Source organism: Herbaspirillum sp. C7C2 (assembly GCF_022627865.1).
In the GTDB taxonomy this organism is placed as follows: Bacteria; Pseudomonadota; Gammaproteobacteria; order Burkholderiales; family Burkholderiaceae_D; genus Herbaspirillum; species Herbaspirillum frisingense.
In genome coordinates this window covers 1-52,174 of the sequence record NZ_JABXGI010000026.1, presented here as the reverse complement: position 1 = coordinate 52,174, position 52,174 = coordinate 1, and the positions used below count along the sequence as shown (strand labels likewise).

65 protein-coding genes are annotated in these 52,174 nt (G+C 61.9%); 53 read left to right on the top strand and 12 right to left on the bottom strand.

Features of this window, described 5'->3' with window-relative positions:
* The 33 genes from HWE04_RS22065 to HWE04_RS21905 form a co-directional block, all read left to right on the top strand.
* The coding region (locus HWE04_RS22065; RefSeq protein ID WP_241813702.1) for an EF-Tu C-terminal domain-related protein at window positions 1–597 on the top strand (597 nt) is incomplete at its 5' end.
* Between the two features lie 95 nt (window positions 598–692).
* Window positions 693–1,010, top strand: a complete 318-nt coding sequence (gene rpsJ / locus HWE04_RS22060; RefSeq protein ID WP_006464935.1) for a 30S ribosomal protein S10 — start codon at window positions 693–695, stop codon at window positions 1,008–1,010.
* 172 nt (window positions 1,011–1,182) lie between these two features.
* A complete protein-coding gene (gene rplC / locus HWE04_RS22055) occupies window positions 1,183–1,839 on the top strand; it encodes a 50S ribosomal protein L3 (protein ID WP_006464934.1) in 657 nt (218 codons plus the stop codon).
* Window positions 1,840–1,842: 3 nt separating this feature from the next.
* Window positions 1,843–2,463, top strand: coding sequence for a 50S ribosomal protein L4 (gene rplD / locus HWE04_RS22050; protein ID WP_006464933.1), 621 nt, complete (start codon window positions 1,843–1,845; stop codon window positions 2,461–2,463).
* On the top strand, window positions 2,460–2,777 hold the full coding sequence (rplW, locus tag HWE04_RS22045) for a 50S ribosomal protein L23 (RefSeq protein WP_006464932.1): 318 nt from the start codon (window positions 2,460–2,462) through the stop codon (window positions 2,775–2,777). Before rplD ends, rplW begins: the two co-directional genes overlap by 4 nt.
* The gene (gene rplB / locus HWE04_RS22040) at window positions 2,777–3,604 is read left to right on the top strand and encodes a 50S ribosomal protein L2 (RefSeq protein ID WP_006464931.1); all 828 of its coding nucleotides are present in this window, start codon (window positions 2,777–2,779) and stop codon (window positions 3,602–3,604) included. The genes rplW and rplB overlap by 1 nt, the downstream gene beginning before the upstream one ends.
* A gap of 10 nt (window positions 3,605–3,614) precedes the next feature.
* On the top strand, window positions 3,615–3,890 hold the full coding sequence (rpsS, locus tag HWE04_RS22035) for a 30S ribosomal protein S19 (protein WP_006464930.1): 276 nt from the start codon (window positions 3,615–3,617) through the stop codon (window positions 3,888–3,890).
* Between the two features lie 6 nt (window positions 3,891–3,896).
* Complete coding sequence (gene rplV, locus HWE04_RS22030; protein WP_008334132.1) at window positions 3,897–4,229, top strand: 50S ribosomal protein L22; 333 nt, start codon at window positions 3,897–3,899, stop codon at window positions 4,227–4,229.
* 9 nt (window positions 4,230–4,238) lie between these two features.
* Entirely contained in the window at window positions 4,239–5,057 is an 819-nt protein-coding gene (rpsC, locus tag HWE04_RS22025) for a 30S ribosomal protein S3 (RefSeq protein ID WP_006464928.1), read from the top strand.
* Between the two features lie 2 nt (window positions 5,058–5,059).
* Window positions 5,060–5,479, top strand: coding sequence for a 50S ribosomal protein L16 (rplP, locus tag HWE04_RS22020; protein ID WP_006464927.1), 420 nt, complete (start codon window positions 5,060–5,062; stop codon window positions 5,477–5,479).
* Between the two features lie 13 nt (window positions 5,480–5,492).
* Complete coding sequence (gene rpmC / locus HWE04_RS22015; RefSeq protein ID WP_006464926.1) at window positions 5,493–5,687, top strand: 50S ribosomal protein L29; 195 nt, start codon at window positions 5,493–5,495, stop codon at window positions 5,685–5,687.
* Complete coding sequence (gene rpsQ, locus HWE04_RS22010; protein WP_006464925.1) at window positions 5,684–5,956, top strand: 30S ribosomal protein S17; 273 nt, start codon at window positions 5,684–5,686, stop codon at window positions 5,954–5,956. The genes rpmC and rpsQ overlap by 4 nt, the downstream gene beginning before the upstream one ends.
* Window positions 5,957–6,152: 196 nt before the next feature.
* On the top strand, window positions 6,153–6,521 hold the full coding sequence (rplN, locus tag HWE04_RS22005; protein WP_006464924.1) for a 50S ribosomal protein L14: 369 nt from the start codon (window positions 6,153–6,155) through the stop codon (window positions 6,519–6,521).
* Window positions 6,522–6,530: 9 nt separating this feature from the next.
* Entirely contained in the window at window positions 6,531–6,845 is a 315-nt protein-coding gene (gene rplX / locus HWE04_RS22000; RefSeq protein WP_006464923.1) for a 50S ribosomal protein L24, read from the top strand.
* Between the two features lie 5 nt (window positions 6,846–6,850).
* Complete coding sequence (gene rplE / locus HWE04_RS21995) at window positions 6,851–7,390, top strand: 50S ribosomal protein L5 (protein WP_006464922.1); 540 nt, start codon at window positions 6,851–6,853, stop codon at window positions 7,388–7,390.
* A gap of 7 nt (window positions 7,391–7,397) precedes the next feature.
* Window positions 7,398–7,703, top strand: a complete 306-nt coding sequence (gene rpsN / locus HWE04_RS21990) for a 30S ribosomal protein S14 (protein WP_006464921.1) — start codon at window positions 7,398–7,400, stop codon at window positions 7,701–7,703.
* A gap of 14 nt (window positions 7,704–7,717) precedes the next feature.
* The gene (rpsH, locus tag HWE04_RS21985) at window positions 7,718–8,113 is read left to right on the top strand and encodes a 30S ribosomal protein S8 (protein ID WP_006464920.1); all 396 of its coding nucleotides are present in this window, start codon (window positions 7,718–7,720) and stop codon (window positions 8,111–8,113) included.
* Between the two features lie 10 nt (window positions 8,114–8,123).
* Window positions 8,124–8,657 carry a 50S ribosomal protein L6 gene (rplF, locus tag HWE04_RS21980; protein ID WP_006464919.1) on the top strand — a complete coding sequence of 178 codons (534 nt, stop codon included), beginning with the start codon at window positions 8,124–8,126 and terminating at the stop codon, window positions 8,655–8,657.
* A 12-nt stretch (window positions 8,658–8,669) separates the two neighbouring features.
* Window positions 8,670–9,032: a 50S ribosomal protein L18 gene (gene rplR / locus HWE04_RS21975; RefSeq protein WP_006464918.1), complete on the top strand. Its 363-nt coding sequence runs from the start codon at window positions 8,670–8,672 to the stop codon at window positions 9,030–9,032.
* Window positions 9,033–9,044: 12 nt separating this feature from the next.
* A complete protein-coding gene (gene rpsE / locus HWE04_RS21970; protein WP_006464917.1) occupies window positions 9,045–9,563 on the top strand; it encodes a 30S ribosomal protein S5 in 519 nt (172 codons plus the stop codon).
* 10 nt (window positions 9,564–9,573) lie between these two features.
* Entirely contained in the window at window positions 9,574–9,753 is a 180-nt protein-coding gene (gene rpmD, locus HWE04_RS21965) for a 50S ribosomal protein L30 (protein ID WP_006464916.1), read from the top strand.
* A gap of 26 nt (window positions 9,754–9,779) precedes the next feature.
* Entirely contained in the window at window positions 9,780–10,214 is a 435-nt protein-coding gene (gene rplO, locus HWE04_RS21960) for a 50S ribosomal protein L15 (protein ID WP_006464915.1), read from the top strand.
* Between the two features lie 19 nt (window positions 10,215–10,233).
* The gene (secY, locus tag HWE04_RS21955) at window positions 10,234–11,565 is read left to right on the top strand and encodes a preprotein translocase subunit SecY (protein ID WP_006464914.1); all 1,332 of its coding nucleotides are present in this window, start codon (window positions 10,234–10,236) and stop codon (window positions 11,563–11,565) included.
* 33 nt (window positions 11,566–11,598) lie between these two features.
* Window positions 11,599–11,817: a translation initiation factor IF-1 gene (gene infA, locus HWE04_RS21950; RefSeq protein WP_005663428.1), complete on the top strand. Its 219-nt coding sequence runs from the start codon at window positions 11,599–11,601 to the stop codon at window positions 11,815–11,817.
* Window positions 11,818–11,847: 30 nt separating this feature from the next.
* Window positions 11,848–11,961 (top strand): 50S ribosomal protein L36, encoded by a 114-nt coding sequence (gene rpmJ, locus HWE04_RS21945; protein ID WP_006464913.1) that lies wholly within the window; start codon window positions 11,848–11,850, stop codon window positions 11,959–11,961.
* 28 nt (window positions 11,962–11,989) lie between these two features.
* Window positions 11,990–12,355, top strand: a complete 366-nt coding sequence (rpsM, locus tag HWE04_RS21940; protein ID WP_006464912.1) for a 30S ribosomal protein S13 — start codon at window positions 11,990–11,992, stop codon at window positions 12,353–12,355.
* A gap of 42 nt (window positions 12,356–12,397) precedes the next feature.
* Window positions 12,398–12,802: a 30S ribosomal protein S11 gene (gene rpsK, locus HWE04_RS21935; protein WP_006464911.1), complete on the top strand. Its 405-nt coding sequence runs from the start codon at window positions 12,398–12,400 to the stop codon at window positions 12,800–12,802.
* A gap of 160 nt (window positions 12,803–12,962) precedes the next feature.
* Window positions 12,963–13,586 (top strand): 30S ribosomal protein S4, encoded by a 624-nt coding sequence (rpsD, locus tag HWE04_RS21930; RefSeq protein ID WP_006464910.1) that lies wholly within the window; start codon window positions 12,963–12,965, stop codon window positions 13,584–13,586.
* 106 nt (window positions 13,587–13,692) lie between these two features.
* Window positions 13,693–14,670, top strand: coding sequence for a DNA-directed RNA polymerase subunit alpha (locus tag HWE04_RS21925; RefSeq protein WP_006464909.1), 978 nt, complete (start codon window positions 13,693–13,695; stop codon window positions 14,668–14,670).
* Window positions 14,671–14,856: 186 nt separating this feature from the next.
* Entirely contained in the window at window positions 14,857–15,252 is a 396-nt protein-coding gene (gene rplQ, locus HWE04_RS21920; protein ID WP_006464908.1) for a 50S ribosomal protein L17, read from the top strand.
* Between the two features lie 151 nt (window positions 15,253–15,403).
* Entirely contained in the window at window positions 15,404–15,751 is a 348-nt protein-coding gene (cutA, locus tag HWE04_RS21915; RefSeq protein ID WP_006464907.1) for a divalent-cation tolerance protein CutA, read from the top strand.
* A 27-nt stretch (window positions 15,752–15,778) separates the two neighbouring features.
* Entirely contained in the window at window positions 15,779–17,569 is a 1,791-nt protein-coding gene (gene dsbD, locus HWE04_RS21910; protein ID WP_241813701.1) for a protein-disulfide reductase DsbD, read from the top strand.
* A 110-nt stretch (window positions 17,570–17,679) separates the two neighbouring features.
* Entirely contained in the window at window positions 17,680–18,318 is a 639-nt protein-coding gene (locus HWE04_RS21905; RefSeq protein WP_241813700.1) for a peroxiredoxin, read from the top strand.
* 79 nt (window positions 18,319–18,397) lie between these two features.
* Here HWE04_RS21905 and HWE04_RS21900 read toward each other — a convergent pair whose 3' ends face one another.
* The gene (locus tag HWE04_RS21900) at window positions 18,398–19,342 is read right to left on the bottom strand and encodes a LysR family transcriptional regulator (protein ID WP_006464904.1); all 945 of its coding nucleotides are present in this window, start codon (window positions 19,340–19,342) and stop codon (window positions 18,398–18,400) included.
* 245 nt (window positions 19,343–19,587) lie between these two features.
* Here HWE04_RS21900 and HWE04_RS21895 point away from each other — a divergent pair, with 245 nt between their 5' ends.
* The 3 genes from HWE04_RS21895 to HWE04_RS21885 all read left to right on the top strand — a co-directional run bounded on the left by HWE04_RS21895 (window position 19,588) and on the right by HWE04_RS21885 (window position 23,791).
* Window positions 19,588–20,727 carry an iron-containing alcohol dehydrogenase gene (locus tag HWE04_RS21895; RefSeq protein WP_182993476.1) on the top strand — a complete coding sequence of 380 codons (1,140 nt, stop codon included), beginning with the start codon at window positions 19,588–19,590 and terminating at the stop codon, window positions 20,725–20,727.
* A 143-nt stretch (window positions 20,728–20,870) separates the two neighbouring features.
* Window positions 20,871–22,460, top strand: coding sequence for an aldehyde dehydrogenase (NADP(+)) (locus HWE04_RS21890; protein ID WP_077234956.1), 1,590 nt, complete (start codon window positions 20,871–20,873; stop codon window positions 22,458–22,460).
* A 116-nt stretch (window positions 22,461–22,576) separates the two neighbouring features.
* The gene (locus HWE04_RS21885) at window positions 22,577–23,791 is read left to right on the top strand and encodes an ABC transporter substrate-binding protein (RefSeq protein WP_006464901.1); all 1,215 of its coding nucleotides are present in this window, start codon (window positions 22,577–22,579) and stop codon (window positions 23,789–23,791) included.
* A gap of 151 nt (window positions 23,792–23,942) precedes the next feature.
* Here the strand turns inward: HWE04_RS21885 and HWE04_RS21880 are convergent, their stop codons facing one another.
* The 4 genes from HWE04_RS21880 to yihA all read right to left on the bottom strand — a co-directional run bounded on the left by HWE04_RS21880 (window position 23,943) and on the right by yihA (window position 27,567).
* Entirely contained in the window at window positions 23,943–24,404 is a 462-nt protein-coding gene (locus tag HWE04_RS21880) for a carboxymuconolactone decarboxylase family protein (RefSeq protein WP_006464900.1), read from the bottom strand.
* A 116-nt stretch (window positions 24,405–24,520) separates the two neighbouring features.
* Window positions 24,521–25,501 (bottom strand): RNA polymerase sigma factor SigJ, encoded by a 981-nt coding sequence (gene sigJ / locus HWE04_RS21875; protein ID WP_006464899.1) that lies wholly within the window; start codon window positions 25,499–25,501, stop codon window positions 24,521–24,523.
* Between the two features lie 25 nt (window positions 25,502–25,526).
* Window positions 25,527–26,546, bottom strand: a complete 1,020-nt coding sequence (gene hemB, locus HWE04_RS21870; RefSeq protein ID WP_077234954.1) for a porphobilinogen synthase — start codon at window positions 26,544–26,546, stop codon at window positions 25,527–25,529.
* A gap of 292 nt (window positions 26,547–26,838) precedes the next feature.
* Window positions 26,839–27,567: a ribosome biogenesis GTP-binding protein YihA/YsxC gene (gene yihA, locus HWE04_RS21865; RefSeq protein WP_006464897.1), complete on the bottom strand. Its 729-nt coding sequence runs from the start codon at window positions 27,565–27,567 to the stop codon at window positions 26,839–26,841.
* Window positions 27,568–27,771: 204 nt separating this feature from the next.
* Between yihA and HWE04_RS21860 the strand changes: the two genes are divergently transcribed.
* From HWE04_RS21860 to HWE04_RS21835, 6 genes are all read left to right on the top strand, one after another.
* Window positions 27,772–28,434, top strand: coding sequence for a c-type cytochrome (locus HWE04_RS21860; protein ID WP_006464896.1), 663 nt, complete (start codon window positions 27,772–27,774; stop codon window positions 28,432–28,434).
* A 343-nt stretch (window positions 28,435–28,777) separates the two neighbouring features.
* A complete protein-coding gene (locus HWE04_RS21855; RefSeq protein WP_241813699.1) occupies window positions 28,778–30,949 on the top strand; it encodes a cytochrome c biogenesis protein ResB in 2,172 nt (723 codons plus the stop codon).
* Window positions 30,950–31,045: 96 nt separating this feature from the next.
* Entirely contained in the window at window positions 31,046–32,200 is a 1,155-nt protein-coding gene (ccsB, locus tag HWE04_RS21850) for a c-type cytochrome biogenesis protein CcsB (RefSeq protein WP_077234951.1), read from the top strand.
* Window positions 32,201–32,259: 59 nt separating this feature from the next.
* Window positions 32,260–32,907 carry an HAD family hydrolase gene (locus tag HWE04_RS21845; RefSeq protein WP_241813698.1) on the top strand — a complete coding sequence of 216 codons (648 nt, stop codon included), beginning with the start codon at window positions 32,260–32,262 and terminating at the stop codon, window positions 32,905–32,907.
* A gap of 74 nt (window positions 32,908–32,981) precedes the next feature.
* Window positions 32,982–33,572 carry a GNAT family N-acetyltransferase gene (locus HWE04_RS21840; RefSeq protein ID WP_241813697.1) on the top strand — a complete coding sequence of 197 codons (591 nt, stop codon included), beginning with the start codon at window positions 32,982–32,984 and terminating at the stop codon, window positions 33,570–33,572.
* Window positions 33,573–34,010: 438 nt separating this feature from the next.
* Entirely contained in the window at window positions 34,011–34,265 is a 255-nt protein-coding gene (locus HWE04_RS21835; protein WP_006464891.1) for a hypothetical protein, read from the top strand.
* 130 nt (window positions 34,266–34,395) lie between these two features.
* Here the strand turns inward: HWE04_RS21835 and HWE04_RS21830 are convergent, their stop codons facing one another.
* From HWE04_RS21830 to HWE04_RS21810, 5 genes are all read right to left on the bottom strand, one after another.
* Window positions 34,396–35,400 carry an NAD(P)H-dependent glycerol-3-phosphate dehydrogenase gene (locus HWE04_RS21830; RefSeq protein WP_241813696.1) on the bottom strand — a complete coding sequence of 335 codons (1,005 nt, stop codon included), beginning with the start codon at window positions 35,398–35,400 and terminating at the stop codon, window positions 34,396–34,398.
* 11 nt (window positions 35,401–35,411) lie between these two features.
* Window positions 35,412–35,861 carry an SH3 domain-containing protein gene (locus HWE04_RS21825; RefSeq protein ID WP_006464889.1) on the bottom strand — a complete coding sequence of 150 codons (450 nt, stop codon included), beginning with the start codon at window positions 35,859–35,861 and terminating at the stop codon, window positions 35,412–35,414.
* A gap of 131 nt (window positions 35,862–35,992) precedes the next feature.
* Complete coding sequence (gene secB / locus HWE04_RS21820) at window positions 35,993–36,487, bottom strand: protein-export chaperone SecB (RefSeq protein ID WP_006464888.1); 495 nt, start codon at window positions 36,485–36,487, stop codon at window positions 35,993–35,995.
* Window positions 36,488–36,538: 51 nt separating this feature from the next.
* Window positions 36,539–36,799, bottom strand: coding sequence for a glutaredoxin 3 (gene grxC / locus HWE04_RS21815; RefSeq protein WP_006464887.1), 261 nt, complete (start codon window positions 36,797–36,799; stop codon window positions 36,539–36,541).
* Window positions 36,796–37,209 carry a rhodanese-like domain-containing protein gene (locus HWE04_RS21810; protein WP_006464886.1) on the bottom strand — a complete coding sequence of 138 codons (414 nt, stop codon included), beginning with the start codon at window positions 37,207–37,209 and terminating at the stop codon, window positions 36,796–36,798. The genes grxC and HWE04_RS21810 overlap by 4 nt, the downstream gene beginning before the upstream one ends.
* A gap of 154 nt (window positions 37,210–37,363) precedes the next feature.
* Here HWE04_RS21810 and gpmA point away from each other — a divergent pair, with 154 nt between their 5' ends.
* The 7 genes from gpmA (at window position 37,364) to HWE04_RS21775 (ending at window position 45,864) form a co-directional block, all read left to right on the top strand.
* On the top strand, window positions 37,364–38,110 hold the full coding sequence (gene gpmA, locus HWE04_RS21805; RefSeq protein WP_006464885.1) for a 2,3-diphosphoglycerate-dependent phosphoglycerate mutase: 747 nt from the start codon (window positions 37,364–37,366) through the stop codon (window positions 38,108–38,110).
* 116 nt (window positions 38,111–38,226) lie between these two features.
* The gene (locus HWE04_RS21800; protein ID WP_241813703.1) at window positions 38,227–39,627 is read left to right on the top strand and encodes a murein hydrolase activator EnvC family protein; all 1,401 of its coding nucleotides are present in this window, start codon (window positions 38,227–38,229) and stop codon (window positions 39,625–39,627) included.
* Between the two features lie 3 nt (window positions 39,628–39,630).
* The gene (locus HWE04_RS21795; RefSeq protein WP_006464883.1) at window positions 39,631–41,127 is read left to right on the top strand and encodes a S41 family peptidase; all 1,497 of its coding nucleotides are present in this window, start codon (window positions 39,631–39,633) and stop codon (window positions 41,125–41,127) included.
* Between the two features lie 78 nt (window positions 41,128–41,205).
* Window positions 41,206–41,961 carry a HesA/MoeB/ThiF family protein gene (locus HWE04_RS21790; RefSeq protein WP_241813695.1) on the top strand — a complete coding sequence of 252 codons (756 nt, stop codon included), beginning with the start codon at window positions 41,206–41,208 and terminating at the stop codon, window positions 41,959–41,961.
* A gap of 411 nt (window positions 41,962–42,372) precedes the next feature.
* Complete coding sequence (dksA, locus tag HWE04_RS21785; RefSeq protein ID WP_174616797.1) at window positions 42,373–42,858, top strand: RNA polymerase-binding protein DksA; 486 nt, start codon at window positions 42,373–42,375, stop codon at window positions 42,856–42,858.
* Window positions 42,859–43,216: 358 nt separating this feature from the next.
* Window positions 43,217–43,612, top strand: a complete 396-nt coding sequence (locus HWE04_RS21780; protein ID WP_006464879.1) for a hypothetical protein — start codon at window positions 43,217–43,219, stop codon at window positions 43,610–43,612.
* Window positions 43,613–43,797: 185 nt separating this feature from the next.
* The gene (locus tag HWE04_RS21775; protein ID WP_241813694.1) at window positions 43,798–45,864 is read left to right on the top strand and encodes a TonB-dependent receptor; all 2,067 of its coding nucleotides are present in this window, start codon (window positions 43,798–43,800) and stop codon (window positions 45,862–45,864) included.
* 170 nt (window positions 45,865–46,034) lie between these two features.
* Here HWE04_RS21775 and HWE04_RS21770 read toward each other — a convergent pair whose 3' ends face one another.
* A complete protein-coding gene (locus HWE04_RS21770) occupies window positions 46,035–46,568 on the bottom strand; it encodes a carboxymuconolactone decarboxylase family protein (protein ID WP_182993487.1) in 534 nt (177 codons plus the stop codon).
* Between the two features lie 168 nt (window positions 46,569–46,736).
* Between HWE04_RS21770 and HWE04_RS21765 the strand changes: the two genes are divergently transcribed.
* Window positions 46,737–47,723: an AraC family transcriptional regulator gene (locus HWE04_RS21765; RefSeq protein ID WP_241813693.1), complete on the top strand. Its 987-nt coding sequence runs from the start codon at window positions 46,737–46,739 to the stop codon at window positions 47,721–47,723.
* Window positions 47,724–47,764: 41 nt separating this feature from the next.
* Here HWE04_RS21765 and HWE04_RS21760 read toward each other — a convergent pair whose 3' ends face one another.
* Window positions 47,765–48,229: an Lrp/AsnC ligand binding domain-containing protein gene (locus HWE04_RS21760; protein ID WP_006464875.1), complete on the bottom strand. Its 465-nt coding sequence runs from the start codon at window positions 48,227–48,229 to the stop codon at window positions 47,765–47,767.
* A gap of 371 nt (window positions 48,230–48,600) precedes the next feature.
* Between HWE04_RS21760 and HWE04_RS21755 the strand changes: the two genes are divergently transcribed.
* From HWE04_RS21755 to HWE04_RS21745, 3 genes are all read left to right on the top strand, one after another.
* Window positions 48,601–49,737 carry a branched-chain amino acid ABC transporter substrate-binding protein gene (locus HWE04_RS21755; protein ID WP_077234943.1) on the top strand — a complete coding sequence of 379 codons (1,137 nt, stop codon included), beginning with the start codon at window positions 48,601–48,603 and terminating at the stop codon, window positions 49,735–49,737.
* A gap of 229 nt (window positions 49,738–49,966) precedes the next feature.
* Window positions 49,967–50,977, top strand: coding sequence for a trans-3-hydroxy-L-proline dehydratase (lhpH, locus tag HWE04_RS21750; protein WP_241813692.1), 1,011 nt, complete (start codon window positions 49,967–49,969; stop codon window positions 50,975–50,977).
* A gap of 25 nt (window positions 50,978–51,002) precedes the next feature.
* Entirely contained in the window at window positions 51,003–51,941 is a 939-nt protein-coding gene (locus HWE04_RS21745; protein ID WP_241813691.1) for a delta(1)-pyrroline-2-carboxylate reductase family protein, read from the top strand.
* The last annotated feature ends 233 nt before the right edge of the window (window positions 51,942–52,174 follow it).

Sequence of the window (52,174 nt, the reverse complement as noted above, 5' to 3'; positions counted from 1 at the left end):
GACACCTACATCCCGACCCCGGAACGTGCTGTTGACGGTACCTTCCTGATGCCGGTGGAAGACGTGTTCTCGATCTCTGGCCGTGGCACTGTGGTGACTGGTCGCGTTGAGCGCGGCATCATCAAGGTCGGCGAGGAAATCGAAATCGTCGGTATCGCCGACACCCAGAAGACCACTTGCACCGGCGTGGAAATGTTCCGCAAGCTGCTGGACCAAGGTCAAGCTGGTGACAACGTTGGCGTTCTGCTGCGTGGTACCAAGCGTGAAGACGTGCAGCGCGGCCAGGTTCTGGCCAAGCCGGGTTCGATCAAGCCGCACAAGCACTTCACCGGCGAGATCTATGTTCTGTCGAAGGATGAAGGCGGCCGTCACACCCCGTTCTTCAACAACTACCGCCCGCAGTTCTACTTCCGTACCACTGACGTGACCGGTGCGATCGAACTGCCGAAGGACAAGGAAATGGTCATGCCGGGCGACAACGTGTCGATCACCGTGCAACTGATCAACCCGATCGCCATGGAAGAAGGTCTGCGTTTCGCCATCCGTGAAGGCGGTCGTACCGTCGGCGCCGGCGTCGTCGCCAAGATCTTCGACTAATCGTCGAATCGCAGTAGCAGCAAAGCAACACTAGTCGCATTTTTAACATCGCCGGGGATGATCCCCATCCCCGGTTCGTTCTTTAAAGGAAAATCATGTCGGTTCCTAGCCAAAAAATCCGTATCCGTCTGAAAGCTTTCGACTATCGTCTGATCGACCAGTCCGCTCTGGAAATCGTTGACACCGCAAAGCGTACCGGCGCTGTCGTCAAGGGCCCGGTTCCCCTGCCGACCCGCATCCAGCGCTTCGACGTCCTGCGTTCGCCGCACGTCAACAAGACTTCCCGCGATCAGTTCGAAATCCGTACCCATCAGCGCCTGATGGATATCGTCGATCCGACCGACAAGACGGTTGACGCATTGATGAAGCTGGACCTGCCCGCTGGCGTTGATGTCGAAATCAAGCTGCAGTAATTGCAGTCATCAGCAGGTGTAGTGTTGGAAAAGCGCACAACCTCGGTTGTGCGCTTTTCTTTTAGGGGCTATAATACTCGGCTTCGATGTGGGTTTTGCGTCCGCAAAGCCTGCAATTTATGGTAGTACGAACATCAGCCCCGCCCAATCGCAGGCGGGAATGGAGAAAACAATGAGCCTGGGCCTTGTTGGTCGCAAGGTTGGTATGATGCGCATCTTCACGGAAGATGGGGATTCGATCCCTGTGACCGTGCTGGACGTGTCCAACAACCGCGTGACACAAATCAAAACGCCTGAAGTGGATGGTTATTCCGCTGTTCAGGTGACCTTCGGTCAACGCCGCGCTTCGCGCGTGGTGAAAGCCGCCGCCGGCCACTTCGCCAAAGCTGGCGTCGAGGCAGGTACTGTCCTCAAAGAATTCCGTGTTGACGCTTCCAAGGCTGCCGAACTGAAGGCAGGCGACGTCGTTGGCATCGGCATGTTTGAAGCTGGCCAGAAAGTCGACGTGCAAGGCGTGTCGATCGGTAAGGGCTACGCCGGTACCATCAAGCGTTACAACTTCGCATCGGGTCGCGCGACCCACGGTAACTCCCGCTCGCACAACGTTCCTGGCTCCATCGGTATGGCGCAGGATCCGGGCCGCGTGTTCCCCGGCAAGCGCATGACCGGTCATCTGGGTGATGTCAAGACCACCGTCCAGAACCTGGAAATCGCCCGTGTGGACGCAGAGCGTCAATTGCTGTTGGTGAAGGGTGCCGTTCCCGGCGCCAAGAACGGTCAAGTGATCGTTTCGCCGGCAGTCAAAGTCAAAGCGAAGAAGGGGGCTTAATCAATGGAACTGAAGCTCCTGAATGACCAAGGTCAAGCTGCTTCGAACGTCGCTGCGCCGGATACCATTTTCGGTCGTGACTACAACGAAGCCCTGATCCACCAGGTCGTGGTTGCCTACCAAGCTAACGCTCGTAGCGGCAATCGCAAGCAAAAGGATCGTGAAGAAGTCAGCCACACCACCAAGAAGCCGTGGCGTCAAAAGGGTACTGGCCGTGCACGTGCCGGTATGTCCTCGTCGCCTCTGTGGCGCGGTGGTGGTCGTATCTTCCCGAACTCGCCTGACGAAAACTTCACCCACAAGGTCAACAAGAAGATGTATCGCGCAGGTGTCTGCTCGATCCTGTCCCAGTTGGCACGTGAAGGCCGCCTGTCGGTCGTGGAAGAATTCGCCGTCGAAGCCCCGAAGACCAAGCTGCTGGCCCAAAAGCTGAAGGGCATGGGCATGGAATCGGTGCTGGTTATTACCGACAGCCTGGACGAAAAGCTGCTGCTGGCCTCGCGCAATCTGCCGGGCGTGCTGGTGGTCGAGCCGCGTCAAGCTGATCCCGTGTCGCTGGTGTACTTCAAGAATGTCTTGATCACCAAGCCGGCTCTGGCAAAGATTGAGGAGTTGCTGGCATGAACGCAATCGTGAAACATAGCGAAGAGCGCCTGATGAAGGTGCTGCTGGCACCGGTGATCTCCGAAAAGGCAACTTTCGTCGCCGAGAAGAACGAGCAAGTCGTCTTCCTGGTCGCCAAGGATGCTACCAAGCTGGAAGTCAAGGCCGCCGTCGAACTGCTGTTCAAGGTGGAAGTGGAATCGGTGCAAGTCGCCAACCGTCAGGGCAAGCAGAAGCGCTCGCGCAACGGTATGGGTCGCCGCAACCACACCCGCCGCGCTTTCGTCAGCCTGAAGCCGGGTCAAGAAATCAACTTCACCGAGGAGGCTAAATAATGGCACTCGTAAAAGTGAAGCCGACCTCGCCCGGTCGGCGCGGCATGGTCAAGGTCGTCAATCCCGACCTGTACAAGGGCCGTCCGCTGGCATCGCTGGTCGAAAAGAAGTCCAAGACCGCCGGCCGTAACAACAACGGTCACATCACCACCCGCCACATCGGCGGTGGTCACAAGCAGCACTACCGTGTTGTCGACTTCCGTCGCAACAAGGATGGCATTCCTGCCAAGGTCGAGCGTATCGAATACGACCCGAACCGTACCGCGCACATCGCACTGCTGTGCTACGCGGACGGCGAGCGCAAGTACATCATCGCTCCCAAGGGCGTGTCGGTTGGTGATCAGCTGATCAGCGGTTCTGAAGCTCCGATCAAGTCGGGCAACACCCTGCCGATCCGCAACATCCCAGTCGGTACCACCATCCACTGCGTGGAAATGCTGCCGGGCAAGGGTGCTCAAATCGCCCGTACCGCCGGTGCCGCTGTCGTGCTGATGGCACGCGAAGGTACCTACGCTCAGGTTCGCCTGCGCTCCGGTGAAGTGCGTCGCGTTCACATCGAATGCCGCGCCACCATCGGCGAAGTCGGTAACGGCGAGCACAACCTGCGCAAGATCGGTAAGGCTGGTGCAACCCGTTGGCGCGGTGTGCGTCCGACCGTTCGTGGCGTTGTCATGAACCCGGTGGATCACCCGCACGGTGGTGGTGAAGGCAAGACCGCCGCTGGCCGTCACCCGGTTTCGCCGTGGGGCCAGCAGACCAAGGGCAAGAAGACTCGTAGCAACAAGCGTACGACTTCGATGATTGTCTCGCGTCGCGGCAAGAAATAAAGGATAAAACATGACACGTTCATTGAAAAAAGGTCCTTTCTGCGACGCCCACCTGGTGAAAAAGGTTGAGGCTGCCCAGGCTACCAAGGACAAGAAGCCGATCAAGACCTGGTCGCGTCGTTCGACCATCATGCCCGACTTCATCGGTCTGACCATCGCCGTGCACAACGGCAAGGCACACGTGCCTGTCTATGTGTCGGAAAACATGGTTGGTCACAAGCTCGGCGAATTCGCGCTGACCCGTACTTTCAAGGGTCACGCTGCCGATAAGAAGGCTAAGAAATAAGGTCCTATGATGGAAACTAAAGCTACTCTGCGCGGTGTGCACCTGTCGGCCCAGAAAGGCCGCCTGGTTGCAGACCTGATCCGCGGTAAAAAAGTTGATCAGGCACTGAATATCTTGGCCTTCAGCCCCAAGAAGGGCGCGGTCATCATCAAGAAGGTTCTGGAGTCCGCAATCGCGAACGCCGAGCACAACGATGGTGCCGACATTGACGAGCTGAAAGTCAAGACCATTTATGTGGAAAAGGGTGCGGTCCTGAAGCGCTTCACAGCGCGTGCAAAGGGCCGTGGTGATCGTATTTCCAAGCAGTCGTGTCACATCTACGTGACCGTCGGAAACTAAGGAGTCACGATGGGACAGAAGATTCATCCAACCGGTTTCCGTCTGGCGGTTACACGTAACTGGGGCTCGCGTTGGTATGCAGGCAACAACAACTTTGCCGACATGCTCAACGAGGACCTGAAGGTCCGTGCTTACCTGAAGAAGAAGCTGAAGAACGCCTCGGTCGGCCGTGTGGTCATCGAGCGTCCGGCCAAGAATGCCCGCATCACCATTTACAGCTCCCGTCCGGGCGTTGTGATTGGCAAGAAGGGTGAAGACATCGAAGTGCTGAAGTCGGCACTGGCCAAGCTGATGGGCGTGCCCGTGCACGTCAACATCGAAGAAATCCGCAAGCCGGAAGCCGATGCTCAGCTGATCGCTGACTCGATCTGTCAGCAGCTGGAAAAGCGCATCATGTTCCGCCGCGCCATGAAGCGTGCGATGCAGAACGCCATGCGTCTGGGCGCCCAAGGCATCAAGATCATGTCGTCGGGTCGTCTGAACGGCATCGAAATCGCACGTACCGAATGGTACCGTGAAGGCCGTGTGCCCCTGCACACCCTGCGCGCCGATATCGACTATGGCTTCGGCGAAGCTGAAACCACCTACGGCATCATCGGTGTGAAGGTGTGGGTCTACAAGGGCGATCGCCTGGCAAACGGCGAAGCGCCGGTGCTGGTCGGTGAACCGGAAGACGACAAGAAGCGTCGTGGTCCCCGTCGTGACGACGGCAAGCCGGGTGCACGTCCCCGCTCCAAGACTGGTGCTCCTGGCGCCGGTGCAAAGCGTGGCGGTGGTCGTCCTCAAGCTGCCGATGCCGGTGTGTCGGCTGAGAAAGCAGGAGAATAATCATGCTGCAACCAGCACGTAGAAAATATCGTAAAGAACAAAAAGGTCGTAACACCGGCATTTCGCACACCCGCGGAACCGCCGTCTCGTTCGGCGATTTTGGTCTGAAGGCAGTTGGCCGCGGCCGTATTACTGCTCGTCAGATCGAAGCTGCTCGTCGCGCGATGACCCGTCACATCAAGCGCGGTGGTCGTATCTGGATCCGCGTTTTCCCGGACAAGCCAATCTCCCAGAAGCCTGCTGAAGTGCGTATGGGTAACGGTAAGGGCAATCCGGAGTACTACGTGGCTGAAATCCAGCCGGGTAAGGTACTGTACGAGATGGACGGTGTGGACGAAACCCTGGCTCGCGAGGCGTTCCGTTTGGCTGCTGCCAAATTGCCGCTTGCGACGACTTTCGTTGTTCGCCAAGTCGGTCAATAATTAGGAGCGGAACATGAAAGCATCGGAACTCCGCGGTAAGGACAAGGCAGGGCTGGAAAAGGAACTGGGCGAGCTGTTGAAGGCCCAGTTCAGCCTGCGCATGCAAATTGCGACCCAGCAACTGAACAATACCGCACAGCTGAAGAAGGTACGTCGCGACATCGCACGTGTGAAAACTGTGATCAACTCGAAGGATGGCCAACAATGAACGATCAAGTGAAACAAGCGCTCAAGCGCACGCTGATTGGCAAAGTTGTGTCGGACAAGATGGACAAGACCGTCACTGTCGAAATCGAGCGTCAAATGAAGCACCCGCTGTACGGCAAGATCATCAAGCGCACCAAGAAGTACCATGCGCATGATGAGCAAAACTCGGCGAAGGCCGGCGATGTGGTGGAAATCACCGAAAGCCGTCCGATCTCCAAGACGAAGTCGTGGACTGTGACCCGTGTGGTGCAGGAAGCACAAATCGTCTAAGTAGTAAATGTAGTACTTGCGTGCTCGATATTATGCTGCCATAATATCGAGCTCTTTCTTTGTAAGCATAAGCCTGCAAAGAGAGGCTCAAGAGTAGCTCTATTCGTCCCCTAACTAGCGAGTTCGCTTGCTAACAGGACCAAGACTGACCGCCAGCGCATCGTGCGAAGCGGATTAAGTTGGGAAAGAAAATATCATGATTCAAACTGAAAGCCGGCTCGAAGTGGCCGACAACACTGGTGCGCGCGAAGTTCTGTGCATCAAGGTCTTGGGTGGTTCCAAGCGCCGCTATGCGGGCATTGGCGATGTGATCAAGGTTACTGTCAAGAGCGCAGCACCGCGTGGTCGCGTCAAGAAGGGTGAAATTTATAACGCTGTCGTCGTTCGCACCGCCAAGGGCGTGCGTCGTCAGGATGGTTCGCTGGTCAAGTTCGATGGTAATGCTGCCGTCCTGCTGAACGCCAAGCTCGAGCCCATCGGCACCCGTATCTTTGGGCCGGTGACTCGTGAGCTGCGTACAGAGCGCTTCATGAAGATCGTCTCCCTGGCACCTGAAGTTCTGTAAGGAGTGGTCATGGCAAAGATTCGTAAAAACGATGAAGTCATCGTGTTGACCGGCAAAGACAAGGGCAAGCGCGGTGTCGTGACTGCTCGCGTCAGCGCCGATTATGTCGTCGTGGAAGGCGTGAATGTCGCAAAGAAGGCGACCCGTCCCAATCCGATGACTGGTGCAACTGGCGGCATCGTCGATAAGCTGATGCCAATTCATGTGTCGAACGTCGCGTTGTTCAACGCGGCGACCGGCAAGGCAGATCGTGTGGCTTACAAGGAAGTGGACGGCAAGAAGGTCCGCGCTTACAAGTCCAACGGCGAAGTCGTTAAGGTTTAAACATCATGGCACGTCTTCAACAGTTTTATAAAGATAAGGTCGTCGCCGATCTGACTACGAAGTATTCGTACAAGTCGGTGATGGAAGTTCCGCGCATCCTGAAGATCACCCTGAACATGGGTCTGTCGGAAGCAGTTGCGGACAAGAAGATCATCGAGCACGCCGTTGGCGATCTGACCAAGATCGCTGGCCAGAAGCCGGTGGTGACCAAGGCTCGCAAGGCTATCGCAGGTTTCAAGATCCGCGAAGGCTATCCGATCGGTTGCATGGTGACCCTGCGTGGCGCCCGCATGTACGAATTCCTGGATCGTCTGATCACCGTGGCCCTGCCGCGCGTGCGTGACTTCCGTGGTGTGTCGGGTCGTGCGTTCGACGGTCGTGGCAACTACAACATCGGTGTGAAAGAGCAGATCATCTTCCCCGAAATCGAGTACGACAAGATCGATGCACTGCGTGGCATGAACATCAGCATCACCACGACTGCAAAGACCGACGACGAAGCGAAGGCGCTTCTCGCCGCATTTAAATTCCCGTTCAGAAACTGAGGATGCCATGGCAAAACTGGCACTGATTAACCGTGAACAGAAGCGCGCAGAAATGGTGAAGAAGTATGCTGCCAAGCGCGCCGAGTTGAAGGCTATTATCGACGACCAATCGAAGTCGGATGAAGAGCGTTACGAAGCACGTCTGAAGCTGCAGGCGCTGCCCCGTAACTCGGCTCCGACCCGCCAACGTAACCGTTGCGCGCTGACTGGCCGTCCCCGTGGTACTTTCCGCAAGTTCGGATTGGGCCGTATCAAGGTCCGTGAAATCGCCATGCGCGGCGAAATCCCGGGTTTGACCAAAGCTAGCTGGTAATAGGAGAAGAAGCAATGAGTATGAGCGATCCTATCGCCGATATGCTGACCCGTATCCGCAATGCACAAGGCGTGAACAAGACCACCGTCGTCATGCCGTCTTCCAAGGTGAAGGTTGCCATTGCCAACGTCCTCAAGGACGAGGGTTATATCGAAGATTTCGCCGTGGTTGCCGCAGATGGCAAGGCTGAATTGAAAATCGGTTTGAAGTATTACGCTGGCCGTCCGGTCATCGAGCGCCTGGAGCGCGTGTCCCGTCCTGGTCTGCGCATCTACAAGGGCAAGGATGATATTCCGAACGTCATGAATGGCCTGGGTGTGGCGATTGTGTCCACCCCGCGCGGCGTGATGACTGATCGCAAAGCACGCGCAACCGGTGTCGGTGGCGAAGTGATTTGCTACGTGGCCTAAGGAGTGCAAGATGTCTCGTGTAGGTAAAATGCCTGTTGCACTGCCGAGTGGCGCGGAAGCGACCATCACTGCAGAGCAAATCACCGTCAAGGGCCCGCTGGGCTCCTTGACCCAACCGCTGACCAAGAAGGTCAAGGTGGTCAACAACAATGGCTCGCTGAGCTTCGAAGTGGCTGATGACAGCCGCGAAGCCAACGCGATGTCGGGCACCCTGCGTGCTCTGGTCAACAACATGGTCAACGGCGTCACCAAGGGCTTCGAAAAGAAGCTGAACCTGGTCGGCGTGGGTTTCCGTGCACAAGCACAAGGCGACAAGCTGAACCTGTCGCTGGGCTTCTCGCACCCCATCGTTCACCAGATGCCTGCTGGCATCAAGGTTGAGACCCCGACCCAGACCGAAATCCTGATCAAGGGTATCGATCGCCAGGTGGTTGGCCAGGTCGCCGCTGAAATTCGCGCGTACCGCGAACCCGAACCCTATAAGGGCAAGGGTGTGCGCTACGCTGACGAAGTGGTGACGCTCAAAGAAACCAAGAAGAAGTAATAGGGGTTGACGATGGACAAGAAACAATCTCGCCTGCGCCGTGCGACTCAGACTCGCGCCAAGATCGCAGAACTGAAGGTGAATCGTCTGGCTGTGCACCGTACCAACACGCACATCTACGCCAGCGTCATCGGCCCCGACGCCAACGTGCTGGCCTCCGCTTCCACCCTGGAAGCAGAAGTCCGCGCCGAGCTGGCTGGTCAATCCGGCAAGGGTGGCAACGCCGCTGCTGCCGCCCTGATCGGCAAGCGCGTTGCAGAGAAGGCTCTGAAGGCCGGTGTGACTGAAGTCGCATTCGACCGCTCCGGTTTCCGTTATCACGGTCGCGTCAAGGCGCTGGCTGAGGCTGCGCGTGAAGCCGGCCTGAAGTTCTAAGGATTATCGATCATGGCAAAAATGCAATCGAAAACGCAAAGCGACAAGCCTGATGACGGCATGCGCGAAAAGATGATCGCAGTCAACCGCGTCACCAAGGTGGTGAAGGGTGGCCGCATCATGGGTTTCGCAGCGCTGGCAGTGGTTGGTGACGGCGATGGCCGCATCGGCATGGGCAAGGGCAAGTCCAAGGAAGTGCCCGTCGCCGTGCAGAAGGCAATGGAAGAAGCACGTCGCAAGCTGATCAAGGTCACCCTGAAGAACGGTACCGTGCAGCACACCGTCATCGGCAAGCACGGCGCTTCGTCGGTGATGATCTCGCCGGCCAAGGACGGTACTGGCGTCATCGCCGGTGGTCCGATGCGCGCGATCTTCGAGGTGATGGGCGTGACCAACGTGGTGGCCAAGTCGACCGGTTCGACCAACCCCTACAACATGGTCCGTGCCACCCTGGACGGTCTGTCGAAGATGAACACTCCGGCTGAAATTGCTGCCAAGCGCGGCAAGTCGGTCGAAGAAATCCTGGGCTAAGGTGATCGAGATGGCTAACACAATCAAAGTCAAGCTGGTCAAGGGTCTGATCGGTACTCGTCAGGACCACCGCGCAACCGTGCGCGGTCTGGGTCTGCGTCGCGTCAACTCGGTGTCCGAACTGGAAGACACCCCGTCGGTGCGTGGCATGATCAACAAAGTGTCCTATCTTGTGAAAGTGGTGTCGTAAGCGTCAGCTTGCGAACGGAGCGAATCATGCAATTAAACACTATCCAACCCGCAGAAGGCGCGAAGCACGCTAAGCGTCGCGTCGGTCGTGGTATCGGCTCTGGCCTGGGCAAGACTGCCGGTCGTGGTCACAAGGGTCAGAAGTCGCGTTCGGGCGGTTTCCACAAGGTCGGCTTCGAAGGCGGCCAGATGCCCCTGCAACGCCGTCTGCCCAAGCGCGGTTTCAAGTCGCTGGCTACGCCTTACAAGGCTGAAGTTCGCCTGTCCGACCTGGAAAAGCTGCCCGTCGCCGAGATCGACGTGCTGGCACTGAAGCAAGCCGGCCTGGTGTCGGAACTGGCTCGTGTCGTGCGTATCATCAAGGCTGGCGAACTGACCAAGAAGGTAACCGTCAAGGGTCTGATCGCAACTGCTGGTGCCAAGGCCGCTATCGAAGCAGCCGGTGGTTCCATCGCTGAGTGATCCGGTCCCGGAGCATTAATTGGCAACTACTCCTCAATTAGCGAAAGGTGCCGCAAAAGGCTTCCCCTGGGGGCGTTTGTGGTTCCTGCTGGGAGCGTTGATCGTTTATCGCATCGGTGCACATATCCCGGTTCCGGGTATTGATCCGACGCAGTTGGCGCAGCTGTTCAAGCAGAATCAGGGCGGCATTCTGGGCATGTTCAACATGTTCTCCGGTGGTGCCCTGTCGCGCTTTACGATCTTCGCACTGGGGATCATGCCGTATATCTCGGCATCGATCATCATGCAGCTGCTGTCGGTGGTTTCGCCGCAGCTGGAAGCATTGAAGAAAGAGGGTGAGGCCGGTCGTCGCAAGATCACGCAGTACACCCGTTACGGCACCCTGGTGCTGGCGACCTTCCAGGCGCTGGGCATTGCGGTGGCGCTGGAATCGCAAGCCGGCCTGGTGCTGGATCCGGGTCTGGCCTTCCGTATGACCACGGTGGTGACGCTCATCACCGGCACGATGTTCCTGATGTGGCTGGGCGAACAGATCACCGAACGGGGTCTGGGCAATGGCATCTCGATCATCATCTTCGCGGGTATTGCAGCAGGCCTGCCGAATGCTCTGGGCGGCTTGTTCGAGCTGGTTCGTACCGGTTCGATGAATGCCCTGTCGGCGATCCTGATCTGCGTGATCGTGGCTCTGGTGACGTTCCTGGTGGTCTTCATCGAACGTGGTCAGCGCAAGATCCTGGTGAACTATGCGAAGCGTCAGGTCGGCAACAAGATCTACGGTGGTCAAAGCAGCCACCTGCCGCTGAAGCTGAACATGGCTGGCGTGATCCCGCCGATCTTTGCATCGTCGATCATCCTGTTCCCGGCCACGATCACCAGCTGGTTCACATCGGGTGATTCGTCAAATCCCTTCATTCGTTTTCTGAAGGATCTGGCGGCATCGATGGCACCAGGCGAACCGATCCATGCCTTGCTGTATGCGGTGGCTATCGTCTTCTTCTGCTTCTTCTACACCGCACTGGTGTTCAACAGCAAGGAAACGGCAGACAACCTGAAGAAGAGTGGTGCGTTTGTTCCGGGGATCCGTCCGGGTGATCAGACGGCGCGTTATATCGACAAGATCCTGATGCGCCTGACCCTGGCCGGCGCCGTGTACATCACTCTGGTGTGCCTGTTGCCAGAGTTCCTGATCGCACGCTGGAAGGTGCCGTTCTATTTCGGTGGCACATCGCTGCTGATCATTGTGGTCGTGACGATGGATTTCATGGCCCAAGTGCAGAACTATGTGATGTCTCAGCAGTATGAATCGTTGCTCCGCAAAGCTAATTTCAAGGGTGGCATGACACCGCGATAAGCGGCCTCATGCCCCAGAGGAAGAAGACACGGAATGGCAAAAGACGACGTTATTCAGATGCAGGGCGAGATTCTTGAAAATCTGCCCAACGCGACATTCAGGGTTAAGTTGGAAAACGGTCACGTTGTACTCGGCCATATTTCCGGCAAGATGCGCATGAATTACATCCGTATCCTGCCTGGCGATAAGGTAACGGTGGAACTGACGCCTTACGATTTGAGCCGGGCACGTATCGTGTTCCGAACCAAGTAACAGTGAAACATTGAAAGAAAGAGGGCCACAATGAAAGTGCTCGCATCAGTCAAGCGGATCTGCCGCAACTGCAAAATCATCAAGCGCAATGGCGTCGTTCGTGTGATCTGCACCGAACCCCGTCACAAGCAGCGCCAGGGTTAACTTAACGTTATTGATCGAGGAATAACGAATGGCACGTATTGCAGGGGTCAACATCCCCAACCATCAGCACACCGTAATCGGCCTGACCGCCATCTATGGTATTGGCCGTCCGCGCGCACAAGACATTTGCGCTGCTACCGGCGTTCCGACCAACAAGAAGGTCAAGGACCTGGACGATAACGAGCTGGAAAAGCTGCGTGACGAAATCGCCAAGTTCGTCGTGGAAGGCGATCTGCGCCGTGAGTTGTCCATGAACATCAAGCGTTTGATGGACCTGGGTTGCTACCGCGGTCTGCGTCACCGTCGTGGCCTGCCGGTTCGTGGTCAACGCACCCGCACCAACGCCCGTACTCGCAAGGGTCCGCGCAAGGCCGCTCAATCGCTGAAGAAATAATCCCGGCAGGCGCAAGCACTGGTCGGATTCAAGGAAGAAATTATGGCAAAGTCCCCCAACAACGCAGCAGCATCGCGTGTTCGTAAGAAAGTTAAGAAGAACGTTGCTGAAGGCATCGCGCACGTTCACGCTTCGTTCAACAACACCATCATCACGATCACCGACCGTCAGGGCAATGCCCTGTCGTGGGCGACCTCGGGTGGTGCTGGCTTCAAGGGTTCGCGCAAGTCGACTCCGTTCGCCGCCCAGGTCGCCGCTGAAAGCGCCGGCAAGGTCGCGATCGAATGCGGCATCAAGAACCTGGAAGTGCGTATCAAGGGCCCTGGCCCGGGCCGTGAATCCGCAGTGCGCGCTCTGAACAACCTGGGTATCAAGATCACCCAGATCCAGGACGTGACCCCGGTCCCGCACAACGGTTGCCGTCCGCCGAAGCGCCGTCGCATCTAAGTTGTAGTATAATCTTGCGCTTTCGCCTGGCTTCAGGTGAAAGCGCTGGAAATCACCCGCCAATCGCCTTGGCGGGTTTTGTTCTTAAGACCACTGTCTGACCGCATGCAGGTCAGACTAGCGTCCGGCAGTCTGGGACGTCATTGATAAAGGAAATACCGTGGCACGTTATATCGGACCCAAAGCAAAACTCTCCCGCCGCGAAGGCACCGACCTGTTCCTGAAGAGCGCACGCCGCTCGCTGGATTCCAAGTGCAAGCTGGATTCCAAGCCAGGTCAACACGGCCGCACCTCCGGCGCCCGCACTTCCGATTACGGCAACCAGCTGCGTGAAAAGCAGAAGGTCAAGCGCATGTACGGCGTCCTCGAGCGTCAGTTCCGCCGCTACTTCGCTGAAGCCGACCGCCGCAAGGGCAACACCGGCGAAACCCTGCTGAAGCTGCTGGAATCGCGCCTGGACAACGTCGTCTACCGCATGGGCTTCGGCTCGACCCGCGCTGAAGCGCGTCAGCTGGTGTCCCACAAGGCCCTGACCGTGAACGGTCAAGTCGTGAACATCGCTTCCTACTCGGTTAAGGCTGGTGACGTCGTCGCCATCCGCGAAAAGGCCAAGAAGCAAGTGCGTATCGCCGAAGCCCTGTCGCTGGCCGAATCGAACGGTTTCCCGCAGTGGGTTTCCGTGGATTCGAAGAAGCTGGAAGGCACCTTCAAGTCCGCTCCGGACCGTAGCGAAATCGCTGCCGACGTCAACGAATCGCTGATCGTCGAACTGTACTCGCGTTAATCCGCCGTACCGCTGTACCTCTGTGCCCACCTCATGGTGGGCATTTTTCCGAACTGCCATCAGCCTTATCGGTGTAACGAGCCGAGGGTATTGAAAAGGACAATTCATGCAAAACAGTTTGTTGAAGCCCCGCATCATCGAAGTGGAAACACTGGCTCCCGGTCACGCCAAGGTCGTGATGGAGCCGTTCGAGCGCGGTTATGGTCACACCCTGGGCAACGCGCTGCGTCGCGTGCTGCTGTCGACCATGAGCGGTTACGCTCCCACCGAAGTCACCATCGCCGGTGTCGTGCACGAGTACTCCTCGCTGGACGGCGTGCAGGAAGACGTCGTGGACATCCTGCTGAACCTGAAGGGCGTGGTCTTCAAGCTGCACAACCGTGACGAAGTCACCCTGACCCTGAAGAAGGAAGGCGAAGGCGCCGTCCTGGCTTCCGATATCGATCTGCCGCACGACGTCGAACTGATCAACCCGGATCACGTCATCGCCAACCTGACCGGTGGCGGCAAGCTGGACATGCAGATCAAGGTCGAAAAGGGCCGTGGCTACGTGCCGGGCAACGTGCGTCGCCTGTCCGAAGACACCAACAAGACCATCGGTCGCATCATCCTGGACGCGTCCTTCTCGCCGGTGCGTCGCGTGTCCTACGCTGTGGAATCCGCACGTGTGGAACAGCGTACCGACCTGGACAAGCTGGTCATGAACATCGAGACCAACGGCGTCATCACTCCGGAAGAAGCGATCCGCCAATCGGCTCGCGTGCTGGTTGATCAACTGAACGTGTTCGCTGCCCTGGAAGGCACCGAAGCGACTGCAGAAGCACCGTCGCGCGCACCGCAGGTCGATCCTATCCTGCTGCGTCCGGTGGACGACCTGGAACTGACCGTTCGTTCCGCAAACTGCCTGAAGGCCGAGAACATCTACTACATCGGCGATCTGATCCAGCGCAGCGAAAACGAACTGCTGAAGACCCCGAACCTGGGTCGCAAGTCGTTGAACGAAATCAAGGAAGTCCTGGCTTCGCGTGGCCTGACCCTGGGCATGAAGCTGGAAAACTGGCCGCCGGCCGGTCTGGAGAAGTAATTCCTGCTGCCTGGCTGGCGTGGAGCACCATCCCGCCAGCCAGGCTGGCAAGACGCTGTATCTGTCGCACCCGTCGTACCCGTAGCAATACTTTTATCCGTCATTTACCGGTCCGCGGTCCGGACAGCGAAGCTGGCCTGCCGATAGAAGAACTGGATCAAAACTGTAACCTGAAAGGAAATTACCATGCGTCACCGTCACGGTCTCCGCAAACTGAATCGTACTTCGTCCCACCGTCTGGCCATGCTGCGCAACATGACTGTCTCCCTGCTGCGTCATGAAGCCATCAAGACCACCCTGCCGAAGGCCAAGGAACTGCGCCGCGTCGTCGAGCCGATCCTGACCCTGGGCAAGACCGACACCCTGGCCAACAAGCGTCTGGCCTTCAACCGCCTGCGCGATCGCGAAATCGTCGGCAAGCTGTTCTCTGAACTGGGCCCGCGCTACGCTGCCCGTAACGGCGGCTACCTGCGCATCCTGAAGATGGGCTTCCGTCAAGGCGACAACGCACCGATGGCGTTCGTCGAGCTGGTGGACCGTCCGGAAGTCAGCGACGCCGCTGATGCCCCGACCGCTGAGTAATTCACTCGCTTGTCCGTCTCTGCAGAAAAGCCAGGCTCAGCCTGGCTTTTTTTGTTTTTGGCGGCCCTTTTCCGCGGCATGTCCTGAGCTTGCATGGCGGCGCGCGGGCGCAGTCTGTGGTTGAATACGGCATGTGCAAGGAGATGCTGACATGACCTCGTCCCTGTTGAACCAACCGCTTCTGGTCCTGGCCAATGTGCCGGATCAGGCGCTGGCCGAAAAGATCGCCACAGCCCTGGTGGAACAAGGGCTGGCGGCCTGCGTCAATATCCTGGCGCCGGTGAGCTCGGTCTATCGCTGGCAAGGCAAGATGCAGCGTGAGAGCGAAATCCCCTTGCTGATCAAGACCACGCAGGCGCGCTACCAGGAGCTGGAGCGGACCATCCTGCAGTTGCATCCCTATGATGTGCCGGAGATCATCGCCCTGCCGGTCACGGCAGGTCTTCCGGCCTACCTCGCCTGGATGCAGGATGAAACCGCCCGGCCATTACGCCTGTAAAGCACACAAGGAACTCCGTTGAATCCCATGATGACGCGCCACCGGATTGGCCGGCGCCTGCAGCGCTTGTGGCTGCTCTCCCTGCAGTGTCTGCTGATGCTGGTGGCCACGCTGTCCACGATCGTGGCGCATGCCGCCGAAGATTATCTTCCGCCGGAGCAGGCCTTCCAGCTCAGCGGACGCATGGTCGATGCCGGGACCCTCGAATTGAGCTATCGCATCGCCGATGGCTATTACATGTACCGCGACCGCTTCCATTTCAGCGCCGAGGGCGCAACACTGGGCGAGCCGCAATTCCCCCCCGGCAAGCGCAAATATGACGACAACTTCCAGAAGGAAGTGGAGACCTATCACCAATCGGTGACGGCCCGCATGTCGGTCAGCGGCGCTGTGGACAGATTTACCGTGGTGGCGGTGTCGCAAGGTTGCGCCGACAAGGGGCTATGTTATCCACCGATGACGCTCAAGCTGACCATGTCGCCCCAGGCGACCGGCCAGAGCGTGGGCGCGGGCGGCGGTGATGCGATGCAGGCCACCGGCGGCAGCGATATCGACGGAATTGCCGCCGTACTGAAGAGCGGCAAGCTGTGGAGCATCCTGTCGCTGTTCTTCGTGCTGGGTATTGGACTCTCCTTCACGCCTTGCGTGCTGCCGATGCTGCCCATCCTGTCCTCGATCATCGTCGGCCAGCAGACTGCCGCCGGCGGTGGCCGCGCTCGCAGCTTCCTGATGTCGGTCGCCTACTCGCTTGGTATGGCCTTGGTCTATACCGCCCTGGGTGTGGCCGCCGGGATGCTGGGCGAGGGCTTGTCGGCCTATCTGCAAAACCCGTGGATGCTGGCCGGCTTTGCGCTGCTGATGGCGGTACTGGCCCTGTCGATGTTCGACGTCTACACGCTGCAGGTGCCGGCCTCCGTGCAATCCCGCCTGTCCTCGGCCTCGGGCAATGGCAGCGGCAAATGGCTGGGCGTGTTCCTGATGGGCGCGATCTCGGCGCTGATCGTCGGCCCGTGCGTGGCCGCGCCGCTGGCCGGGGCACTTCTCTACATCAGCCAGACCGGCAATGTGGTGCTGGGCGGTAGCGCCCTGTTTGCGATGGCCGCCGGCATGAGCGTACCGCTGCTGCTCATCGGTGCGTCTGCCGGCGCCTTGCTCCCGCGTGCAGGCGCCTGGATGGATGCGGTCAAGCGCTTCTTTGGCGTGCTCATGCTGGGTACGGCGCTGTGGATGGTCTCGCCGGTGATCCCGTCCTGGCTGCAGATGGCGGGCTGGGCGATGCTGGGCATCGGCTATGGCGCCTTCCTGCTGTGGTCCCGCCCGGCAGGCTGGATCGCACGTGGACTCGGCCTGGCAGTGGTCACATTGGGTCTGCTGCAACTGGTCAGCGTGGTGACCGGTGGTCGCGACCCATTGGCGCCGCTGTCGCATCTGCGCGCGCAGGGTACCGCGGTGGCCGGCGCGGACTTCGTGCGCATCCGTTCCAGCGCCGAGCTGGACGCGGCCCTGCAGCAGAATGCCGCCGGTGAGCGCCGTCCGGTGATGCTGGACTTCTACGCCGACTGGTGCGTTTCCTGCAAGGAAATGGAACGCTTCACCTTCAGTGACCAGCGCGTGAAGGAGCGCTTCGGCCAGATGCTGCTGCTGCAGATCGATGTGACTGCCAACAATGCCGATGACCGCGCCATGCTCAAGCGCTTCAATCTCTTCGGTCCGCCCGGGATCATGTTTTTCGATGCTGACGGACGCGAGCTGGTACAACGCCGCGTGATCGGTTACCAGGATGCGGACAAGTTCATGTCCACGCTGCAAAACCTGTAGAAATCATTGCGCTGCGTTATTTGGATACCACTTTATAGTCGTTGGCCTGACGCGGGCATCGCGTTATAGTCAGCCTTTCTGTTTTCAACCGTTCAACCAAGGAGACCACCATGACGCTGCGCCTGGGCGATACTGCACCGGATTTCGAGCAAGAATCCTCGATCGGCAAGATCAAATTCCACGACTGGGCCGGTGATTCCTGGGTCGTGCTGTTCTCCCACCCGGCTGACTTCACGCCGGTCTGCACCACCGAGCTGGGCCTGACGGCCAAGCTCAAGCCCGAATTCGACAAGCGCAACGTCAAGGCCATCGCCCTGTCGGTGGACGGTGCCGAGGCCCACAACCAGTGGATCAAGGACATCGAGGAAACCCAGCAGACCGTGGTCGGCTTCCCCATCGTGGCCGACGTCGACAAGAAGGTCGCCGGTCTCTACGACATGATCCACCCCAACCAGTCCGAGACGGCTACGGTGCGTTCGCTGTTCGTCATCGATCCCAAGAAGAAGGTGCGCCTCATCATCACCTACCCGATGAGCACCGGCCGCAACTTCGACGAAGTGCTGCGCGTCATCGATGCCCTGCAACTGACCGATGGCTACACCGTGGCCACCCCGGGTAACTGGAAGGACGGCGACGACGTCATCATCCCGCTGTCGATCAAGGATGAGGAAGTCATCAAGCAGAAATATCCCAAGGGCTACAAGTCGCCGCGCCCTTACCTGCGTATCACCCCGCAACCGAACAAGTAATCCGGCAAGCGGTCAGCCGGACCAGAGAAAAGCGCTCCTGCGGGAGCGCTTTTTGTTTGGCGCACCAAGCGGGCCGGGCTCACTCTTGCGGCGCCACCGTGCGCGCAAAGTCGTCGATGAACAGCCGTGCCACTGGGGAGAGCATGGTGCCGTGCCGGGTCACCAACTGATAGGGTTCGCTGCGGGTATGCAATTGCAGCGGCAGGATGCGCGTCATGCCGAAACGCGTGCAGAACTGCGCCACGTCCACCGACAGCAGGGCCACGAAATGCGGATTCTTCTGGAGCAGCGACAGCGTGGTGAAGGCCGAGGTGGTTTCCATCAGGTGCAGCGGGAAGCGCAGGTCGGCGTCGTGGAATTCCCGCTCCAGCGTGAGCCGCATCGGCATGTTGGCCGAATACACCACCCAACGCGAATCGGCCAGATCCGCCAGTTGCAGACTGGATGCTCCGGCCAGGGGATGCTGCACACTGGCCACCACCGCCAGTTGTTCGTCATGGATGTTGAAGGCGTCATACAGGTCCGGGCGCTGGCTGATGCTGGTGCGGCAGATCGCCAGATCCAGCCGGCCCTGGTCGAGCAGGCGCAGCAATCGGGCACTGGTGTCTTCGACGATCTCCACCGACAGCGAGGGATGGCTCTCCAGCAGGCGCGTCAGCGCATCGGTCAACAACGGCACTGCTCCCATGATGGTGCCCACTGCCAGTCGGCCGCCATGACCTTGCATGATCGACAGCATCTCTTCCCGCAGGTGGGTCAGGTCGGTCTGGATCAGCCGCGCATAGCGGATCACGCAATGGCCCAGCTCGGTGGGCTCCAGCCCGCGGTTGGTGCGGGTGAACAGTTGCACGCCCAGGGTGCTTTCGATCTCCTGCAGCGCCTTGCTGGCGCCGGGCTGGGTCAGGGCCACCTGCTCGGCCGCCTTGAGCAGCGAGCCGTGGTCGGACAGGGCAATCAGAAGCCTTAACTGGCGCAGGTGCAGGCGGGAGGTGATGGAGGCCAGGGAGGGCAGGGTGTTGTGCATGGCGTTGATCCTCGAATAGGCCTCCAGTATGAGCTTTGGTTATACCCATATCAACAGCTCTCATTAGCCAAGGGCCGGGCGATGGCTTAGAGTCTCGCTTTCAAAAGCAGGTCGCAGAGGGAAAAGGTCGGGCTCGCAGGACGGCGTCGACACCCCCAGACCGCGGCCTGGCTGGCGACATCTATGAATCATGGCTATGTAATCGCAGCATGATTCGAAGCTTAATTGCACCTAACGGTACCCTAATGGCACTCATCAACTACATCACCCAGGTCCAGTTCGACTACGGCGCACTGGCGCTGCTGCAGCAGGAATGCGATCGCATCGGCATCAAGAAGCCGCTGGTGGTCACCGACATGGGCATCCGCAATGCCGGTCTGCTGGACAAGGTCCTGGCGCAGCTCAAGGAAGGCAGTGCGGCCGTGGTCTACGACCAGACCCCGCCCAACCCCAACGAAGCTGCCGTACGTGCGGCCGTGGCGCTGTTCCGCGAGCAGGGCTGCGACGGCATCGTGGCCGTGGGTGGCGGCTCTTCCATCGACCTGGCCAAGGGTGTGGCGGTCTGCGGTACGCATGAGGGACCGCTGAAGTCGTTCGCGCTGATCGAAGGCGGCCTGTCCAACATCACCGCCCGGACCGCGCCGGTGATCGCCATTCCGACCACCGCCGGTACCGGCAGCGAAGTCGGCCGTGGCGCCATCCTCATCCTGGACGACGGCCGCAAGGTCGGCATCATCTCGCCCTACCTGGTGCCCCGGCTGGCCATCTGCGACCCCGAGCTGACGCTGGGCCTGCCGCCGCTGATGACCGCCGCCACCGGCATGGACGCCATCGCCCACTGCCTGGAAACCTTCATGGCACCGTCCTTCAATCCGCCTGCCGATGGCATCGCGCTGGATGGCCTGTGGCGCGCCTGGGCGCATATCGAACGCGCCACCCGTGAGCCGGGCGACCGCGAAGCACGACTCAACATGATGAGTGCCTCGATGCAGGGCGCCATGGCCTTCCAGAAGGGCCTGGGTTGCGTACACAGCCTGTCGCACTCGCTGGGCGGCATCAATCCCAAGCTGCACCACGGCACCCTCAATGCCATCTTCCTGCCGGCCATCATCGCCTTCAACGAAAGCGCGCCGACCATGGTCAAGGACAACAAGATGGCGCGCATGGCCCATGCCATGGGCCTGGCCAGCGGTGCCGAGATCGGCCCGGCGATCCGCGACATGAGCCGTCGCCTGGGCTTGCCGGCCGGCCTGGGTGAACTGGGCGTGAGCGAGTCCATGTTCCCGCAGATCATCAAGGGCGCGCTGGCCGATCACAGCCACAAGACCAATCCGCGCGAGGCCTCGGAACAGGATTACCTGCAGATGCTGCAGCAATCCATGTGATGGCCGACAATGACCGGCGCAGGGCAGCGGCCATGGCCGGCCTGTCCCGCAAGCCCCCCTCAGCTGCTCCCGCATTGCGCGGGCGCGGCTCTCATGCCTGACCCGAACCCGGGCGGCATCAACGAAACCAGCAGGAGCACATCGTGAGCTACAAGATCCTTGGACACAACTACATCGGCGGCCAGCGCAGCGGTCAGGGCGACGTCGCCCTGCATAGCGTGGACGCGACCACCGGCGCGCTCTTCGAGACCCCCTTCCTGACCGCCACCGAAAACGAAGTGGCCGCCGCCGTGGATGCGGCCGAGAAGGCCTATCCGCTGTACCGCGCCACCACCTCGCAACAGCGCGCCCAGTTCCTGGAAGCCATCGCCGACGAGATCGATGCCCTGGGTGAGGATTTCCTCGCCGCCGTGGCCCGTGAAACCGCTCTGCCGGCCACGCCGCGCCTGGCCGGTGAACGCGCCCGCACCAGCGGCCAGATGCGCCTGTTCGCCAAGGTCCTGCGCCGTGGCGACTTCTACGGTGCGCGCATCGATACCGCCCTGCCGCAGCGCCAACCGCTGCCGCGTCCGGATATCCGCCAATACAAGATCGGCGTGGGTCCGGTAGCCGTGTTCGGCGCCAGCAACTTCCCGCTGGCCTTCTCGGTGGCCGGTGGTGATACCGCCGCCGCCCTGGCAGCAGGCTGCCCGGTGGTCTTCAAGGCCCACAGCGGCCACCTGGTGACCTCCGAACTGGTGGCCGATGCCATCGAGCGCGCCGTCAAGAAGACCGGCATGCCGGCCGGCACCTTCAACATGGTCTATGGCGACCGTGTGGGCGCCCAGCTGGTCAAGAGCGCCGGCATCCAGGCAGTCGGCTTCACCGGCTCGCTGCGTGGTGGCCGTGCCCTGTGCGACATGGCGGCTGCCCGTCCGCAACCGATTCCGGTGTTTGCCGAGATGTCCAGCATCAACCCCATCATCCTGATGTCGGAAGCGCTGAAGGTGCGCGGTGACGCCATTGCCAAGGACCTGGCCGGTTCGGTCACGGTCGGCGTGGGCCAGCTGTGCACCAGCCCGGGCCTGCTGCTGGGTGTGCGTTCGCCCGAGCTGACCGCCTTCATCGAAAAGCTGTCGGCGGCCTTCGGCGGCAGCAATCCGGCCACCATGCTCAACAGCGGCGGCCTGACCCACTACAACGGCGGTGTTGCGCGCCTGACCCAGTTGCCGGGCGTGAAGGTGATCGCCACCGGCGGCACCAGCTATACCCAGGCCGTGCCGCATCTGTTCAAGGCCGATGCCGCACTGCTGTTCTCCAAGGAAGCGCCGCTGGAAGAGGAAGTCTTCGGCCCCTCCACCGTCATCGTCGAACTGGAAAGTCGCGAGCAACTGCTGGACTTCGCCGCCAAGATGAACGGCCAGCTGACCGCCACCCTGCAAGCCGAGATCGGTGATCTGCAAGGCAATCAGGATCTGATCGCGATCCTGGAACAGAAGGCCGGCCGCCTGCTGTTGAACGGCTTCCCGACCGGTGTCGAGGTGTGTGATGCGATGGTTCACGGTGGCCCCTATCCGGCCACCTCGGACGCCCGTGGCACCTCGGTCGGTACGCTGGCCATCGAGCGCTTCCTGCGTCCGGTGTGCTACCAGAACTACCCCGACGCGATGCTGCCGGCACCGCTGCAGAACGCCAACCCCCTGGGCCTGATGCGCCTGGTCGATGGCGAGCAGACCCGCGCCACCGTCGCCTGATCCAGCACGTTGCAGCACCCGGACCGGCGCCTTGTCGTCGGTCCTGTTCCACCTTCCCCGCACTCGATTGCGGGGTCGCAACAACAATATCCCAAGACCCCAAGAGGAGGAGACTCATGATGAAATCCATCCAGCGCGCTGCGCTGTCTGCTACCGTCTGCGCGCTGTTCGGCGCAGCGACCATCCCTTCCGCCCACGCGGCGGGCGACACGATCAAGATCGGCTTCATCACCGACATGTCCGGCACCTATGCCGACTTCGACGGCCAGGGCGGCGTCGAGGCGATCCGCATGGCCATCGCCGATGCCGGCGGCACCATCAACGGCAAGAAGGTGGAACTGGTCTTTGCCGACCACCAGAACAAGGCCGACATCGCCGCCAACAAGGCGCGTGAATGGTTCGACCGCGACGGCGTGGACATGCTGGTCGGTGGCGTGAACTCGGCGGCCAGCCTGGCCATGGGCAAGGTGGCGGGCGAAAAGAAGAAGGTCTTCATCTCGGTCGGCGCCGGCACCACGCGCCAGACCAACGAGGAATGCAACGCCTACACCATCCAGTACGCCTATGACACCACGGCCCTGGCGCGCGGCACGGGGGCAGCCATCACCCGTCAGGGCGGCAAGTCCTGGTACTTCCTGACGGCCGACTATGCCTTCGGCACCTCGCTGGAAAAAGATACCAGCGATGTCGTCAAGAGCAATGGTGGCAACGTCGTGGGCGCCACCCGGGTCCCGCTGGCGACCTCGGATTTCTCGTCCTTCCTGCTGCAGGCGCAATCCTCCAAGGCCCAGATCCTGGGGTTGGCGGTGGCTGGCGGCGACGTCATCAATGCCATCAAGGCGGCCAATGAATTCGGCGTGAACAAGACCATGAAGCTGGCGGGGCTCCTGATCTTCATCAACGATACCCACTCGCTGGGCCTGCAGCTCACGCAAGGGATGTACCTCACCGATGGCTGGTACTGGGACCTCAACGACCAGAGCCGCGCCTGGGCCAATCGCTACTTCATGAAGATGAAGAAGATGCCGTCCATGTTCCAGGCTGGTGATGCCTCGGCTGTGGGGCAGTATCTGAAGGCGGTGAAGGCCGTGGGCAGCACCGATCCGGACCAGGTCATGGATTACCTGCGCAAGAACCGCATCAACGATTTCTTCACCAGCAATGGCGTGGTGCGTCCGGACGGCCGCATGGTGCATGACATGTATCTGATGGAGGTGAAGAAACCTTCAGAATCGAAGCGCCCCTGGGATTATTACAAGCTGGTGCAGACCATTCCCGGCGAGCAGGCCTACATGACCAAGGCCGAATCCAAGTGCGCGCTCTGGAAGTAAGCCAGCGCCGATATTGAAACGCCCAGCAGGGCGCCGCCCGTGAGTGCGCCGCCCGCCCCTTTTTGAGCAGAAAGTCTGATGTGGATCGGACCATGTTCTACGCATCCCGGGTGACCGGGGTGCGTTTTTTTTTCGTCCGGACGCTGCGTTCTCAGGCGCGGCGCGGTACCTGCGGACGCATGGCCACGCCCAGGCGGTTCCAGGCGTTGATGATGGCCACTGCGAAGGTCAGGTTGGCGATCTCGGCCTCGCTGAAGTGCTGTTGCAGCAGGGCGAAGGCGGCATCGTCCTTCTCGCCATCCTGCTGGTGCAGATAGGTGAAGCGTTCGGCCCAGTTCAGCGCGGCGCGCTCCTGTTCGGTGAAGAAGGGGATTTCGCGCCAGGCGGCCAGGGTGTTGAGGCGCTGCTGGTCTTCGCCATTCTTGAGCAGGTCATGCGAGTGCATGTCGGCGCAGAAGGCGCAACCGTTGAGTTGGGAGACGCGCAGGAATACCAGTTCCAGCAGCTTGGGATCGACCCCGCTCTGGTGCACCGCTTCGCTGGCCTTGAGCAGGGCGTTGAAGGCGGGAGCGGCGAGCTTGGCGTGGGGCAGACGTTGCTTGAAGTCGGACATGACAATTCTCCATCAGTGGGTGAGGTGACAGCGGCGCGAATCGCCGGTGTTCCTCCACTAGACGGAGCGGGGTGTCGTGTTGTGACAGTTTTCGGAAAAAAGAAGCGAAATAATCTTCAGGTCGGGTCCAGCTGCTGACGGGCAATGGCCGCCAGCTTGTCCGGATTGCGGACCACGTAGATCTCGCGAATGCGCCCACCCTCGGTTTCCAGCACCTGGGCCGATTCCAGCGTGCCATCGACGTAGCGCAGCAGGCCCGGCGTGCCGTTGACCGAGGCTGCACGATAGGCGATGCGCTCGCCGAAGCGGCGCAGGTTGGCGTAGTACAGCCAGGAGATGCGCTCGGCGCCGGCCAGCGGATGGGGGAAGGAAGCGACCTTGCCACCGCCGTCGCCGATCAGGCGGGCATCCTCGGCCAGCAGGCCCAGCATGGCGTCGCGCTGGCCACTCTGGACCGCTTGCATGAACTTTTCCAGCAGCAGAGCGTGGGTTTCGCGGGTGACCGGACTGGAGGCCGCGCGCAGGGTGGTGCGCGGGGTCACGCTGCCGGGCGCGCCGGCCGATTTGGCATCATGGCGCGACAGGCGTTCGCGGGCGCGGTGCACCAGCTGGCGACAGCTGGCCTCAGATTTCTGCAGGATGGCGGCGATGTCGGGGTAGTCGTTGTCGAATACTTCGCGCAGCAGGAAGGCGGCGCGCTCCTCGGGTTTGAGGCGCTCCAGCAGCAACAGGTAGGCAAAGGACACATCGCTATGCTGCTCCAGCAGCGCCTCCGGCGAAGGCGCCAGGCTGGCCTGGCCGTACAGGTCGATCTCGGCGGCCGGTTCGGCCAGGTCCACCAGGGGTTCCGGCAGCCAGTGGCCGACGTAGTGCTGGCGCTCCTGCTGCAGCTGGCGCAGGCGATCGATGCACAGCCGCGTCACCACCGTCACCAGCCAGGCCTCGGCCGATTCCAGTTGCTGCCGGTCCTGGGCATGCCAGCGCAGCCAGGCGTCCTGCAGCACGTCTTCGGCATCGCTGCGCGAGGCCAGCATGCGGTAGGCCACGCCGAACAGGCGCGGCCGGTGGCGGGTGAAGAGGTCGAGATCGTCTGCCATCAGCGCAGCCGGCGGGTGCCGAGGATCAGCCCTGCTTGAGCTTGCGCGCGATGTCCAGCGCGAAGTAGGTCAGCACGCCATCGGCGCCGGCGCGCTTGAAGGCCATCATGGCTTCCATCATGGTCTTGTCGTGATCCAGCCAGCCGTTCTGGGCGGCGGCCTTGATCATCGCGTATTCGCCGCTGACCTGGTAGGCGAAGGTGGGCACGCGGAATTCGTCCTTCACGCGGCGCACGATGTCCAGGTAAGGCATGCCCGGCTTGACCATCACCATGTCGGCGCCTTCCTTGAGGTCCAGCGCGACTTCGCGCAGGGCCTCGTCGCTGTTGGCCGGGTCCATCTGGTAGGTGGCCTTGCTGCCCTTGCCCAGGTTGGCGGCCGAGCCGACCGCATCGCGGAAGGGGCCGTAGAAGGCCGAGGCATACTTGGCCGAGTAGGCCATGATGCGGGTGTAGATATGGCCCTTTGCTTCCAGCATGGCGCGGATGGCGGCGATGCGGCCGTCCATCATGTCCGAGGGGGCGACCACGTCCACGCCGGCATCGGCCTGGGTTTGCGCCTGCCTGACCAGCAGCGCGAGGGTTTCATCGTTGAGGATGTAGCCGGTCTCGTCCAGCACGCCGTCCTGGCCGTGGCTGGTGTAGGGGTCCAGCGCCACGTCGCACAGCACGCCCAGTTCGGGGAAGCGCTCTTTCAGCGCCCGCACCACACGTGGGACCAGTCCATCCGGGTTGGTGGCTTCGATGCCATCGGGCGTCTTCAGGGCCGGATCGATCACCGGGAACAGCGCCAGCACCGGCACGCCCAGCTTCACGCATTCTTCGGCCACCGGCAGCAGCGCATCCAGCGACAGGCGTTCCACGCCCGGCAGCGAGGCCACGGGGGTGCGCAGGTTCTGACCTTCCTGCACGAATACCGGATAGATCAGGTCGGCGCTGGTGATGACGTTTTCGGCCATCAGCGCGCGCGAGAAGGCATCGCGACGCATGCGGCGCATGCGCAGGGCAGGGTAGGCGGCGTTGGAACTGAAATCGGTCAAGGACATAGGTTCGCTTTCAATAAAGAGATGTTGTATGACGCTATCTTGAAATATTTTCTAGGCAAATATCGCTAACTTCGGAAAATTGCCTGCTTAGATTCGAGCGGCGAACAACTTTCCCTCGGTATGGCTTATCTTTGCTGCGGGTAATTCATTTGCCCCCCGCTTCCCCTTCCCTCCCTGAGCGGGGCCGATCGCGCTAGCGATAGGCGTTCGCCCCGGAGAATATCCCTGTTCTCCGGGGTTTTTTTCGTCATGACGTTTTACTCCGGTCCGAAGGATGTCGCCTTGTCGGCGATCAGGCTTGCTGTGTGTCCTGATCTTGGGCGACGTCGTCGTCGGCCACCGCGGCCGAGGCTGCTGGCTGGTTCAGGCCGGCCAGTTCCACGATCTTGTCGTTGGCCTCTTCCAGGCCGGTCCGCTTGAGGGCGGAAAACAGTTGCACCGTGAACGGGAAGGGCTGGCCGTTTTCATCGACATAGCTCTGCAGGTAGGTCTGGGCCTGGCGCAGGGCGTTGGTGGACTCATTGCGGTTGAGCTTGTCGGCCTTGCTCAGAATGCAATGGATGGGTTTGCCGGTCGGTGCGAACCACTCGATCATCTGGATATCCAGGTCGGTGAAGGGACGGCGCGAATCGACGATCATCACCAGCGCTGCCAGCTGTTCGCGCTGTCGTACGTAGTCGCCCAGCAGGGCTTGCCAGTGGTGCTTGGCCGAGCCGGACACCTCGGCATAGCCATAGCCTGGCAAGTCCACCAGCATGGCCCGGATGTCATCCGGGCGCGCCTCGTCGTTGCGGTGCTGCCCGACGTGGGCGCCGCCGATGGAGAAATAGTTGATGTGCTGGGTGCGTCCCGGCGTCTTGGAGGCGAAGGCCAGGCGTTTCTGGTTGCACAGTACGTTGATGGCACTGGACTTGCCGGCATTGGAACGCCCGGCGAAGGCGATCTCCGGTACGCTGGTCTTGGGCAGGTCCCGCAGGTGATTGACGGTGGTGAAGAAACGGGCTTGCCAAAGTTGCGACATGGTGGGGGGAAATCCGAAAGAGGAGGGAAAAACGCGGAGAAGCTATTGTACAATGGCCCGAAACCCAACGCCTCGTTGACGCCGGGCAAGTAAAAAATATGGCGGCCATTGGAGACAGGTCAAACGACGGGCATTTGGTTTAGGGGCAGCTAGCCGCCGAACGGGCAAAATCTCTCAATTCCACAATAAGTATTAGGGTGACGAATGAACCGTGCCTTTTCCCCACTGTTGTACTCCGTTTTTGCTGCCATCCTGGCAGTGGCCAGCGCAGCCCACGCGGCTGACGACAAGAAGACCCCGATCAAGGCCGATCCGGCCAAGGGCGAAGCGCTCTACACCAATGGCGACAATGCGCGCAACATCGTGGCCTGCGTGTCCTGCCACGGCGCGGCAGGCAATTCGACCATCACCCAGAATCCCAAACTGTCCGGCCAGCATGAGGCCTACATCGCCAAGCAGTTGCTGAACTTCCGTACCCCGGATCGCAACAATCCGGTGATGTCGCCGATGGCCAAGGCCTTGTCGGACGAGGACATCCACAACGTCGCGGCTTATCTGGCCACCCAGGCACCCAAGCCCGGCGCGGCCAAGAACAAGGACACCATCGACCTGGGCAAGCACATCTGGCGCGGTGGCATCGCCGCCAAGAACGTGCCGGCCTGTGCCGGCTGCCACAGCCCCAATGGTGCCGGCATTCCGGCCCAGTATCCGCGCCTGGCCGGCCAGCACCAGGATTACACGGTGGCCCAGTTGACCAACTTCCGCGGCGGCGCGCGTACCAACAGCGTGCAGATGACCAGCATTGCCGAACGCCTGTCGGACAAGGAAATCAAGGCAGTGGCCGATTACATCGCCGGCCTGAAATAAGCCATCTGCGGGATTGCGCAGAGGGATGGCAAGATCAAAGGCGGCCCCGTGCCGCCTTTTTTCATCGGCTTCATTGGCCCTCCCTTTGCCTTCATCAGCCTTCACCTGCCTTGATGCAGGTCGTGGCATTCCGGGCCCGCCTGGCCGAAGATATCGCCCGTCGCGCTGGTCCGGCTGCGGCCCAGCGCGCCGACATACCCGGATGGCGTTGGCGCCTATTGCCGATGGCATATCACGGACTTTCTCCCGGAGCGGTAAAATCCGGGTTCGCATCGCTTTGCCGACCGGCAAGGTGCCCCCCAGGTAAGCGGAACCGGCAGGCCCGGTCCGGTAAGGCAGGAATATGACGACGGGCAGCAGTACCCAAGGAATCCAGATCAGGACCCGCCAGCGCTGGTTGGGAGAGGCGGTCGAACTGATCTCATCGATGCGTTTTGCCATCAGCCTGTTGACGCTGATCGCCATCGCCTCGGTGATCGGTACGGTGATGAAGCAGAACGAGCCGATGCCCAACTACGTCAACCAGTTCGGCCCGTTCTGGTTCGAGATCTTCGCCAAGGTGGGTCTGTACGCGGTCTATTCGGCCTGGTGGTTCCTGCTGATCATGGGTTTCCTGGTGCTGTCGACCTCGCTGTGCATCGCCCGCAACGGTCCCAAGATGCTGCGCGACGCCAAAAGCTGGCGCGACAACGTGCGCGAGCAGTCGCTGCGCAATTTCCATCACAAGCACGAGTGGCAGAGCGGCGAGGCGCCGGCCGAGGCCGCGGCCCGACTGGTGCGGCAGGTGGCGTCCAAGGGCTACAAGACCAAGCTGGCCGACCGGGATGGCGCAATGCTGCTGGCGGCCAAGCAGGGTGCGGCCAACAAGTGGGGCTACATCTTCGCGCACGCGGCCATCGTCATCATCTGCCTGGGTGGCTTGCTCGACTCGGACCTGCCGATCCGCTTCCAGCAGTGGTTCTATGGCAAGCAGGCCTTCGCCGGCAACGGCATCATTTCCGAGATTCCTGAACGCTATCGCCTGGGCCTGAACAACCCGACCTTCCGCGGCAATACGCTGATCCCGGAAGGCTCCAGCAGCAGCACGGCCATCATTCCGCAAAAGGATGGCGTGATGATCCAGGACCTGCCCTTCACCATCTCGCTCAAGCGCTTCATCATCGATTTCTACTCCACCGGCATGCCCAAGCTGTTCGCCAGCGAAGTGGTGGTGCGCGACCATGAAACCGGCCGCGAGACCGCCGCCACCATCAAGGTCAACGAGCCGCTGATCTACAAGGGCGTGGCGATCTACCAGTCCAGCTTCGAGGACGGCGGCAGCAAGCTCAAACTGGTCGGCTATCCGATGCGGGGCGGTGCCAACGGTCGTTTTGAACTGGCCGGCGAGGTCAACGGCACCACTGCGCTGCCCACCGCGCTGGGCGACTACACCATCGAATGGAGCGGCTTCCGTCCCTTCAATGTGGAAAACATGCAGGCCGCGGCCTCGGGCTCCACTGCCGGCTCCACCTCGGGTGATGCACGCGCGGTCAACGTCGGCAAGAACGTCAATCGCGGCTTCATCGAGGGCCTGGACAAGCACCTGGGCTCCAGTGCCAAGAATGCCAACAGCAAGGACTTCAAGAACGTCGGCCCGAGTGTGCAATACAAGTTGCGCGACAAGACCGGCCAGGCCCGCGAGTATTTCAACTACATGCAGTCGCTGCCCATCGACGGCGCCGACGTCTTCCTGGCCGGCATGCGCGAGCAGCCCGACCAGCCTTTCCGCTACCTGCGCATCCCGGCCGACGACAACGACAGCGTGGCCGAGTGGATGCGCCTGCGCGCCGCCCTGGCCAATCCGGCGCTGCGCGAGGAAGCCGCCCGTCGCTATGCCCAGCAGGCCATCAGTGGCGGGCGCGAAGCCTCGCCGGTGCTGCGTGAGCAGCTGCAGCAGTCGGCGCTGCGCGGCCTGTCCATCTTCGCCGGTGATGGCAAGGTGTCCGGCTATATCGCCGTGACCCGCTTCCTGGAGCAGCTGCCGTCGGCCGAACAGGAAAAGGCCGCCGATATCTTCATGAAGATCCTCAACGGCAGCATGTGGGAACTCTGGCAGGCGGCCCGCGCCAAGGATGGCCTGGCGGCGGTGAGCAGCGACGAGAAGCATGGTCGCTTCCTGCAGCTTTCCATCAATGCACTGGCTGATGCCGCCTTCTATCCGGCCCCGGTGTTCCTGCAACTATCGGGCTTCCAGGAGATCAAGGCATCTGTGCTGCAGGTGACGCGTTCGCCGGGCAAGAAGGTGGTCTACCTGGGCTGTCTGTTCCTGGTGCTGGGGGTGTTCGCGATGCTGTACATCCGCGAGCGCCGTCTGTGGATCTGGATCAAGCCGGCCGCCGATGGCCAGGGCAGCCAGGCGCTGATGGCCATGAGCACCCAGCGCCGTACGCTGGACTTCGACAAGGAATTCGAGCAGATGAAGGGCCGCCTCTCGGGGGCGGCATCGCCGGCCGCAAGCGGAACCGGTAAAGATTGAACATGCCGCCGACGTATGGCGGTTATCATCCGGGGCAGATCAGCGCGCCAGCCGCTTTGGCTGGCACCGCCCGGGACAGCAGCAGTGGAGAACACAATGGAACTGACCCAAGCAAACCAGGCCTATTCTGAAGAACAGGGCTTCTTCCGCCGCCTTGGCATCGTGGACTGGCTCTACGCCGCCTTGCTGGTGGCCGGCGCGCTGTACGCCTTCGGGCGCTTCGGCGCCTACATGGATTACTACGAGAAGGCGGTGCTGCTGCTGGCCGCACCCACCTTCGCCTGGCTGGGCTGGCACTGGAAGCCGGTACGCCTGCTGATGGTGGTGATCGCGGTGCTCTCGCTGGGTGCCATCGCCATGTACGGCGGCGCACTGGAGTTGGCCGACAAGAAGTTCTTCCTGAAATACATGCTCTCCAGCCAGTCCGCCATTCTCTGGATGAGCGCGCTGTTCTGCCTGTCCACCCTGTTCTACTGGGGCGGCCTGGCCACCACCGCCGGCACCGGCAACGCCATCGGCTCGCGCCTGTGCTGGGCGGCCGTGGTGCTGGGCTTTACCGGCCTGATGGTGCGCTGGTACGAGTCCTACCTGATCGGGCCGGACGTGGGCCACATCCCCATTTCCAACCTGTATGAAGTCTTCATCCTGTTCTGCCTGATCACGGCGCTGTTCTATCTGTATTACGAAGAGCGCTACGCCACCCGCCAGCTGGGTGCCTTCGTGCTGACCGTCATCACGGCGGCGGTGGGCTTCCTGATGTGGTATACCGTCTCGCGGGATGCGGCCGAGATCCAGCCTTTGGTACCGGCGCTGCAAAGCTGGTGGATGAAGATCCACGTGCCGGCCAATTTCATCGGTTATGGCACCTTCGCCCTGGCCGCCATGGTGGCCGTGGCCTATCTGCTGCGCGAGCGCGGTTACCTGGCCGATCGCCTGCCCCCGCTGGAGGTGCTGGATGATGTGATGTACAAGGCCATTGCCGTCGGTTTCGCCTTCTTCACCATCGCCACCATCCTGGGTGCGCTGTGGGCGGCCGAAGCCTGGGGCGGCTACTGGTCGTGGGACCCGAAGGAAACCTGGGCGCTCATCGTCTGGCTCAACTACGCGGCCTGGTTGCACATGCGCCTCATGAAGGGCCTGCGCGGCCGTGCCGCGGCCTGGTGGGCGCTGGTCGGCCTGCTGGTGACCACCTTCGCTTTCCTGGGAGTCAATATGTTCCTCTCGGGTCTGCATTCCTACGGCGAACTTTGACGGCGTCGGCGGCTCCTTGATCAGGGCGGCCTCGCCCCCCTGAACCATAAGGAGCAAGCATGAACGACAGCACCCTGACGCCGGAACTGGTCATCTTCGATTGCGACGGCACCCTGGTCGACAGTGAAGTGGTGGCGGCGCGGGCCTGGTCCGAGTACGTGGCCAACTATGGCGTGAGCCTGAGCGCGGAAGAAGCGCTGGCGCGCTTTCGCGGCGTCAGCATGAAGTGGTGCATTTCCCACATCGAACAATTGCGGGGCCAGGTGCTGCCCGCCCATTTCGAAGAAGAATTGCGCGCGCTGATGGGCAGCCTGCTGGAGCAGCACCTGCAGCCGATCAGCGGTGCCGTGGAGATGCTGGAAAAGCTGCACCTGCCCTTCGCCCTGGCCTCCAACGCGCCGCATCACAAGATCGAGTTGTGCCTGCGCGTCACCGGCCTGCTGCCGCATTTCGCCGGGCGTATCTTCAGCGCCTACGATGTGCAGCGCTGGAAACCCGATCCCGCGCTCTTCCTGTTTGCCGCCGAACGCCTGGGCGTGCCGCCGCAGCGCTGCGCCGTGGTGGAGGACAGCCTGCCGGGCGTACAGGCGGGTCTGGCGGCCGGCATGAAGGTGATCGCCCTGCAGGAGCATGCGCTGCACCCGGAGCTGCCCGCCGGCGTGGCCGTTATCACCCACCTCGGGCAACTGCATGCGCAGCTTGCCTAAGCGCAGGCTTTCCAAGCCATGGCCGGCTTCGGTAAGATCACTCACACTTTTCACCCTGGGTAACCCTGGCAAGCATGCTCCACCCCATCGACCGCGAACGGCAGATCATCTATTGCGACCGGGCCATCGAAGTACGCCCCCTGGGTTTGCGCGAAGCGCCGGCATTGTTCGACGCCGTGCGCCAATCGATGCAGGCGATCAGTCAGTGGGAGGCCTGGTGCACCCCGGATTACAGCCTGGTCGACGCCAAGCTGTTCCTGCAGCGCGCCATCGAGCAATGGCAGGTCCATGCTGCCTATGACTTCAACATCATCGATCGCACCAATGGCCTGGTGATCGGGTCGGTTGCCGTCAATCAGGTCAGCCAGCTGAACCAGATGGCCAACCTGGGCTATTGGATCCGTGAAGGTTATACCGGCCGCGGCATCGCCGCCGTGGCGGCCCGGGCCGCGGCCGCCTTCGCCTTTGCCAAGACCGGCCTCACCCGCCTGGAGATCGTGGCCCAGGCCGGCAATCTGCGCAGCCAGCGGGTCGCGGAGAAAACCGGGGCGACGCTGGAATGCCTGGCCCGCAATCGCCTGGTCTTTCATGGCGAGCCACGCGATGCCACCGTCTTTTCACTGGTCCCAAGCGACCTGGGACGGCCGGTACCGGTGCATACCTGACCCCTGTCGCATCCCCCGATAAAAATGCCGGCAGGTAATTTTCTGTCGCTTTTTCGTCGTCTGAACTGAAATAAAGATACGTTTCGCAACAAAATTTTTGATCAGTCTTTGGTCAGAAAACCTGCACAATCCGGTCCATTCTGACAGCGCTGTCAGCCTTGATGGCTGCGGGTTTGCGCCGTTTTTGCGGGGCCGCATGAAAAGATTGTCGTGAAGTAATTTCGATTTGGCTGACAAAATACTGACTTTTCACGTATTCCAAATCGCTGCTCGGGCGTTACATAGCTAAAGCGCTGTCAAGAAACGTAGCGCTTTGTGTATCTGGAGCAGTTTCCCGGAATCAGGCAGCAAGCAACATCTTCCGGGGCGCTGCGTGTTCTCCCGAAAAAAACTCAGGACGGGAGAACGTTGAGCGTCAGCGACGTAAGAGGAAATACGATGCAAGCCATACAACGCAACAAGACCACGAACAATAACCACGCCGGCCGCGCCGCCCAACAATACGTCATGGGCGGGGAAGCGCGTACTTCCCGCCTGGCCAAGCGCCTCAAGGGTGCCGAGGCGGTACATCAGGACGATGATTGCAACGCGCGTTACGACAAGATCTCCAAGCAGATGGATGACGCGCTGGAGGGCGGTTCGCCCCAGCGCTTCAAACGTCCCAAGATGGAAAGCGACATCATCGCGCGTTGATGCCTGCACAATGAAAAACAGCCGGAGGCAGGTCTGCTCCGGCTGTCATTTTCTCCAGCATGGGCTGCTGGCGTGAGGTTTTCTGAATTTTCGTCACGCAGCCCCGGGGGCCAAGCCTGGAGGTCCAGGCCTAGAGATTTTCCTCGCGCGGGTCCCGTGCCAGCAGCCGGGCAACCATTTCCTGCACCGACACGCCATCGAACAGGGCCGCCGCCACCGCATCGGTGATCGGCATATCGATGCCTTTTTCGCGTGCCAGTGCGCGCACCGCCTGTGCACAGCGCACGCCTTCGGCAACGTGACCCAGCTCGGTCACGATATCTTCCAGCTTCTTGTTCTGCGCCAGCCCCAGCCCCACGCGACGGTTGCGGGAGAGGTCGCCGGTGCAGGTCAGGATCAGGTCACCCACGCCCGAGAGTCCCATGAAGGTCTCGGGACGCCCGCCTAGCGCCACCCCCAGCCGGGTGATTTCTGCCAGACCGCGGGTGATCAGCGCAGCGCGGGCATTCAATCCCAGTTGCAGGCCATCGGCCACGCCCGTGGCGATGGCCAGGATGTTCTTGACCGCACCACCAATCTCCACCCCCACCAGGTCATCGCTGGAATAGATGCGGATATTGTTGCCATGTACGGCCCTGACCACGCGCTCGCACAGGGCAGCGTCGGCACCGGCGATGGTCAGCGCGCAAGGCAGGCCGCGCGCCACTTCCTGCGCAAAGGACGGCCCCGACAGCACGCCGGCCGGCAGGTCGCTGCCCAAGACCTCCTGCACAACCTGATGCGGCAACAGGCGCGTACCTTCTTCCAGCCCCTTGCACAGCCAGACCAGGTTGGGAATCGCGTGATGGCGCAGATGGCCCGCCAGTTCACGCAGGCCGGAGACCGACGAAGCGGCGATCAGCAGCGACTCGGCCGGGTCGGCGCAGACGTGCTGTACGGCGGTGTCGAAATCGGAACCGACCTGCAGCTCCGGCGGCAGTGCAAATCCGGGCAGGTAGAGGCGGTTTTCGCGCTGCTGGTCGGCTTCCTGCATGGCCTGGGCATTACGGCCCCACAGCACGACCTGATGCTTGCGCGCCAGCGGGATGGCCAGCGCGGTTCCCCATGCGCCGGCGCCCAGAATGGTGATCTTCATGGCAGGTCCGTTCAGTCGCCCCAGACGTCGCCGGCCTTCACGAAGCCGCTCTGGCCATCGCGATGGCGCACCTTGACCCAGCCGTTGTTGGGGCTCTCCAGCATTTCCAGCAGCACCGACTTGTCGGCGCTGAAGACCACCGGGCTGCTTTCATCGGCCGCATTGAAGACGCGGGCGTTGGTCGCCGACACCACCAGCATGCGCTTGGGCGTGAGGGTCTTGGACTGGACCCAGGAAAGGGTTCCGGCGGCATCCCTGACCTTGCTCCATTCGCCATAGGTCAAGACCACTTCCACCGGCATGCCACGCGGCGCAACGTAGACGCGACGACCTTTCTCGGAAGGGGCGTCGTACATGATGGCGGGGGCCGCACCGACCGACTTGAAGTCCAAGGCCAGGGCATCCTTGGCCATGAAGGCGCCGAGCAGGGTGGCGGAAAGAATCAGGGACAGGCGTTTCATTGAGAAAGTCTCCGCGGAAGGGAAAGCGCCGCAGCGTGGGCTGCGGCGGCTTGGTGTCGTGCCGGCAGGCCGCAGGGGATGCGGCCGTCCGGCAGGCGGACAAGTGCTGAAAGCAGGATGGTGAAACCGGATCAGTTGACGGCGGTGGAGCCGTTGTTGACCAGGGTCGCGCCTTGCTGCTCGGCCAGCGCCTGCAGGCGCTGCTGGTAGAACACCTCGAAGTTGATCTCGGCCAGGTGCACCGGCGGGAAACCGGCGCGGGTGATGGCGTCGGCGATGTTGGCGCGCAGGTACGGGTAGATGATGTTGGGGCAGCCGATGCCCAGCAGCGGGTCCAGCTGTTCGGCGGGCACGTTGCGGATCTCGAAGATGCCGGCTTGCTTGCCCTCGACCAGGAAGGCGACCTTGTCCTTGACCTTGGCGGTCACGGTGATGGTCACGGTCGATTCGAAGACGCCTTCAGCCAGCGCCTCGGCACCGACGTCCACCGACACTTCGATCGAGGGGGCTTCCTGTTCGAGGAAGATGGCCGGCGAATTCGGCTGTTCCAGCGACAGATCCTTCAGGTAGACGCGCTGGATCTGGAAAACGGGTTGCTCTTGGGCTTCTTGGTTCTGTTCCGACATGGATCTCTTTCAGGTTCGGTGAATCGATAGGGGAGGTTTGCTGCCCTGGCGTCAGGCTTGCAGCAGCGGGTCCAGCTTGCCGGCGCGGTCCATTGCGTTCAGATCGTCAAATCCGCCGACATGGGTGTCGCCGATATAGATCTGTGGCACGGTGCGGCGGCCGGTCTTTTGCATCATCAGCTCGCGCTGTTGAGGTTCGAGGTCCACGCGGATCTTGTCGATCTGCGTGATCCCCTTGCTGGCGAGCAAGCGCTCGGCCATCATGCAATACGGGCATACGGCGGTGCAGTACATCGTGACCGGGGCGCTCATTTTGCCTCCTTGGTGGTCAGCGGCAGGCCCTGGCCCTGCCAGGCGTCGATGCCGCCATGCAGGCCGTAGACCTCGGTAAAACCGGCTTTCTTGAGCGAACCCTCGGCGCGATTGGCCTGGGTGCCGTTCTTGCAGACCACGATGACCGGACGGCCCTTCATCTTGTCCAGTTCGCCGATGCGCTGCGGCAACTCCTTCAGGGGGATATTGCGGGCTTCGCGCAGGTGGCCGGCGGCGAATTGTTCCGGTTCACGCACGTCCAGCACCAGCACCTTGCCCTGGTTGAGCATCTGCGTGGCCTGCAGCAGGCTGAGCTTGTTGCCGCGCTGTTGCAGGTAGGGAACCAGCAGGGTACCGCCGGAGACCAAGGCCAGGGCGATCAGGAAAATATTGTCGATGATGAATTTCACGGCAGTCCAATGAGTTTACTGAATCCCGGCATTATAAAATAGAAGCATTCGTGGTTTGCATCCGGACCGAACAGTCTAAGGTCTGCACCCGGTCTCGCGTAGTCGACCTTGGGGCAACCGCACCGCTTTCTCCATCATCAAAACTAGTCCCGCTATGTACAAAATCGTATTCATGCGCCACGGCGAATCGACCTGGAACCTGGCCAACCGCTTCACCGGCTGGGTCGATGTCGACCTCACCGAAAAAGGCGTGGCCGAAGCCCGTCAGGCCGGCAAGCTGCTCAAGGAAGCCGGTTTCTCCTTCGACCTGGCCTATACCTCGGTGTTGAAGCGCGCCATCCGCACCCTCTGGACCACGCTGGATGAAATGGACCAGATGTACATCCCCATCAAGAACGACTGGCGCCTGAACGAACGCCACTACGGCGCCCTGCAAGGTCTGAACAAGGCCGAGACCGCCGCCCAGTATGGCGACGAGCAGGTGCTGGTCTGGCGTCGCAGCTACGATACCCCGCCCAACCCGCTGACCCCGGGCGAAGAGCGCGATGCCTTCGGCGACGCCCGCTACGCCGGCCTCTCGCGCGAACAGGTGCCGCTGACCGAATGCCTGAAGGACACCGTGGCCCGCGTGCTGCCGGCCTGGAACGACTCCATCGCCCCGGCCATCCGCGCCGGCAAGCAGATCATCATCTCCGCCCACGGCAACAGCCTGCGCGCCCTGATCAAGTACCTCGACGGCATCAGCGACAACGACATCGTCGGCCTGAACATCCCCAACGGCCAGCCGCTGGTCTATGAGCTGGACGCCGACCTGAAGCCCATCAAGAGCTACTACCTGGGTGACCAGTCCGCCATCGAGGCAGCACTCAAGGCCGTGGCCAATCAAGGGAAGTCGAAATAAAACTGCGTTTCTCCAGCAAGGCGCCGGCCGCACTGGCCGCGCCCGTTCCCGGCAAGTGCACAGCACCGGCGCGCTCCGACCTGTTGGCCGACGCGCTGCGGGGACGTTTGCGCCCGCTGGTCCACGCACTGGCCGGATTGGCGTGCCTGTGGCTGGCACTGTCTGCAGCCCAGGCCCAGCCGATCACCGAACGGACCAGGCAAAAGCAGGCCGCCGAGAAGGAACGGGCCGACCTGCAGCAGCGCCTGACCAGCCTCAAGCGCGACATCGACCAGACCGAAACCGCCAAGGACAACGCCGCCGACGCGCTGGCCGTCTCCGAACAGGCCATCTCCAAGGCCAATCGTTCCCTGCGCGACCTGGCCCAGGAACAGCAGGAAACCGAGTCCCGCCTGGCACAACTGGTCAAGCAGCTCAATGAGCTCACCGCCCTGGTCAACGCCCAGCAGGCCCAGCTTTCCAGGCTGCTGCGCGAGCAGTACGTGGCCGGTAATGAAGATCGCATCAAGTTGCTGCTCTCCGGGGACAACCCCAATCGCATCAACCGTGAATTGCAGTACATGGGCTATGTCTCCCAGGCCCAGGCCAGGTTGATCGAAACCCTGCGCGCCAACCAGCAGGCCATCCGCGCCAACAAGGCCGACACCCAGAACGCCAAGTACGAACTGGAAGAAATCGCCCAGGAAGAACTGGAACAGAAGAAGGTCCTGGAGCGCGAAAAGGGCCGTCGCCAGACCCTGTTGTCGCAACTCTCCACCAAGCTCAATGCCCAGCGCCAGGAGGTCGGTCGCATCGAGCAGGACCAGCAGCGCCTCTCCAGTCTGGTGGACAAGCTGGCGCAGATCATCGAACAGCAGAAAAAGGCCGAAGCCGAAGCCCGCGAAAAGCGGCGCCAGGAACAATTGGCCAAAGCCAGGGCCGAACGCGAGAAGCGGCTGGCTGAACAGCGTGCCCGGGCGGCCGAGCGCGCCGCCGAAGCGGCACGGGCCGCCAGGGAGGGCAAGCCGGTACCGAAGCAGCCCGACCCGGCCGACGCCATCGACGATGACGAACCGCCGCAAAGCACCACCCTGGCGCGCAACGACACCCTGCCCGAGCCGCAGTCGGACAATTTCGGCAAGCCCTTCGCCAGCCTGCGCGGCCAGCTGCACCTGCCGGTCAAGGGTGACCTGACATCGAAATTCGGCAGTCGCCGGGGTGACGGACCGACCAGCCGGGGCCTGTTCATCCGCGCCCACGAAGGCTCGGAAGTGCGCGCCGTGGCGGCCGGCCGGGTGGTCTTCGCGGACTGGTTGCGCGGCTTCGGCAACCTGATCATCGTGGATCACGGCAATCAGTACATGACGATTTATGGCAACAACCAGTCGGTGCTCAAACGTGCCGGCGATGTGGTAAAAGCGGGCGACACTATTGCTACTGCAGGCAACAGCGGCGGTAACGAGCAATCGGGTTTATACTTTGAAATGCGGTATCAAGGCCGCGCATTCGACCCACTGGGGTGGGTAACTACTAGGTGACACATGGGCAGCAAACTCAAGAATATCGGTTTGATCGGGTTGGGCATGGTGGCAGGCGCCACCGCGATGATTCAGTTCGACGCCATCGCGCAGAAGAATGCAACGGCGTCGCTGCCCCTGGAGGAGCTGCGCCAGATGGCCGACGTATTCGGCCTCATCAAGTCGGATTACGTCGAGCAGGTCGACGACAAGAAGCTGCTGACCGAAGCCATTTCCGGCATGGTCGCCTCGCTTGATCCGCACTCCGCCTATCTGGACAAGAAGGCCTACAAGGAACTGCGCGAAGGCACCATGGGCAAGTTCGTCGGCCTGGGTATCGAAGTCGGCATGGAAGACGGCTACGTCAAGGTCATCTCCCCGATCGAGGATTCGCCGGCCTTCCGCGCCGGGATCAAGGCCGGTGACCTGATCACCCGCCTGGACAGCACCCCGGTCAAGGGCCTGACCCTGGACGAAGCCGTCAAGAAGATGCGCGGCGAACCCAACACCAAGATCACCCTGACCATCGCCCGCAAGGAAGAAGACAAGCCCATCATCCTGACCATCACCCGTCAGGAGATCCGCGTGCAGAGCGTCAAGTCCAAGGTCATCGAACCCGGTTACGCCTGGCTGCGCGTGACCCAGTTCCAGGAGCCGACGGTGGACGACATGTCCAAGAAGCTGGCCGCCATCTACGCCCAGGAACCCAACCTGAAGGGCATCGTGCTGGACCTGCGCAACGATCCGGGCGGCGTGCTGCCGGGCGCCATCGGCGTGGCTGCAGCCTTCCTGCCCAAGGATTCGGTGGTGGTGTCCACCAACGGCCAGCTGCCCAGCTCCAAGCAGACGTTCTATGCCAAGCGCGAATACTACGCCGCCAACCCGCTGTCGGACCCGCTGTCGCGCCTGCCGGATGCCATCAAGAAGGTGCCGATGGTGGTCCTGATCAACAGCGGCTCGGCCTCGGCTTCCGAAATCGTGGCCGGCGCCCTGCAGGATTACAAGCGCGCCACCATCATGGGTACCCAGTCCTTCGGCAAGGGTTCGGTGCAGTCGGTGATCGCCCTGCCGCCGGAAAAGAACACCGCCGTCAAGCTGACCACCGCCCGCTACTACACGCCCAAGGGTCGTTCCATCCAGGCCCGTGGCATCGTGCCGGACATCATGGTGGACGAATTCCCCGATGGCGATGGCCTGAACGGCCTGCGTCTGCGTGAAGCCGACCTGTCCAAGCACCTCTCCAACGACACCGACAAGTCGGCCGAAGTGAAGGCGCAAGCCCTGGACGAGCAGTCGGAAGAACGCCTGATCGCCGCCGAGAAGAAGCGCAAGCCGCTGGAATTCGGCAGCAAGGACGACTTCCAGCTGGGACAAGCCCTGAACCACCTCAAGGGCTTGCCGGTGAAGGTCTCCAATGCCAAGCCGGAAGTGCGCAACGAAGAGGGCAAGAACGCCACCCCGGTCAAGGACGAGCGCAAGGACAACAAGGCGCCGGCCGAGAAGATCGACACCACCAAGTAATCCGCCGCCCTCGGGCTGGCACACCGGGCCGCTAGCTAGCGGCCCTTTTTCATTACTGGAACGAGACACGACCTGACCATGGATGACCAACAGCTGCTGCGCTATTCGCGCCACATCCTGCTCGACGAGATCGACATCGAGGGCCAGACCCGGCTGCTGCAGGGGCATGCCCTGATGATCGGCGCCGGCGGGCTGGGCTCGCCGGCGGCCATGTATCTGGCTTCGGCCGGCGTGGGCCATATCACCCTGGTCGACCATGACACGGTGGACCTGACCAACCTGCAGCGACAGATCATGCACACCACCGCGCGCGTCGGCCAGCCCAAGGTGGACTCCGGCCGCGAGGCGCTGCAGCAGATCAACCCCGGTGTGCAGGTCACGGCACTGGCCGAGCGGGTCGAAGGCGAGCGCCTGCAGGCGCTGGTGGTCGATGCCGATGTGGTGCTGGACTGCAGCGACAACTTCGCCACCCGTCACGCCGTCAACCGCGCCTGCGTGGCGGCCGGTGTGCCGCTGGTCTCGGGCGCGGCGATCCGCTTCGACGGCCAGGTCAGCGTCTTCGACAGCCGCCAGGAAAAGGCCCCCTGCTATGCCTGCCTGTTTCCGCCCGAGCGCGAGTTCGAGGAAGTGCAATGTTCCACCATGGGCGTGTTCTCGCCGCTGGTCGGCATCATCGGCACCATGCAGGCGGCCGAGGCCATCAAGCTGCTGGCCGGCATCGGTCGCTCCCTGGCCGGGCGCCTGCTGCTGCTGGACGCCCGCGAGATGGAATGGACCTCGATCACCGTGGGCCGCGACCACCAGTGCCCGGTCTGCGCGCAGCGGCACGACTGAGCGCCGTAGCTTGCTGCCCGGTCTTCTGGTATAAACTCGGTTGGATGTTGCAATGCAATTGCTACGCGGCATCAAGCCAGGCTGATGTTCGGAACGACCATAATTCATAAGCGCGATCAGCCCGCCCCGCCTTGCCCGTCAAAGGGGAGTCATGAACCGCTCCATGAACCACCGCGCCGCCGGCGCGTCGCTGCCCGAGGTCAGGATCCTGTTGTGCCCGAGGCTTGGCATCCGGAATCGTTGGTGTACAATCCTTGACCGCGAAAAAGCGTACGCCATCGGCCTGCAGGCCAGCCCGGAGATCCCGCAACGGCCCCACCGAGCGTCAACGTCAATCGAAGAGGTGCCCACGCGGCTAGGGAAGTGGATTCAAAAGCGACCTGTTCCGGCAGCCAAGTATCAGCCGGGATAATGGATATAGTTGAAAAACCCGTAGTATTGAAAGTAAGCGAAGTGGCAACCAAGACTCCCAAAACTACCCCTGCAGCGCAGTTGCTGACCGAGGAAGAAATCCTCAAGATGGACGAGAAGGACTACATGAACGAAGCGCAGCTTGCTTTCTTCAAGGCCCGTCTCCAGCAGCTGGAAAAGGATCTGCTCAAGAACGCGGATGAAACCACCGAACACCTGCGCGAAACCGTGCTGGTGCCGGATCCGGCCGACCGCGCCACCATCGAGGAAGAACACGCCCTCGAACTGCGTACCCGTGACCGTGAACGCAAGCTGCTCAAGAAGGTGCAGCAGTCCATCGTGTCCATCGACAACGGCGAGTACGGATGGTGCGAAGAGACCGGCGAACCGATCGGCATCCCGCGTCTGCTGGCGCGCCCGACCGCGACCCTGTCGCTGGAAGCGCAGCAACGCCGCGAGTTGAAGCAGAAGCTCTACGGCGACTGATCCCCGCCCCGCAGGATGAAGCCTGTGCCGCGACGCGGCCAGGCATGGCGCCGGCAGCCCGTGTTGCCGGTGCAGGATCATTGACCCCGGTTTTTCGGACTGGCCAGCTATGAGCCACGGGGTAGAATCCTTCATATCCGAATTTAAAGACCACCGGTAGTACTGCATGTTGAGCGGCATTGCAGGGTGTTCGATGTCAGTACCTTCAGTTCATCGTCAGTAGCCCCTGAAAAAGCTGCAAAAGCTGCAAACGCGGTCGAAGCTGTTGCGTCATCCGTATTGCACTGGTCTGCCCGCCTCTGCCCTGTTTTGTGTTGCGTGTGTTTGCAGCCCTGTCGTCCACTTGCCGATCCGTTCCATGAACCGACTGCGTTCCCTGCGTAGCTTCACCGTCATTGCCATGCTGGCGATGTCGTTGCTGTTCGCGCAGATGCTGGGGTTTGTCCACGGCATCGCGCACGCGGGCTGGGCACCGGGCACGGTGCACTCGCTGATCAGCGACGCCCTCTTCGACGAAGCCGAGCCGGCCTCGGTCAGTACCGGTCAGGATGCGCATGTGCACGGTCCCCATGCCCACGACCTGCATCACTCCTGCGTCGCCTACGATGCCGCAGCCCTGTCGGCCGGTGTCCATTTCAGTTTCCCTCCCTTGCCGCTGTTGCCGCCGCTACGCGTGCTGGCCCTGTGGCTGGCGTTCTCCTCGTGGGACGCCCCGCTCAACTGCCATTTCTCCTCCCGCGCCCCGCCGCGCTGAATTCCTTCCCCTCGCAAGACCCATCTGACTGGTTGCCGGTTGTCCCTCGCGCCTCCGTATGCCGCGCGCCCTCGTCCCTGACGAGGCGCCTGCGTACGGGCGCGTGCTGACGGCCGGTGTATCCGCGCCGCCTGTCTCCACCAGAACAGGACAGGCAGCGCCTCGCGCAAAACAAGGAATTCACAATGGCTTTCCAACGCCAACTCATTGCTTCGGCCGTCCTCACCGCCCTGGCTGCCTGGTCCATGTCCGCTACGGCCCAGACCACCTCTGCGACCACCACTGACTCCGCCGCGCTGGCCTCCACCCCGCCGGCTGCGCCCGCACCAGCGCCCCTGCAACCCATCGTCGTCACCGCCACCCCCTTCGCATCACAGGAAGACGTGCAGGTGCTCGCGCCCGCCAAGGTGATCACCGGCGACGAACTGCGCAACAAGCTCGGCAACTCCCTGGGCGACACCCTCTCCGGCGAACTGGGCGTGTCGGCCTCGGCCTTCGGCGCCGGTGCATCGCGTCCCATCATCCGCGGCATGGAAGGCCCGCGCGTGATGATCCTGCAGAACGGCATGGGCGTCTCCGATGTTTCCACCGTCTCCAACGACCACGCCGTCGCCACCGAAGCCGCCACTGCGCGCCAGATCGAAATCCTGCGTGGCCCGGCCGCGCTGCTGTACGGTTCGGGCGCCATCGGCGGCCTGGTCAACGTGGTCAATGACCGCATCCCGACCGAACTGGTGGGCAAGCCCACCGGCACCGTCGAAGCCCGCTACGGCACCGTGGACGGCGAAAAGAACAGCTCCTTCTCGCTGGACACCTCGGCCGGCCAGATCGGCCTGCACCTGGACGGCAACTATCGCGACACCGACAACTACAAGATCCCCGGCAATGCGCGCCAGGGCGATACCGCCAGCGCCTCCGGTCGCCTGCCCAATTCCTTCACCCACGAGACCAGCCTGGGGGCCGGCATTTCCTACGTCGCCAACTGGGGCTATATCGGCCTGTCGGCGGCAACCCTGGATGATCACTACGGCATCCCCACCGATGAAATGTCCTTCATCGACCTGCACCAGAACCGCTACGACCTCGACACCGTCGTCAACAACCCGTTTGCCGGCATCGAGAAATTCCGCTTCCGCATGGGTTATACCGATTACACCCATATCGAAAAGGAGCAGGATGGCACCCCCGCCACGGTGTTTGCCAACCGCGCCCTGCAGACCCGCTGGGAGTTGACCCACGCACCGCTGGCCGGTTGGCACGGTACCTTCGGCATACAGACCGAGCAGAGCAATTACTCGGCCCTGTCGGCCGACACCGGCGCGGCCGAACTGACTCCGCCGACCCGTTCCACCTCGTTTGCCGGCTTCCTGGTCGAAGAACGCCAGTTCGGCCAGGTGCTGGTCAGCGGCGGCCTGCGCGGCGAGAGTGTCAAGCGCAGTCCCGACAGTGGCAGCGGCCTGCCAGGACGGGACTTCAGCCTGCTGTCCTGGTCCACCGGTGCCCTGTGGAGCTTCCAGCCGGGCTATGGCCTGGGCCTGACCTATTCGTTCGCCCAACGCGCACCGACGGTGGAAGAGCTGTACTCCAACGGCCCGCACGAATCGACCGCCACCTTCGACATCGGCGATAACCAGCTGAAGAAGGAAACTTCACACAACATCGAACTGAGCCTGCAGAAGACCGAAGGCCTGGTGCGCTGGAAGGGCAATGTCTTCCGCAACAAGGTCAACAACTACATCTACGGCCGTACCAACGGCCAGGTCGATGACAGCGGTGCTGCAGATCCCACCGGCGAATTCACCCAGCGCTTCTGGTCGCAGGCCGACGCCACCATCCGTGGCGTGGAAGCCGAGGTCAGCTACAACTGGAACGGCGAAGGCCTCTCCAGCCGGGTCTTTGCCGACACCTCGCGTGGCACCCTCGATAGCCTCGGCAACCTGCCCCTGCAGCCGGCCACCCGCTATGGCGTCGAGATGGCCTACAAGACCGGCCCCTGGGCCAGCGGCGTGAAGGTGTTGCGCGCCCAGAAGCAGGATCGCCTGGCCTCCTTCGAAAACTACGAGACCCCGTCCTATACCCAGCTGGACGCCAACCTGTCCTATACCCAGCGCCTCAATGGCGTGAAGCTGACCTGGTTCGCCCTGGCGCGCAATCTCCTGAACCAGGACATCCGCCTGTCCACCTCGGTGCTGCGTGAATCGGTGCCACTGGGTGGCCGCAACTTCATCGTGGGGGTGCGCAGCGCCTTCTGATCGCTGATCCACGACCGACAGGCCAGCGGACCCGGATCCGCTGGCCCCTCCAGTGCGAGCGGGAGACTGCGCCTCCCGCCAGCGCGGCTTGCCCGGCCGTCTCCGCAAGGAGGCGCCGGGCTTTTTTTGCGCCCCGGGTCGGGGCGCGCTGGATCAACTGCATGGCCGCATCACGGTGCCGGCGGGAAGTCCAGAACGGTGTCGTTCACACGGTTGAACAGGTTGGTGAAGGTGATCGCAGTCACGGCCAGCAGGGTATCGACGATCTGCGCATCGCTATAGACAGCACGCACGCGCGCCACCACGTCGGCCTCGACGGTGCCGCTGCTGCCCACCAGCAGGCGGGCGAAATCGGCCAGCACGTCCAGCTTGTCGTCGCCGGAGGCCTGGCCGTGGCGCACGCCCTGGATGGCCTGGGCCGACAGACCGACCTTCTTGCCCATCAGCGAGTGCGCCGCCAGGCAGTAATCGCAACCGGCCTTTTCGCTCACGGCCAGCTTGATGGCTTCGATTTCCTGGGCCGACAGGCTGCTCTTGCGCAGAGCGCCATCCAGATGCAGGGCCGATTCCAGGGCGACTGGGCTGAGCGAGCCGATGCCGGCGTAGGCATTGGGCACCATGCCGACAGCCGACTTGATGGCGGCAAACAGTTGGGCGGCCTGGCCGGTGGCTTCGGTAACGGGGGAAGTGGTAAGACGGGGCATGACAGTTCTCCTGTGAGAGGTTAGCGCCGGCGTTGGCGGGATTGCCGTGAGTGCCGTGTTGCGCATGGATGTACTGTAGGCCTGTAGATTGAAATTATGAATGCTTGAAAATGACTTAAAATTGCTCAAAAAACTCAACCACCCTGAATTCGTTGAAGGAATCCGCCGATGGACGCGCTCAGTCGTCTCCTCTCTCTCCACCCCGTGCGAGCCGGGCTGGATATCCGCTGCCGCTTCGGCCAGCCCTGGGACCTGCCCAATCCGGCCTTGCCCACCGGGGTGGCCCCGTATCACTTCATCCTGGAAGGGCAGGCCCAACTGCAGCTGCCCGATAGCGAAGCCCTGACCCTGCAGGCCGGCGACCTGGTGATCCTCACCCGTGGCGCCGCCCACCATCTCTCCATCGCTCCCGCCACCCCTGCCACCCAGGCCAGTCCTGTGCGCCTGGGCAGCACGGCGGCGCCGGTCACGCTGCATGTCAACGATGACCAGGGCGGAGGCAGCCAGCCTCTCTCCGATTTCCTCTGTGGACAATTTCATTTCGAGGCCCCGCATTCCAACGCTCTGATGCAGGCCCTGCCCGAGCTGCTGCTGGTGCGCAGCGCCGAACTGCCCGAAGGCGATGGCCTGCGCACGCTTGCCACGCTGTTGCGCAACGAATGCGGCGGCGCCGATGGACAGGGCGAACTGCGCTCGGGCGCCCAGGCCGTGGTGGCCGGGCTGGCAGCGGCCCTGTTCGGCCTGGCCCTGCGCGCCTGGCTGGCACGGGGCGGTCCGCAACCGGGTTTGCTGGCGCTGCTGGCGCATCCGGTCTTGCAGAGCGCGATGCAGGCCATGCTGGAATCACCCCAGGAGGACTGGCCGCTGCCGCGCCTGGCCGGCCTGTGCCACATGTCACGTGCCACCTTCGTGCGACGCTTCCAGGAAGTGGGCGGCACCACACCCGGTGAGGTTCTGCTGCAGTTGCGCATGGCGCGCGCCGCCCGCCTCTTGAGCTACAGCAAAATGGGCACGGCACAGATCGGCGAAGCAGTGGGTTATCAGTCGGAAGCGGCCTTCAATCGCGTCTTCAAGAAATACAGCGGACTCGGGCCGGGTGCCTACCGGCGCAGGAGCAGGGCCGCAGAGGCGGCGGGAGAAGAGGGCAGGGGCTAGCGCAGGGGGGAGGAGGAGGGGCGGCGGAGGGGCGGAGGGATTCAGCGGATCGGCAGGCGGATGGTGTTCTTCACCTCTTCCATCACCGCATAGGTATGCGTCTCGCGCACGCCTTTGAGCTGCAGCAGCGACTTGCCCAGGAATTCTCGATAGGCATTCATGTCCTTGACCCGCGACTTGACCAGATAGTCGAAGCCGCCCGCCACCATGTGGCATTCCATGATCTCGGGAATGCTCTGCACGCTCTTCTTGAACTCGGCGAAGACATCCGGCGTGGTGCGGTCCAGCACCACCTCGATGAACACCAGCAGCGACACATCGAGCAATTCCGGATTCAACTGCGCCGCAAAACCCAGGATATAGCCTGCCTCCTGCAGCTTGCGCACCCGTTCCAGGCAGGCTGCCGGCGACAGGTTCACACGGGCGGCGAGATCGACGTTGCTGATGCGACCGTCGTTTTGCAGCTCCGCCAGAATTTTCTTGCTGATCTTGTCGAGTCCGGCCATGGTTTCTGAACTTTATTCAGTTAAAAAAATTTAGAGTGAATTTTATTCTGATTATAAAGGGAATAAACGCGCCTAATATCAAGGAAGAGTCAATAGAATCCTCCCTCATAAAAAACACAACGTAATGCGGGCATGAAGCGCCGGAAACGGCCTTCTGCGCGGATGACAGCAGTATCTCGGCCAGAGTGTTGACGAGTTTTGTTTTGCCAGGGCTTGCCTGCGCTTACCCCTGTATTCGCAGAAAGTACAGCATCAACGGAATTGCATCGCCCGCGCCCACAAGGCGCGGGGTGGCGCAAATCCTGCTTTTCCAGCGTTTTCAATGCAATCACCAACCGCAGTCTGACTTTCTAGAAGAGAGGAAACACCCCATGTTCAAGCGCGTCTCCGGACTCAACATCATCGCAGCCTCGCTGGCGCTGATCCCCGCCTTCGCCATGGCGCAAGAAGCGCAGGTCGTGAAGATCGGTTTCTCCAGCCCCCTGACCGGTCCCCAGGCATCAGCCGGCAAGGACAACCAGGGCGGTCTGATGATGGCAGTCGAGCGTCTGAATGCGCAACCCATCACCGTGGGCGGCAAGAAGATCAAGTTCGAAGTCATCGCCGAAGACGACCAGGCCGATCCCAAGCAGGGCGTGGCCGTGGCACAGAAGCTGGCTGACCAGGGTGTCAAGGCCATCGTCGGTCCCTACAACTCGGGCGTGACCATCCCCGCCTCGCGCGTCTACAACGATGCCGGCATCGTGGTGGCCACCGTCGCCTCCAACCCCAAGATCACCCAGCAAGGTTTCGCCACCCTGTTCCGCGTGGCCGCCAGCGACAGCCAACTGGGCGGCAAGATGGCCCTGTACGCAGCCAAGGAGCTCAAGCTCAAGCGCGTGGCCGTGATCGATGACCGCACCGCCTACGGCCAGGGCCTGGCCGAGGAATTCGCCAAGGTCGCCAAGGCCAACGGCATCGAAGTGGTCAGCAAGGACTTCACCAACGACAAGGCCACCGACTTCACCGCCATCCTGACCTCGATCAAGGGCAAGAAGCCCGACGCCGTGTTCCTCGGTGGTTATGCTCCGCAAGGCGGCCCGATCAAGCGCCAGATGAAGCAACTGGGCATCGACGTCCCCCTGATGGGCGGCGACGGCATCTGCTCGCCGGAAATGGGTCGTCTGGGTGGCGACGCCATTGGCGAGACCGTCTACTGTACCCAAGGCGGCACCATGCTGGACAAGGCCAAGGACGGCAAGATCTTCGCCGACGACTACCAGAAGAAGTACAGCCGTCCTGCCGAAACCTATGCGGTCTCGTTCTATGACGGCATGATGCTGATCGCCCAGGCCATGAAGCAGGCCAACTCCATCGAGCCCAAGGCCTTCGGCCCGGCCCTGGCCAAGATCAGCTACAAGGGCGTGGCCGGTCAGTACGACTTCGACGCCAACCACGACCTGAAGCAATCGCCCGTGACCGTCTATCGCTTCAAGGACGGCCTGCCGGTCCCCCTGACCAGCTACTGATCGGTCCGCCAGACGGCCTGATCCAGCCGCCCGCTTTTGCGGGCGGCGCGCCAGGCGTCCCCTACCCCGCTCCAGAGTTGTACATCCCCGCTTCCCGCCGGCCCAGGCCGGCTCGGGAGCGGTTTGTCGTACCCGCTTGCGCCTGCACGGCAGCCTGTTCCGCCGACCGGCGCGGCACAGTGTTAGGCTGTGCCTTTGGCGGCGCGCAGCATACCCGGAAGGAAGTCACATGCTCAGCTACACCCGTACCGTCCAGACCATCGATGCCCACACCGGCGGCGAACCGCTGCGCATCGTCGTCTCCGGCCTGCCCAAGATCCCCGCCGGCACCATCCTGCAGCAGCGCGCCTGGCTGCGCGAACACCGCGACGACCTGCGCTGTTTCCTCATGAACGAGCCGCGCGGCCACGCCGACATGTATGGCGCCTACCTGCTGCCGCCGGTCACCGCCGGTGCCGACTTCGGCGTCATCTTCATCCACAACGAAGGCTATAGCGACATGTGCGGCCACGGCATCATCGCCCTGGGCAAGGTGCTGGTAGAAATGGGTTACGTCGAGCGCACGCAGCCGCAGACCCGCATCTGCTTCGATGCCCCGGCCGGCTTCATCGAAGCCTTCGTCGAGTGGGACGGTGTGCGTGCCGGCAAGGTCAGCTTCAACAACGTGCCGGCCTTCCTCTATCGTCGCGATGTCGAGGTGCAGACCCCCAGCTTTGGCAAGGTCACCGGTGACATCGTCTTCGGCGGCGCCTTCTACTACTACATCAACGCCGCCCAGGCCGGCCTGACCGTCAAGCCCGAACTGGTGCGCCAGCTGATCCAGCTGGGCGCCGAGACCAAGGCCGCCGTCATCGCCAAGGTCGCCATCCAGCATCCGCTGGAGCCCGGCCTGAATACACTGTATGGCACCATCATCGACAGCGAACCCAATTTCCCCGGTGCCGATCAATCCAATGTCTGCATCTTCGCCGACCGCGAGGTGGACCGCTCGCCCACCGGCACCGGTACCTCCGGCCGCGCCGCCCAACTGTTCCTGCGCGGACAGCTGGCGCTGAACCAGGGCTACGTCAACGGCAGCATCGTCGGCAGCAATTTCGGCGTGCGCGTGACTGCCGCCACCAAGGTCGGCGACTTCGATGGCGCACTCACCGAAGTCAGCGGCCACGCCCACATCATGAGCACCAACCAATGGGTGCTGGAAGAGTCCGATCCCTTCCCGACCGGCTTCTTCCTGCGCTGAGCGCCCCCTTCGAGACAGGACTTCCATGCACATCCTCGATCCCCACCAGAGCGCCCAGGCGCTGCCCTATGCGGCCCTGGTCGATGCCCTGGCACGCGCCGCGCAGGAACTGGCCAGCGGCGCCATCCGCGCGCCCGAACGCCAGGTCGTTCCCATCGATGCCGCCAGCGTCCTGCTGGGCATGCCGGCCATTGCCGAGGACCTCTCGGTGACCAAGCTGATCACCGTCCACGCCGACAATGCGCGCCATCACCTGCCCGCGATCCAGGGCGAGGTCATCGCCTTCGACACCCATACCGGCCGCCGCCTGGCGCTCATGGATGGTCCCACCGTCACGGGCCGTCGCACCGCCGCCATGAGCATGCTGGGCATACGCACCCTGTTGCCGCGCAAGCCGCAATCGGCACTGCTGATCGGCACCGGTGCCCAGGCCGCCGCCCACGCCGATGCCCTGGTCGAGTATTTCGGCGTATCGCAATTCTGGGTCGCCGCACGCGACCTCGAACGCACCCAGGCTTTTTGCCGCGCTATCAGCGAACGTCATCCGCAGGCCGTGGCCAGTCCGCTCCCGGCACGGATGTTGCAAGAGGAATTACCGCGCACCGACGTGGTGATCGCCATGACCACCTCGCGTGTGGCGGTGATCCCCGAAGGGATCGCAGCGGATACCCTGGCCATTGGCGTGGGGGCCTTCAAGCCTGACATGGTGGAGTTCCCGGCCACGCTGTTGCATGCCCGTCGCATCGTCGTCGATGACCTGCCCGGATCGCACCACGAGGCGGGTGATCTGATCCAGGCCAAGGTCGATTGGGCGCAGGTGGTGGGTATCGCCGACGTGCTGGCCGACAAGGCGCCGGTCGCCACGCTGCACAAGGACGGGGCACTGCCGGTGTTCAAGACCGTGGGCCAGGCGTCCTGGGACCTGGCTGCCGCGCGCGTGATGCGTCAAACCTTGGGGCTCTGAAACTGAACGTGCAATCGCAGGAAATTTGATAAATAATTTACGGTTTTATGCGATTGCGGTTTTCCTTGCGGCTGTTGTTCCTCTTTTTTTCGTCTTTTTTTCGCATTCCCCTTTTGCAGTTTTTCATATAAATCATCCTCCACAAGGAGACACCGTTTCATGGACATTTTCATCCAGCAGATCATCAACGGATTGGTGCTAGGCAGCATGTACGCACTGATCGCCCTGGGCTA

Coding starts and splice junctions, on each gene's coding strand:
- rplF (WP_006464919.1), top strand. CDS start 8,124: ATGTCTCGTGTAGGTAAAATGCCTGTTGCACTGCCGAGTGGCGCGGAA.
- dksA (WP_174616797.1), top strand. CDS start 42,373: ATGGATATAGTTGAAAAACCCGTAGTATTGAAAGTAAGCGAAGTGGCA.
- HWE04_RS21745 (WP_241813691.1), top strand. CDS start 51,003: ATGCACATCCTCGATCCCCACCAGAGCGCCCAGGCGCTGCCCTATGCG.
- HWE04_RS21925 (WP_006464909.1), top strand. CDS start 13,693: ATGCAAAACAGTTTGTTGAAGCCCCGCATCATCGAAGTGGAAACACTG.
- HWE04_RS21765 (WP_241813693.1), top strand. CDS start 46,737: ATGGACGCGCTCAGTCGTCTCCTCTCTCTCCACCCCGTGCGAGCCGGG.
- rplN (WP_006464924.1), top strand. CDS start 6,153: ATGATTCAAACTGAAAGCCGGCTCGAAGTGGCCGACAACACTGGTGCG.
- rpsS (WP_006464930.1), top strand. CDS start 3,615: ATGACACGTTCATTGAAAAAAGGTCCTTTCTGCGACGCCCACCTGGTG.
- sigJ (WP_006464899.1), bottom strand. CDS start 25,501: ATGGCAGACGATCTCGACCTCTTCACCCGCCACCGGCCGCGCCTGTTC.
- rpsN (WP_006464921.1), top strand. CDS start 7,398: ATGGCAAAACTGGCACTGATTAACCGTGAACAGAAGCGCGCAGAAATG.
- rplC (WP_006464934.1), top strand. CDS start 1,183: ATGAGCCTGGGCCTTGTTGGTCGCAAGGTTGGTATGATGCGCATCTTC.
- HWE04_RS21840 (WP_241813697.1), top strand. CDS start 32,982: ATGCTCCACCCCATCGACCGCGAACGGCAGATCATCTATTGCGACCGG.
- grxC (WP_006464887.1), bottom strand. CDS start 36,799: ATGAGCGCCCCGGTCACGATGTACTGCACCGCCGTATGCCCGTATTGC.
- rplR (WP_006464918.1), top strand. CDS start 8,670: ATGGACAAGAAACAATCTCGCCTGCGCCGTGCGACTCAGACTCGCGCC.
- HWE04_RS21775 (WP_241813694.1), top strand. CDS start 43,798: ATGGCTTTCCAACGCCAACTCATTGCTTCGGCCGTCCTCACCGCCCTG.
- rplO (WP_006464915.1), top strand. CDS start 9,780: ATGCAATTAAACACTATCCAACCCGCAGAAGGCGCGAAGCACGCTAAG.
- rplD (WP_006464933.1), top strand. CDS start 1,843: ATGGAACTGAAGCTCCTGAATGACCAAGGTCAAGCTGCTTCGAACGTC.
- rplX (WP_006464923.1), top strand. CDS start 6,531: ATGGCAAAGATTCGTAAAAACGATGAAGTCATCGTGTTGACCGGCAAA.
- hemB (WP_077234954.1), bottom strand. CDS start 26,546: ATGTCCTTGACCGATTTCAGTTCCAACGCCGCCTACCCTGCCCTGCGC.
- HWE04_RS21790 (WP_241813695.1), top strand. CDS start 41,206: ATGGATGACCAACAGCTGCTGCGCTATTCGCGCCACATCCTGCTCGAC.
- rpsK (WP_006464911.1), top strand. CDS start 12,398: ATGGCAAAGTCCCCCAACAACGCAGCAGCATCGCGTGTTCGTAAGAAA.
- rpsE (WP_006464917.1), top strand. CDS start 9,045: ATGGCAAAAATGCAATCGAAAACGCAAAGCGACAAGCCTGATGACGGC.
- lhpH (WP_241813692.1), top strand. CDS start 49,967: ATGCTCAGCTACACCCGTACCGTCCAGACCATCGATGCCCACACCGGC.
- cutA (WP_006464907.1), top strand. CDS start 15,404: ATGACCTCGTCCCTGTTGAACCAACCGCTTCTGGTCCTGGCCAATGTG.
- HWE04_RS21770 (WP_182993487.1), bottom strand. CDS start 46,568: ATGCCCCGTCTTACCACTTCCCCCGTTACCGAAGCCACCGGCCAGGCC.
- dsbD (WP_241813701.1), top strand. CDS start 15,779: ATGATGACGCGCCACCGGATTGGCCGGCGCCTGCAGCGCTTGTGGCTG.
- rplV (WP_008334132.1), top strand. CDS start 3,897: ATGATGGAAACTAAAGCTACTCTGCGCGGTGTGCACCTGTCGGCCCAG.
- yihA (WP_006464897.1), bottom strand. CDS start 27,567: ATGTCGCAACTTTGGCAAGCCCGTTTCTTCACCACCGTCAATCACCTG.
- HWE04_RS21860 (WP_006464896.1), top strand. CDS start 27,772: ATGAACCGTGCCTTTTCCCCACTGTTGTACTCCGTTTTTGCTGCCATC.
- HWE04_RS21845 (WP_241813698.1), top strand. CDS start 32,260: ATGAACGACAGCACCCTGACGCCGGAACTGGTCATCTTCGATTGCGAC.
- rplW (WP_006464932.1), top strand. CDS start 2,460: ATGAACGCAATCGTGAAACATAGCGAAGAGCGCCTGATGAAGGTGCTG.
- rpmC (WP_006464926.1), top strand. CDS start 5,493: ATGAAAGCATCGGAACTCCGCGGTAAGGACAAGGCAGGGCTGGAAAAG.
- HWE04_RS21905 (WP_241813700.1), top strand. CDS start 17,680: ATGACGCTGCGCCTGGGCGATACTGCACCGGATTTCGAGCAAGAATCC.
- rpsQ (WP_006464925.1), top strand. CDS start 5,684: ATGAACGATCAAGTGAAACAAGCGCTCAAGCGCACGCTGATTGGCAAA.
- rpsJ (WP_006464935.1), top strand. CDS start 693: ATGTCGGTTCCTAGCCAAAAAATCCGTATCCGTCTGAAAGCTTTCGAC.
- rplE (WP_006464922.1), top strand. CDS start 6,851: ATGGCACGTCTTCAACAGTTTTATAAAGATAAGGTCGTCGCCGATCTG.
- HWE04_RS21855 (WP_241813699.1), top strand. CDS start 28,778: ATGACGACGGGCAGCAGTACCCAAGGAATCCAGATCAGGACCCGCCAG.
- infA (WP_005663428.1), top strand. CDS start 11,599: ATGGCAAAAGACGACGTTATTCAGATGCAGGGCGAGATTCTTGAAAAT.
- HWE04_RS21755 (WP_077234943.1), top strand. CDS start 48,601: ATGTTCAAGCGCGTCTCCGGACTCAACATCATCGCAGCCTCGCTGGCG.
- ccsB (WP_077234951.1), top strand. CDS start 31,046: ATGGAACTGACCCAAGCAAACCAGGCCTATTCTGAAGAACAGGGCTTC.
- gpmA (WP_006464885.1), top strand. CDS start 37,364: ATGTACAAAATCGTATTCATGCGCCACGGCGAATCGACCTGGAACCTG.
- HWE04_RS21835 (WP_006464891.1), top strand. CDS start 34,011: ATGCAAGCCATACAACGCAACAAGACCACGAACAATAACCACGCCGGC.
- HWE04_RS21795 (WP_006464883.1), top strand. CDS start 39,631: ATGGGCAGCAAACTCAAGAATATCGGTTTGATCGGGTTGGGCATGGTG.
- rplB (WP_006464931.1), top strand. CDS start 2,777: ATGGCACTCGTAAAAGTGAAGCCGACCTCGCCCGGTCGGCGCGGCATG.
- HWE04_RS21760 (WP_006464875.1), bottom strand. CDS start 48,229: ATGGCCGGACTCGACAAGATCAGCAAGAAAATTCTGGCGGAGCTGCAA.
- HWE04_RS21895 (WP_182993476.1), top strand. CDS start 19,588: ATGGCACTCATCAACTACATCACCCAGGTCCAGTTCGACTACGGCGCA.
- HWE04_RS21885 (WP_006464901.1), top strand. CDS start 22,577: ATGATGAAATCCATCCAGCGCGCTGCGCTGTCTGCTACCGTCTGCGCG.
- rpmD (WP_006464916.1), top strand. CDS start 9,574: ATGGCTAACACAATCAAAGTCAAGCTGGTCAAGGGTCTGATCGGTACT.
- HWE04_RS21830 (WP_241813696.1), bottom strand. CDS start 35,400: ATGAAGATCACCATTCTGGGCGCCGGCGCATGGGGAACCGCGCTGGCC.
- rpsM (WP_006464912.1), top strand. CDS start 11,990: ATGGCACGTATTGCAGGGGTCAACATCCCCAACCATCAGCACACCGTA.
- rpsC (WP_006464928.1), top strand. CDS start 4,239: ATGGGACAGAAGATTCATCCAACCGGTTTCCGTCTGGCGGTTACACGT.
- secB (WP_006464888.1), bottom strand. CDS start 36,487: ATGTCGGAACAGAACCAAGAAGCCCAAGAGCAACCCGTTTTCCAGATC.
- HWE04_RS21780 (WP_006464879.1), top strand. CDS start 43,217: ATGAACCGACTGCGTTCCCTGCGTAGCTTCACCGTCATTGCCATGCTG.
- HWE04_RS21880 (WP_006464900.1), bottom strand. CDS start 24,404: ATGTCCGACTTCAAGCAACGTCTGCCCCACGCCAAGCTCGCCGCTCCC.
- rpsH (WP_006464920.1), top strand. CDS start 7,718: ATGAGTATGAGCGATCCTATCGCCGATATGCTGACCCGTATCCGCAAT.
- rplQ (WP_006464908.1), top strand. CDS start 14,857: ATGCGTCACCGTCACGGTCTCCGCAAACTGAATCGTACTTCGTCCCAC.
- HWE04_RS21900 (WP_006464904.1), bottom strand. CDS start 19,342: ATGCACAACACCCTGCCCTCCCTGGCCTCCATCACCTCCCGCCTGCAC.
- rpmJ (WP_006464913.1), top strand. CDS start 11,848: ATGAAAGTGCTCGCATCAGTCAAGCGGATCTGCCGCAACTGCAAAATC.
- rplP (WP_006464927.1), top strand. CDS start 5,060: ATGCTGCAACCAGCACGTAGAAAATATCGTAAAGAACAAAAAGGTCGT.
- HWE04_RS21825 (WP_006464889.1), bottom strand. CDS start 35,861: ATGAAACGCCTGTCCCTGATTCTTTCCGCCACCCTGCTCGGCGCCTTC.